Raw genomic sequence first — 56862 nt, forward strand, 5'->3', positions numbered from 1 at the left:
CCAACAAAACGCGCTGCAATTGCCCGCCTGACAAGGTCGATATTTGCCGCCGCTCCGCCCCCTGCATGCCAACCTGCGCTAACACCTGTGCAATTTCCGTGCGCGGGTGGCGACGTGGCAGGTTCAGGAAATCCAACACGGGCATCGGCATGCTGGATTCAATCACCAGCTTTTGCGGGACATAGCCCACCCGCAGCCCTTCTTTTCGAACCAAATCTCCACTTGCAGTGCGCAGGCCCATCAGCGCGCCCAGCAACGTGGATTTACCCGACCCATTTGGGCCGACGATCGTGACGATTTCCCCGGCATCGATCTGGAAATCCACATGGTCGAGGATCGTTTCTCCGCCCGCCTGAACAGTCAGGCCGCGTGCCGTGATGAGCCTCATGCGTTGCTGCCTGTACGGCAGGAAGGGCACAGCCCTAGCGCCTCAAGATTGGTGCGTTCGACTTGGAAGCCGATTTCCTGGCTTTCCGCATCAACCATGGCCCGCACATCATCAGCCAGCAATTCTTCAACCGCTTTACAGGACCGGCAAATCAGAAAAAGCGGCGCGTGGGATTGCTCTGGCCCAGTGCAGGCGGCAAAGGCGTTGAGCCTGCGGATGCGGTGCGCCAAACCCTGATCCACCAAAAATTCAAGCGCGCGATAAGCGACCGGAGGTTGTGACCCAAACCCATCACTGGACAGTTTTTCCAGCACCTCATAGGCGCCCATCGCGCGATGTTCATGCAGCAGGATTTCTAACGTGCGCCGCCGAACGGGCGTGAGACGCGCGCCCGTATCCCGGCAATGCTGCTCCGCCCGATCCAGAGCAGTTTTCGTACATTTGGCGTGATCATGGTCACCAAAGGCGGACCCGGGTTGAGCGGTCATATTGACACCGTCATATTTGTTATAGTATCACATCACATGATATAAGATTACATCCAGAGACACAAGGTCACCATGTTCAAAACTCTTCTTGCCGCTGCCAGCCTCGCGCCGATCGCTGCCTTCTCTGAAACCCCTAAGGTTATCACCGACATCGCGCCTGTGCATGCCTTGGTGACCCAAGTCATGGCGGGTGTCGGCGAACCCGTGCTTTTGATGCCTCAGGGCGACAATCCGCATAACTTCCAGCTGCGGCCTTCGCAGATGGGCGCTATTCAGGACGCCGACCTGTTTGTTTGGATCGGCCCGGAACTGATGCCCGCCCTGGAACGTGCGCGCAACGCCGCAGATGGTCTCACAGCATTGTCCCTGCTTCACGTGCCCGGACTTGAAACCCTGACCACGGATCACGTGCATGATCACGACCACGATCATGACCATGCCGAGCATGACGATCACAATGACGATCATGACGAGCACAATCACGATGACCATGAACATGAGACGTCTCATGACGACGACCACAGCGAGCACGCGGATCACAAAGACAGCGATCACGGGCATGATGAAGAGGCACATAAGGATCATGATCACGACAGCCATGATCATGATGAGCACGAAGAGGATCATGGGACAGCACAGGGCGAGGCCAAGCGGCTGGACCCCCATGTTTGGCTTTCCCCGGCCAGCGCGATGGTTTGGCTGGATGCCATTGCAGACGAGCTGTCCAAAATCGACCCGGACAATGCCGCGCTGTATCACGAAAATGCACATAAGGCCGAAGAAAGCTATGCCACGCTCGACGCAAAAATCGATGCCCTGCTTGAGCCGGTGCACGAGAAGGGGTTCATCGTGGCCCATGACGCTTACAGATATTTTAACAATCGCTATGATCTGAACCAGAAAGGAACGCTCAGCGAAAGCGATGCAGCCTCGCCAAGTGCGGCACGTCTGGCAGAGATTGAAGAGCTGACGCGCTCAGGCGAGATTACCTGCGTTTTCATGGAGCCTGGTCATTACGAGGGGCTGATGTCAGAGTTCAGCAAATCTGACGGGGTTCGTGTTGGCATGCTGGACCCTACGGGGCAGGATATTCCGATTGGGGCAGACATGCTGGCGGGTCTTCTGTGGATGCACGCCAACGCAGTGCATGACTGCTTGTCCGGCAAGTAACGCCGACCGAAAATATCCAGCGTTTCGCTGGTGCCTGTCACCGACAAAGCACCGAACCGCATGCCGCCAACGCAGGCGCGTGGCTAAAACAATCAAAGCCGGGCAAGGATGACCTGCCCGGCTTTTGCCATTCCCTACTGTCCCACATACCGCTCAAAAGTCCTCCCAATCATCCATATCGGGGTCTTCTGTTGGGGCGGGGTTTGGCCTGTTTTCCAAAGCGGCCTGCCTGTCCAGAGCGGTGGTCCCGTCAGTCGCGAGGGATGGTGGCTGGCCTGGCAGCTCCGTCGACGGGGTGGCGGTGTCCGGGTCAGGATATCCGGGGCCTGTGATATCGTCAGCTGTGGTCGGGCCCGGCCCTTGAACCGGCCCGTGAAGCAGGTTGTCCGGCGCGAGCCTCTCGTGCCCGGTGTTGAAGTTGCGCATCGTGGTCATCAGCGTGTCCGCCTCACGCGTCAGCGCATGGCTGGCGGCCGTTGTTTCTTCAAACATCGCGGCATTTTGTTGCGTCACCTGGTCCAGCTGGTTCACCGCCGAGTTGATCTCGGCCAGGCCGCTGCTTTGTTCCTGTGCAGATGTGGCGATCTCGCCCACATTGCGGCTGATTTCATTCACGCTGTCGACAATCCCCGACAGCGCAGAGCCCGCCTGGTCAACCAGTTCCACACCGCGTTTCACATGCCCGCCCGAGGCCGAGATCAGCCCGTTGATCTCGCGCGCGGCATCCGACGAGCGCTGCGCCAGTGCGCGCACTTCCGAGGCCACCACCGCAAACCCCCGCCCGGCTTCGCCCGCCCGGGCCGCTTCGACCCCGGCATTCAGCGCCAACAGGTTGGTCTGGAACGCGATATCGTCAATCACACCCGTGATTTTCGAGATCTGCTGCGACGAGCTTTCAATCTCGCCCATGGCGCCAACCGCCTCTCGCACAACCGCGCCCGAAGCTTCCGCATTTTCGCGCGCCGTTTCCACAACTTCACGCGCATGCGCCGCCCCATCCGCGGCCGAGCGCACCGAGGACGTCAGCTCGTCCAGCGCCGCCGCCGTTTCCTCAAGCGTCGCCGCCTGATGTTCCGTCCGGCGCGACAGGTCATCCGCCGCGTTCGAGATTTCGCTCGCTTCGCCCTGGATCAGGTCCGCATTCTCGACCACGCCGCACATCGCCGCCCGAAGCTTGTCCGATGCCGTGTTGAAATCCGCCCGAAGCTGTTCGTATTTGGCATCAAACGCCGTATCGATACGGATCGTCAGATCCCCATCTGACAGCTGGCCAAGACCCACACGCAGCGCATCCACAACCGCGGCCTGCGCCGCCTCCATCTCAGCACGCTCCCCCTCCGCACGCAAAATCGCCTCATGCGACTGCGTAACATCATTCCCGATCAATACGATCCGAAGTAGATGGCCCTTGCTGTCACACACACCGGTGAAGCCACCGTCCAAAATGCAGCTGTCACCCGAAGGAAGCCGCACGTCAAACGCACCGAAGGCACTTTCCCCGCGCGCCGCCTTCTCAATCAGATCACAATCACCATCAGGATCTGCATTTCGAATGAACGTGCCGATTTTCTGACCCAAAAGAGCAGTTACCATTGCCTCGCCACGCGCCATAAACAGATCATTTGCACCCGCAAATCCGCCATCGGGGTCAAATTCCAGTTTCATCTGGTTGCTTTCGATCGAACTGAGCAGCGCCTGCGTCATGAATTGCTGGGTCACATCTTCCATCTCGACCACGAAACCAAGCGCTGCCCCATCGTCGCCGCGCACCAGGTTTATGATCAGTTCAAGGCGCAGATCATCAATCGCCAAGCTGACGCTGCAAGGCAGACTATCATGATCTTCCAATTTGGCGTGAACACGTTCGCGGACACCTTCCGGATGGAACAAATCAATGCTGTAGCCGATCAGGTTTTTCGGATCAAAATCCGCATAAACCTGTCGAAATTTCTCAGCATTTTGCTGACAGAAGTCAAAGGCCGCCCCATTGGCATGGGTGATGACGTGATCTGCATTCACCATCATGATTGCCGAAGACGAGGAATCGAACGCCGCCCCCCGGAAACTGCTTTCAATGTTGGCAACGGCGGCGATTTCTAGGGAGGATCGGAAGTTCTCGAGCGTATGGGCGATTTGGCCGATTTCATCTTTCCGCGTCAGACCTGAAACCTGGGTTCCGTAGTCGCCCGCAGACACCAGCTGCATATCTTCACCTACGCGCGTAAGTGGACGTGACAGGCCACGGGCAAAAAGAACCGCCGCGACAGACACGGCCCCCAGCACCCAAAGCGCGTCTTGTATCAGGTCTGTTAGCAACGTGTTGGCCGCTTGGTAGATTTCCTCAAGCTGCATGGACGCGGTCATGGCCCAGCGTTGATTGAACACCTCAACCGGCGCATAGGCGACCACAAGCTCTTTGCCGTCTTCCCCGATCATATGGGTCACACCCGTTTCGCCTGCCAATGCCAGATCCACGCCTGCATCTGTCACTTCGAACGCGCCAACCTGCGACGTTTCCGAGAAACGAGAGTTCGTACGAGCCAACCCATCAGGCCCAGTCAACATTACGTCACCCGTCGCGCGTAGCCCTTCCGTTTGTTGGGTCACTGCCAGAATGGGTTCAATCGGCACCTGATAGGCCAAGACACCAAGAATTTTCCCCTGCCGGTCGACAATCTGCGTGGCAAGGAACGCTGCCGGAGCAAACCCGCTGGGTTCATATGTGCTGAAATCCTCGAAATGGCTTTCGCCGGCCTTCAGCTTCATCGCCCCCTTAAACGCACGTGCCAATCCGCTGTTTTTGAAGGGGCCGTTTTCAAGGTTCGTTGCGAAATCTGCCTCTTTAAACACGGTGTAGACGATGTCCCCATCGGTCGAGATCAGGAAGATATCATAGTAGCCGCGCGCCTTGAGAAGCGCGCGATATTCCGGGTGGCTTTGCGCGTGAATTGTGGTGTAGGTGCTGCCATCCCCGGCCCATGCCAGCGCGTCTTTTTCGCCCGCTGGATGCGGGTTTTCATGGATATACAGGCGTTGCAACGCCTCGGTCCGGTCGCCATCCACAAGCCCCCAGGACCGTTCAAAACCCCGCATCGTACGCGCGGTGGACGACATGGAAGAAATCACTTTCAGGTCGTTTTTCATTTGCGTCAGGTTGCTGCTCAGAAGCTGACCACGCGATGAATTCAGTGTTTGTAACGCATTCTCTGCATGCGCCAGCATATTGGCTTTGTTCTTGCTGTAAGACACAAACAACTCGCCACCCACAGATATGCCAACCAGTAAGATCATGACGGCTGGCAACAGGTAGGCGATCTTGAAGCGACTGAAGAAACGCATGTGGAAAACTCCGTTGGGCTACTGGCAGCGCCCCAATCAGAACGGTCTGCGCAAGTGTTCGCCTATCTAGGCCCACAGAGGTGAACATAGATTTAAACAACGGCGGTTTTCCCGACACCCACGCGAAAAGGGCGCCACACGGGCGCCCTTTCTGATCAATCAAACTGGCTGGTTGTCAGCTTTAAAAGAACGCCTGCAACCCTGTCTGCGCACGGCCCAGGATCAGCGCATGCACGTCATGTGTACCTTCGTAAGTGTTTACCGTTTCAAGGTTCACCATGTGGCGGATCACGTTGAATTCAAGCGAAATTCCATTACCGCCATGCATGTCGCGGGCGTGACGCGCGATCTCAAGCGCCTTGCCGCAATTGTTGCGCTTGATGATCGAGACCATCTCGGGCGCGGCTTTGGCCTCGTCCATCAGGCGACCGACCCGCAGGGCGGCCTGCAAGCCCAGCGAAATCTCGGTCTGCATATTGGCCAATTTCAACTGAAAGAGCTGCGTTTGCGCCAAGGGTTTGCCAAATTGCTTGCGGTCCAAACCATATTGACGGGCCGCATGCCAGCAGGCCTCGGCTGCCCCCATGGCACCCCAGGCGATGCCATAACGGGCGCGGTTCAGACAGCCGAACGGGCCTTTCAGCCCTTCGACATTTGGCAGCAAAGCGTCTTCGGACACTTCCACGCCCTCCATGACGATCTCGCCCGTGATGGACGCGCGCAAGCTGGCTTTGTTTTCGATCTTGGGCGCTGACAGGCCTTTCATACCTTTTTCCAGCACAAAGCCACGGATCTTGCCGCCATGCGCGTCTGACTTGGCCCAGACCACAAACACATCCGCGATGGGCGCATTTGAAATCCACATTTTCGAGCCAGACAGCACATAACCGCCATCGACCTTTTTGGCGACGGTCTTCATCGAACCGGGGTCAGAGCCTGCATCCGGCTCGGTCAGGCCAAAACAGCCGATCCATTCACCCGAAGCCAGTTTCGGCAGATATTTCTTGCGCTGTTCATCGCTGCCATAGGCATAGATCGGATACATGACGAGCGACGATTGCACCGACATCATCGAGCGGTAGCCCGAGTCGATCCGCTCCACTTCGCGCGCCACCAGACCATAGGTCACATAGCCCGCGCCGATGCCGCCATATTCTTCGGGGATCGTGGTGCCCAAAAGGCCCATCTCTCCCATCTCGGCGAAAATGGCCGGGTCGGTGGTCTCGGTTGCATAGGCCTCGGTCACGCGCGGGGCCAGTTTCTCGGCGCAATAGGCCTGGGCCGCGTCACGCACCATGCGTTCGTCTTCGTTGAGCTGGCTCTCCAACAGGAACGGGTCTTCCCAGTTGAAGCTGGACAGTTCGGGGCGGGATTGAGGGGCAAGATCAGCCATGTCTCAGGCTCCTTTCGCGTTGATGGCGGCTTCGATGGAAGCTTCCAGAATATCAAGGGCTTCGTCCAGCTGGTCAGCCGGAACAGTCAGGGGCGGCAGCAAGCGCACAGCGTTGGCGCGGGTGCCGCAGGGCAGGATGATCAACCCGCGCGCTTCGGCCTCGGCGACGATGGCCTGGGTCAGGGCGGCGTCGGGTGCGTTCGTGTCCCGGTCAGTGACCAGTTCAAAGGCAACCATCGCGCCCAGACCCCGCACGTCGCCAATGGCTTCCATGCCCTGACGCGCGGCCAGTTCGGTCAGGCGCGCTTTGATCTTGTCGCCCACATCTGTGGCGCGTTCGCAGAGCTTTTCCTCGTCGATCACATCAAGAACCGCATGGGCCGCGGCCACGGCCAGCGGGTTGCCTGCATAAGTGCCGCCGATGCCGCCCGCGGGGGCTGCATCAACAATTTCGGCCCGGCCGGTGACAGCTGAGAGCGGGAAGCCACCCGCCAGGCCTTTTGCCATGGTCACCAGATCGGCGGCGACACCGGCATGATCGAAGGCAAACATCTTGCCTGTGCGCGCAATCCCAGCCTGCACCTCATCCGCGATCAGCACGATGCCATGTTCGTCACAAATGGCGCGGATTGCCTTCAGGAACTCCGGCGGCGCGATGTTGAAACCACCCTCGCCCTGCACGGGTTCGATGATCATCGCAGCCACACGCTCGGGATCGATCGAGCTTTTCAGCATGTTGTCCAGAACCGACAGGGACTGTTCGACCGACACGCCGTGGAAGGCATTCGGGAAGGGCGCGTGCAGAACTTCGGGCGGCATGGCGCCGAAGGCTTTCTTATAGGGGTTCACCTTGCCGCACAGTGCCATGCCCATCAACGTGCGCCCGTGAAAGGCGCCGGAAAAGGCAATCACGCCCGACCGACCCGTGAAGGCGCGCGCCATTTTCACCGCGTTTTCAACGGCTTCTGCGCCGGTGGTGACCATCATGGTCTTTTTGTCGAAATCACCCGGCGTGGCGGCGTTCAGACGTTCGGCCAGCGACACGTAGCCTTCATAGGGGGCGACGTGGAAACAGGTGTGCGTGAAGGCTTGGGACTGGGCAGCGACAGCGGCCATCACCTTAGGGTGGCGGTGGCCGGTATTGTTCACCGCAATGCCAGCTGCGAAGTCGATGAAGCGTTTTCCATCCACATCCCACAGCTCGGCGTTTTCAGCACGCGCGGCATAGATACCCCGTGTGGCCACTCCGTTCGCCACAGCATCTGCGCGGCGTGATTTGAGAGCGTCAGTATTCGACATGCGAACCCCCTGTCAGAATTTGATTCCATGCCATATTGCGCAAAATTCTGAGCAATGCTATCAAAATTTTGCGCAAGATATACGAAAGCAGAGACTCGCCGGCGCCGACAAAGGCCACCGGGAAAGGGGATCAGAATGCAAGAAGACTTTGATGTTGGCACCCGCTTGAAAGAGCTGAGACAGCAATTTGGCTTATCTCAAAGGCAATTGGCCGAGGCTGCCGGCGTGCCCCATGGGCAGATCTCGATGATCGAACGCAACCATTCATCACCCTCGGTCGCGAGCTTGCGCAAAATATTGGGCGGCCTGCACATGTCCATGTCCGAATTTTTTGAGCCCGAAGCCCCCAGCGCGCAGCAGGTTTTCTTTACCCCATCCGAGCTGCGCGACCTGACATCCGCGCTGTATCAGGACAATGAAGCCGCGCAGCGCATGATCACGATCCGTCAGGTCGGCGATGCCAAGGCGCATGGGCTTCAGGTGTTGCAGGAGTTTTATGAACCCGGTGCAGACACCGGCGAGACGATGATCGAACATGAAGCCAACGAGGGCGGTATCGTCATTGAGGGCGAATTGGAAATCACCGTGGGCGAGGAAACCCGCATCTTGAAAGCAGGTGACGCCTATCTGTTCAATTCCCGCGAACCACACCGGTTTCGCAACATCTCGGACCGGCCCACCCGCGTCGTCTCCGCCTGCACCCCCCCTTATCTCTAATCCCCTACCGAACAGGAGAGATCATGCACCCGCTTGAAGGTCTGAAAGTCGTCGAACTGGCGCGTATTCTGGCTGGCCCCTGGATTGGTCAGTCCCTTGCCGATCTGGGCGCCGATGTCACCAAGGTCGAGGCTGAAACGGGCGATGACACCCGCAGCTGGGGACCCCCATTTATCGAACGTGACGGCGATAAGACCGCCGCATATTACTACTGCGCCAACCGCGGAAAAGACGTGATCACCGCCGATTTCCGCACGCCAGAAGGGCAGGAAAAAGTGCGCGAACTGATCCGTGACGCCGATATCTTGGTCGAAAACTTCAAGGTTGGTGGGCTGGAGAAATACGGGCTGGATTATGCGAGCCTCGCCAAGATCAACCCACGCCTCATTTACTGTTCCGTCACCGGGTTCGGGCAGGACGGGCCTTGGGCCAAACGCGCGGGCTATGACTTCCTGTTGCAAGGCCTGTCGGGCCTTATGTCCGTGACTGGCGACCCCGCAGGCCAGCCGCAGAAAGTCGGCGTGGCGATCACCGATATCGTCACCGGGCTTTATGGCACCATCGGCATTTTGGCCGCCGTCGAACAGCGCCATCGCACCGGGCGCGGCCAGCACGTGGATATGAGCCTTCTGGATTGCGCCACCGCGCTTATGGCCAATCAGGCGATGAACTTTCTGGCGACGGGCAACAGCCCCACGCGGCTGGGCAACGCGCACCCCAACATCGCCCCCTATCAGGTCTGCCCGGTGAAAGACGGCCACATCATACTGGCCGTCGGCAATGACGGGCAGTTTCAGCGCTTTTGCGAGGTGATCGGGCGCGACGATTTGGCCAGCGATACGCGCTTTGGCACCAATTCAGATCGTGTGGCCCATCGTGCAACCCTGACGCCCGAGATCGAAGCAAGCCTGAGCGAATGGAATATGCAAGACATCCTGACCGCGCTTGAGGCGGCAACCGTGCCTGCAGGCCCCATCAACACAATGGCGCAAACCTTTGAGAACCCACAAATCCAACATCGCGGCATGAAAATCAGCCCGGATGGCGTTCCGGGTGTACGTGGGCCGTGGGTGTTTTCTGATGCCGAACTGCGGCTTGATAAATCTGCACCGGTCCTACCGAAAAAGGGCTGAGCCGCAGGCGATATGCCCCGCAATGCGGCGCGTGCGCATCGCATCAACACAGCAAAAGGGCAGACGCGCCGCTCCTGCCCTTTCGTTTTTCAACTGCTCGCTTTCTTATTGAAAGACCGCATCCGGGTTATCCAGGCTGTCGGACCCTTCCACTTCGATCGCATCCGAACCAACAGCCGCAACCGCGCGTTCGATGTTGCGGGTCTGCGCCACAAGATGGTCGATGGCGTTTTGCACCAGCGCCCCGCCTGCGTGACCGGCACCCAGCATCTGGTCATACGATGTACCGGCCTCGGCTGCCGTGCGAATGTCGCCCAGCGCCACCATGGTCTTGTCCATATCGCTCAGAAGCGCATTGGCAAGCGCCGCGTCCTTGGCCTTTACCAGATCATAAAGCGATGCGCCCTCGACCACGCTGCCATCCACGCGCACATAACGGCCGGTATAGACATTGCGAATGCCCAACCCGTCGAAGTAGTGCGAGTTATGGGTGTTGTCGGAAAAGCAGTCATGCTCTTCTTCCGGATCATTGAGCAAAAGGCCAAGCTTCATGCGCTCGCCAGCTTGTTCACCATAGGACAAGCTGCCCAGACCGGTGAAAGCCATCACAATGCCTTTAGAGGCGTCCGTGGTCACGTCGGTGCGACCCTGACCGGCCTCGCCCCAGTTGGCAACCGCGTCCTCAAGGTCTTTGATCAGCAGGTCCGTGGCGGCCACCAGATATTGAACCCGACGATCACAATTGCCGCCAGTGCAGTTTGCCGTGTCAAAATCGCTGGCCGGGCGGTTGCCCGCGCCGTGATCCGTGCCCGACAGGTCCTGACCCCACAGCAGGAACTCGATGGCGTGGTAGCCCGTGGCCACATTCGCCTCGATCCCTTCAACTTCGTGCAGGCTTTCCAAAAGTGCAGGGGTGATTTCGGATGCGTCCACCATCGCCCCGCCAACCGTCAGCTTGGCATTTGCGATGACATTGGCGGTCGAGAAGGGGTTCTCGTCATTCCCACCATAATCGGCCGCGATATAGTCGATCAGACCTTCGTCCAAAGGCCAGGCATTCACTTTGCCTTCCCAGTCATCCACGGTCGGGTTGCCAAAGCGGAAGGCTTCGGTCTGCTGATAGGGCACGCGCGCGGCAAGCCAGGCGTCTTTGGCGGCCTGAAGTGTCGCATCATTCGGCGTGGCAACCAGCGCATCCACGGCGGCTTTCAACTCATTGGCCAGCGTCAGGCTGTCTTCGTAGCCCGCCAGAGCGATATCCGCGTAATTGGCAACAATTTCATCCGGGCTGGCCGCGAAGCCCATAGAGGTTGTGGCCATCAAAGCCACGGCGGAAAGTGTAGATTTGAACATTGTGATCCTCGGTTCCAGTTTCCCAGATCGCATAACACGAGTAAATTAGTCAGGTAAATAGTAATCTGATAAAAATACTCAGAATAAGACCAGCTACGCCTGAAAGGGCTTTCTCTGCCCGATTGCGCAGGCTATCACGTGCCAACTCCGGAGCACCCCATGTCTTACTCGGTCAAAACCCTCGGCGACCTTGCCACCCTGCCCCATGATCAGGTCATCGACGTGCGCTCTCCGGCAGAATTTCAAGCCGATCACCTGCCCGGCGCCATCAACCTGCCCGCCCTGTCCAACGAGGAACGCGCGCGGGTTGGCACGATCTATGTGCAAGACGACCCGTTTCGCGCGCGCAAAATTGGCGCGGCCCTTGTGGCGCGCAACATGGCGCATCATCTGGAAACTGCGCTGGCAGATCGCCCGGGGGGCTGGCGACCGCTGGTCTATTGCTGGCGTGGCGGGCAACGGTCCGGGTCGGTCGTTTCGATCCTGGCCCAGATCGGCTGGCGTGCGGACAAGCTGGACCATGGCTATCAGGCTTATCGACGGCTGGTGAAAACTGCCCTTTATGACACCCCCCTGCCCATGCGCCTGATCCTGATTGACGGCGGCACCGGCACCGGCAAAACGCAGCTTCTTGCGGCGCTGGCAGCGGAAGGCGCGCAGGTGCTGGATCTTGAGGCTTTGGGACAGCACCGAGGCTCTCTCTTTGGTCTTGTGGGCAAGGCACAACCTGCGCAGAAAATGTTCGAAAGCCGCATCGCGGGCACCCTTTTGAACTTTGATCCCGCCCGCCCCGTATTTGTCGAGGCGGAAAGCAACAAGCTGGGCCGTCTGATCCTGCCGCCCAGCCTGTGGCAGGCGATGATCCGCGCGCCGCGCTGGCAGATCGACGCGCCCCTGAAAGCCCGCGCCCAACATCTTCTGACCAGCTATCCCGACCTGATTGCAGACACGGCGCGGCTAGACGACACGCTGGGCCAACTGATCCAATATCACGGGCATGACAAAGTGAACATGTGGCGAGAACTGGCGCGCAGCGGGCAATTTGCCGATCTGGCCGAAGCCCTGATCGCGCAGCATTATGACCCGCGCTATCGCAGAGCTTCACACAGCTCGGCGCCCAACGCACAGCGCGTCAGCCTTGATCGGCTGGATGCCTCCACACTGAGAGATGCGGCACGTCGGCTGATGGAAGGTGAAACGGAAGCCTAGCCCGGCCCTAGCCTTGCAACCGGATCACGCCTGCCTCATCCGTCATTTGCCCGATCCGAGCGATAAAATGCCCCTCGGCCTCTATCCCTGCACAGAGCGTCTCGACGACAGCTTCAGGCACCGCTGCCAACATCCCGCCCGCTGTTTGCGGATCATGCAGCAATGCTGCGATCTCTGGATCTGCATTCGGGCCGACAATTGGCGCGGCCGTCTTGTTGGCCTCGAAAAGCGTGGAGCGCACCCCGGCGCGGGCAAGCTCCAGAGCGCCTTTGAAAAGCGGAATGGACTGCGCCTGCAGCACCGCCCCGGTCTCGCTGGCCCGGCAGAGCGCCGCAAGGTGACCTGCCAGACCGAACCCGGTCACATCTGTCATCGCCGTGGCGTGGTCGGACAAGAGCGCGGCCACCCTGCCCTGCGGCGCGCAAAGCACCTCGAACAGAGACGCAATGTCATCGCCCCCTGCGCGCCCCTGCATCTCGGCCGCCAACAAGGTTCCACTGCCAATAGGCCGCGTCAACAAAAGCACATCCCCCGGCCTCGCCCCTGCATGCGTGACCGGCTTGCGGGTTTTCGGCATCAAACCCGTCAGGGTCACACCCAGCGTGGTCTCGACCCCCATCGTGCTGTGACCGCCCACCAACGCCGCCCCTTCGGCGCTGAGCACCTCATGAGCCGTGGTCATGATTTCATCCATGCTGCGCGCCTGAAGCGCCTCGGACATGCGCGGCAGGATGATGTTCAGACTGGCCGCTTGTGGCGCGGCGCCCATCGCCCAGATATCGCCCAGCGCGTGCAGGATCGTGATGCGGGTCATCACCGCCAGATCCTCGGTAAAGGCGCGCAGGTGATCGGTGGTCATGACCTGAACCTCGCCCCCAACCGACAGGATCGCGGCATCATCGCCGGGCAGGCTCAGAACGTCAGCGCGTGTGGGCACAGGCAGCTTGGACAGCGCGCCGGCCAAGGCGCCGGGTGACAGCTTTGACCCACAGGCCCCACACAGGGTCTGGGTCGGGAAAGCCTCGGGTGCTGCCTGCTGTGGCGGCGCGTCCTGCGTCATCTGCGGCAATTGGCGAAACTGGTCCATGAATTTCTGATCAATCCGATTTTTCCACCGCCACAAGACAGGCCCGGACAGGCTGCGCCCCCATTTCTCGGCCAGCGCATCCTTCCCACCCAGTGAGATCAGTTTCAGATAGTCCCCCTGCGGCTTGAAGGCGCGCAGATCGCCGCCTGTCACGGCAGCTTTCAGATTGTCCAGCAACACAGGTGCCGCCCGCACCGCAAACACCCCGGCCTTGGGGCGCGGAGCATGGGCCATATGGGCACAATCGCCTACGGCAAACAGGTCCGGGTGGCCCTGAACCGCCAATGTCGGATCAACCTTGATGAACCCGTCTTGGGTCAGGGGCAGCGGGCTTTCGGGCAGCCAGCCATGGGCAAAGGCGCCCGCGGCCCCGACAGTGAAGTGACTGGCCACGCTGGCGCCGCCCGCCAGATGCACATGGGTCGCGTCAATGCGCGTGACGGGCGCGCCCAAACGCACCTCGACGCCCAGCTGTTCCATGGCGCGCAAAAGCCGCGCCTGAGCGCCCTTGGTGCGGGCGGTGATCTGCGGACCTGCTTCGATCACGGTGACATGTGGGGCTGACACTCCGCCGGATATCAATGCATGGGACATGGCCATGGCCAGCTCGACCCCGGCCACGCCGCCACCGATCACAGCGATCTGGGGAGGAACCTCACCTGCGATCATCCGCGCGCGCATATCTCGCCAGCGCGCAGCGTAAAGATCGAGCGGCTTCGCGCCGGTTGCATGTTCGGAAAACCCTGGAATATCAGGCATCTGCGCATGAATTCCCACATCAACCGAGGCCAGATCATAAGCGATGTTTCCCCGCCCCGCGACCGTGATCGTTTTGGCCACAGGATCAATCGCGCTGGCTGCACCAAGGATCAACCGCGCGCCTGCAAACCGCGCCAGTTTCACCAGATCAATATCCAGCGCCTCGCGCGTATAGTGCCCGGCGATATGCCCCGGCAACATGCCGGAATAGGGTGCAGTGGGGCCGGGATTGATCAATGTGACACGCACCCCGGGCAGCGGGTTCATTCCCCACATGCGCAGGGCCAGTGCATGGGCGTGGCCACCTCCGACAAAGACAAGATCGCGGGTCAGAACGGGTTGTGAAAGCATGCGCACCTCGTTGGTCTGAGCCACGCTTAGCCGATCCGGGCGGCGTTGACCACGCTTGCGTCACGCGCCGCTTTGCGCCACTGATATGCATCACACAGCCAAAAACAGGACACCCGCCGTGACCCAAGCTGCGCCTCCGCGCCTGCCCTCGACCGAACGCTCGCTGCCCATCGCACTGATCCGGGCCCGCGAACGGGTGATGGCCCCGATCCGCGCGATGCTGTCCAGTTCGGGCATCACCGAACAGCAATGGCGCGTGTTGCGCGTCTTGTCTGAAGCCGGTCCCATAGATGCCACTGAACTCAGCGACCGTGCCTGCCTGTTGCTGCCTTCGCTCACCCGGATCACACGGACTTTGGCCGATCAAGGGCTGATCAACCGCACCCAAGACAACACGGACCGACGCAAACAAACGCTGACCATCACCCCTGAAGGTCGCGCCCTGATCGAGGACAACCTGGAAGAGGCCGCGCGCATTGCCGCCGCGCTGAAAGAGCTTATGGGGCAGGAAGACTTCGATCAGCTTCTGAGGCTCTTGTCGAAGCTTGACGCGTTCAAGGCCTGATCTGAGGCCGCCCCGCTGCCCAGCCTGATGCCTGCGCCCGATCTGCCACGGGCCTCAAGAAGTTTTCCCGCATGCGCGCCAACATCTTGCCCAAGAGGGTATTTTCGTCTTTCCTTGGCACGGGCAGCAATAAAATCAAAACCGTTGTCTGGTATGAGGTCAACAGGGGGCAGTCCCTGTGCAGTAGGTTAAGGGGCAGGCATGGCACGCGAACGCGAGGTCGGAACTCTTTGGATTGGTGGACCGCTGAGCTGGATGGAACAGCTTTGCCTGAAGTCCTTTGTCGACAAGGGTCAGAAGATCACCCTGTTCAGCTATGAAGACATCCCCAACGTGCCCGAGGGCGTGATCCGCCGCGATGGGCGCGAGATCATCGATACAGATGACTTCATCAAATACGAGAAAAAGAACTCATTTGCGCTGTTTGCCGACTGGTTCCGCCTGCATATGATCCACAAATGCCCCGGCATGATCTGGATCGACACCGACGTCTATTGTCACCGCCCGATGGATTACGACAGCGACTATGTGTTCGGGTTTGAATTGCCGGGCGAACACCGGGTCAACAACGCTGTTCTGGGCATGCCCGCGGATAGCGAGATGCTCAAACAGGTGCTTGAATTTACCGAGGACCGCTTTTCGGTCGCGCCTTTCCTACCGAAAAAGAAACAAAAGGAAATGCAGCTGGCCGCCGCCAATGGCGATCCGGTGCATATCACCCAGCAGCCATGGGGCGTCTGGGGTCCGATGATGGTCACTCACTATGTGCACAAGCTGAAACTGCAGCCCGAAGTGCAGCCTCTGGATGCTTTCTATCCGGTCACCTTCCGTGATCGAAAATGGTTCATGCATGATGCATCAAAAGTCGCGGCCGAGCTGACCGAAAACACCACCGCCTTGCATCTCTGGGCGTCGAACAAGCGGCAATTGGGCAATATGCACAATGGTTTACCACCCAAGGGCTCCTATCTGGAAAAGCTGGTCAAGGAACATGGGATCAACGCCGCCCTTGCCCCCATCAAGGGGCGCGGCGCGACGGCCTTTGACGGCGCCCTGATTGACGAGGTGGAGTTGGAACAGGTGGAGAGCGTCGCCGATATCTCGGGCGGGGCGCGCAGCTTCGTGTTGGCGCTGCACCACAAATATGACTGCCAGATCCAGCTTGTGAACACCAATAAACGCGGCAAATTCAAGGACGAAGAGCAGGACTGGATCGAGGGCTACGTGAGTTTTCTGATGGATCACGACGTGGACCCCGACGCCATCACGGTCATCAATGATGAAAAAGACCTGAAGCCGGTCGATATCCTGTGTAATCTGAGTGGCTTTGGCGACAAATGGCGCATCAGCGCCGCCGAGACCTTCCTGCGCCGCTGCTTCCATTCTGACACGATCATGTTCGGTGATGTGCGCAAAGGCTCCGGTGCCTTCCCCTTCCTCAGGGATTTTGGCACCAACGACCCGATCACCCAGATGAAAGTGGATGGCAAAGACGTCACGCGCATGGCGTTTCAGGCACATCCCCCCGCGCCCGAGGCCGATGATGGCAATTGGGACAAGATCGCAACGGGCCTTGCAGGCAAGCACGGCTGGTATCGCCCCGGCACCAATGGGCACAGCTTCCTATACGTGCCCCGCGACCCCGACACGCTTGTGGTGACCTTTGACAATCTCGACATCGCGATGAACAAGCGCGATGACCGCCGCCCCTGGGGCTATTCGTTTATCGAAGCGCAAGGCTGGTCCATGCTGGGCGTGCTTGCGGGCGGCTGGACCTGGTATCGCGAGCCATGGGTCTATGACCAATTCGACGACCTGAAAAAGTCGGGCTTTTTCAAACAGTTCAAACGCGTTGTATTTTACGGCGCTTCTATGGGTGGCTACGCGGCCTGTGCGTTCTCACCCGCCGCCCCGGGCTGTGACGTCGTGGCGATCTCGCCGCAAAGCACGGTGGATAAATCCGTGGTCCCGTGGGAGACGCGCTATAAAACGGTCTGGGACCGGGACTTCACCGGCAAATACGGCGACGCGGCCAAAGTCAGCAAAAAGGCGGGCAAGATCTCGATCCTTTACGACCCCTACGAGCCGCTGGATGCACAACATGCAGCGCGGTTCACCGGCAAGAACGTGACCCACCTGCGCGCGCCCCTTCTGGGTCACCGGCTGGGCAGTTCATTGAACCAGATGGGTATTCTCAGCCCCATTATCCTTGGCGCTCTGAACGGCACATTGACACAGGAAGACTATGCGCAGCTTCTGAAAGCACGCAAAACCTTCCCGCGATATCAAAAAGAGCTGTTCAGTCGCACAGTCAAAAAAGGGCACAAGGATCTGGCCCGCAAACTTGGGGCGCATATCCTGAAGCAAAACCCCAACCGCGCGGTGCGTCAGGGCATGAAAGAACTCGGGGGCTGAGTGACCTGACGCAAAAGACCGGTGGCGCTCCCGCACCTTCATGACCTGACGGTCAACAGGTTTGGGGGGTGGCCCGCGCTTGCAGCGCGGGTCCAACGCCGCCCGAAATTAGCCGAGGGCTAAAGCGTTTCGACTTATTGTTGAGGCACAACAATGAGACGAAACGCGCGGAACCTACCAATGTGTGGGCGTTTCGAAATCAACTTGTGCCTCAAGTTAATCTCGAAACGTTCTAAACAGCATAATTCGAACAGCTTGCACCCCGGCTTTTTTCAAATCACCCGGATCACCACCAGAATTCGAACATTCATCATTTTCTTGTAATAAATACCTCGGGGATGGCCCATGGGCCGCAGGCCACTGCGGCATCACGGGGCAAAGGGGCAGCGCCCCTTCGCGCGCGCAGCGCGCCGCCAAAAACAGGCTCACAACGTGAGCCTACCCGATACCATGCAAGCGCCCCCGGCGCGCAAATCCCACGGGGTCAGTGTTCGGTTTCCCCATCCGCAACCGTGAAGAAGAACGGCGGCTCCAGGTCGCGCGCCACCACCTCGTCGGGCACAGAGCCCGGCCCCTGAAGGAACACGTTTGCCCCGAAGAAACTGTGCATGCGCGAGAGTTTCTCCAACCGTGGCCCTGTCAGCTCTTCGTAAAACTTGGCGTAGTTCGGCGTGGCTTTCAGCTCGTCAATCTTTGCCCGGTGCGCCGCGACACAGGCCGTGTGTTCGCGGCGAATATCTTCATCCGCCATCAGCGCATCAAAGGCCTCTTGCAGGCGCGGGATCATACGCTGGATCGACAGCTCTTCCTCGGCGTTGTTGTTCATCCGAAACCAGTAAGCCAACCCCTGATCGCGATCCACATGGTTCACCCGCCCGCGGTCGCGCTTGACCAGAAAGCTCTCTGCCGATCGCACGGCATAGTGGTTGAGCTGCACGAGATCATACCCATAGGTCTCGGTCGTCGAGCGCCACGCATTGCGATACATCTCGCGCGGCAAAGGTTTGCCCGAGCCATTCACCCAATTGATCTCTTCCCACAATTGCGGTTTCAACCCCTTGGGGCGATGCACCCCCAGTTTCTTGAAGATGCCGGTGTTCTTATAGAAGGTCTTGAACCCCCAGGCCTGATGCGGTTTTCGGGCCAGCTCTGGCGCGCAGCGCAGGAATTGCTTGGTGATGAAACCGGGATCAAACTCATGTACATCGCAATTGCCAAAAAGCCGCCAGGTCATAGAAATCAGATTGGCATCGGGCACCTCGGCAAACAGCGCATCAAGCGTCCCATCCCCGCATTTGATGGTGATGAACTCATCCACATCCATGCAAACCACCCATTCGGCCTCGGCGATGATCGGCTCTTCTTCTCCCGCCGCAAGGGCCGCATGTTGCGGTTTCAGATCGGTGCCCTTGAAGGGATTGTCGCGGTGCTGCAACACGCCTTTTTCCTGCAGCAGATCCAGCAACGTATCCGTGCCATCCGTGCAATCATTTGTATAAACAAGGAAATCATCCACACCGATGGCCTGATGATAGGCGATCCATTCCAGAATGAACGGGCCTTCGTTTTTCATCGTCGTGATGATTGCGCGCCGCCCATTGGTTTTGCGCGCCAGTTTTTCGACCGGCGGCAGGACCGGCTTATAATCGAAATGCCGCCCCAACATTTCAAGCAGCGGCGCGTGTTCGATCAGGCTGGATTTCGGCACAATCCGCGACACGCTTTCCGTTGGGTGGCGCAGGGCCATGAACCGAAAGAAATGTTGGTCACGCGCCGCATCATGGGTCATGCCGCCAATGCGAATGGTGCGCCATGTTGCACCTGCCTTCAGCTTGCCGGGGGCAATACACCAACGCTTGCGCGGTCCCGGGGCATCGAACTGAACGCAGGCGTGATCCGCAAACAAAGGCTTATCGCCGTCGCGCGCGCGCCATGGGTAACAATGATGCCCTTCAAGCATCAGATAGCCCTGTTCGCTATTCGCAACACGGTCAAACAAGCTGTCCTTCACCCCTTGCGCCTTGGCATCATACAAAAGGTCATAGACGTCGATATTCACCACGGCGCGCGCGCGACCAAGACAGGCTGCCCGCGCCCATTCGTAATAGATCATTCCAGCCATGGGCGCATGCCACGGGTCAGGGTCCGGGATATGCATCCGATCCTTGCCGGGCGCACCGGGCACACAGAACGGATGGGCTTCATGGGGCAGGTCCTGCCGGCCAAGAGGCGTGCCGATTTCCACCACCGCCACCTGACATCCGGGAGCATGCTCGGCCAAACCGGCCTCCAGCTCGCGCAGAAATTCAGGATCCTCCCCCGGCGCACCACGGTTCAGGATCAACGCGCCATCCATCCCATGCGCTTTGGCGTGATACCCAAGCCAGGTCAGAACCAACGAGGCACGTTCCCCGTTGCGCGTGGCCAGCGCCACGTTGCGTCCCTCGAAACATGACAGGCGAGAGGCAGAGGGGCGTATGTCGACCTCTTCCCCATCCAAAACCATCTGAAACGGGTCGGCATCGCCGCCGGTTCGGGTGACGGTCAATACAGGCGCGCCCATCAGCGTGCCGATCTCGTCCACCCGCGCGCCCTGCCCCGCCACGATCGCGTCGACCGGCGTGTCATGGGTGAAGTAGAGCTCAAACTCGCCCGGAATGGAGGTTTCGACCGCATCCAGCAACGTCGCGCGCCCGCGCTGCGCCGTCTCTAGCCGGATCACTTCAAATGTCGAGGTCTCGCCCGTTGCCATACTTGCACCCTTGCCTTCACACACTGCGCCCTTCTTAAGACATGCGCGCAAATGGCATGCGGGGCTTTGCAGCTTCATGCGCCATCAGAACACCGCTTTCAACCTTTCTCAAGCCCGCCCGTGTGTTTCCGCCCCTCTGTGGGGTCCGATCACCGGCCCAACCTGCGCCAAGCGAAGCCAATCCCGGCAATACGGTTGCATCTTGCCCCGGAATTGTCTGTAAACACATAACGCCACCATTTCGGAGAGACCGTGCCAACCTCCAGCCCCTCGCCTTCATCCACATATCGACAGGTCGAAATCGCGGTGCATCTGGGTGTGCCCCAAACCGATTTTGGACAGCTTGTCTGGTCACTACGCAAAGACGCCAATCTGTTGATGCGTCACGGCGTTCTGGTCAAGCGCCCGCGCCTTTATCTGCCCAGCCTGCGCAAAACCCTGTCGCGCAGGATCGAAGGCGTGGTCCAACAAACAGACCGGCGTGAGCTTCTGACTGAAATCATCGGCGATACAGATACGCGCCGGGTTGTTCTGTCTGATCCCAGCCTTATGGGCGCCACTCAATGGCTGTTGGCTGGCGGGCAGTTTTTCTGGAACGGGGCACGCAATCTGGAAGAGCTTAGCGATCTGCTTTTTCCCAACCAGGTCTCGCTTTACATATCGATCCGCAATCCTGCCACGCTGATCCCTGCGGTTTTTGACGGGTTCGACAAAAAGCCTTGGGACAGCTTCATCGGCAACACCAACCTGCGCGAGTTACGTTGGTCCACCCTGATCGAAGCCATATCACGCGCCGTTCCAGATTGCCCTATTCACGTTTGGTGCAGCGAAGAAAGCCCGGTGATCTGGCCCCGCGTTTTGCAGGAAGTCACCGGCCTGCCCGCAGATCGCGTTCCGTTTCAGGGCGCGCGCGACATTCTGGACCTGACCCTGACAGAGGCGGGCGTGGCGCGGCTGAACAGCTACCTTTCGGAAAACACCGGGCTGACAGGCACCGCGCTGGATCAGGTCTATGCCTTGTTTCTTAAGCACTTCCGCGCCGAAGATCCGCTTGAACGCGCCAAGCAGGTCCCCTCATGGCCCCATGCGCTGGTCGAGGAGATGACAGCAACCTACCTCGAAGATATCAAACGTATTCAGTCCATGTCTGGTGTCACGGTGATCACGGGCCACTAAAGCCTTTCTCAGGGCTTTGTTTGGCGACACACGATCGAACCAAACGGCGCATATCGCAGAGCGTAAAAGCCCATCCCATCCGCCCCTTTCGCGATCCAAACAGCGTTGCGGAACCCTGGCGACTGGCCTAAAGCGTTTCGCACGTCTCAGAACGTTAATATTCTTGAACGCCTCGCCCTTTCATGGCACCCAAGCTTACAAACCACGAGAGCATAAATCGCCAAAATTGCGAGGAAACGCAGTTGCTGAATTCTCTGAAAAACTCACTCAAAAAGCATATCAAGACTCGCCGCAGAATGCTCCGTCACAAGGCGATCAGGCTGGCGTCTCATGGTGATTATTTGGGCGCCTCTGAGGTTTTTCATGAGATCACGACGTTCAAGAAACGCGACGCGCTGGCGAAAAATCTTGCGACGCTTTACCGGGTGCGAACCGGGCTTTTCACCGATCTCTCCGATCAGCTATCCAAGGTATCCGGCGTCGCATTTCCAGCCCACCCGGAACCGATCTCTCTTTCCATGGCAATCGACGACGCCTTGAGCGTCGATGAACAGGCTAACTTATATGAAACCTGGCGCGCCTCGGCTCCCACAAGTGCAGATGCCACGATTCAATCCGTGCGATTTTATGTAAATCAGAAACAGCATGAACTGGCAGAGAACATTCTCTGCACTTTTCTGGCGCAAGAGAAAGACATCGAAACAAAACGCGCCGTTTTGTCCGGGATATCGCAAGCGTATTTCGCAAGTAAGCAGCTGGACAATTTTATTGGCCACGCCCTGAGGGTCGAACAAGACGCCCGCGAGATGGGAAAGCCAAAAGATAGCTATTACACGACCATCCTTATTCAAAACCTGTTGTTTAAAAAAAGGCCGGACCTGGCACTTGCGATATTTGGACCGACCGATTTTTTGGAAAAGAAAACAGCCCATGATCTTCTATTGCTGGCGCGAATCTACAGCGCATTAGGGGAATTCGACAGCTGTCTTGAGCTGATTGAAAGAATAGAGACCTCGGATGCGAGACGCGATCAGATTGCCAAAGCCCTTGAGTTGAAATTCAAAGTAAAAACCCAACTTGGGACACCGCTTTCAGAAGCCGGCCAACTTTTGCGAAATGTCGAAAGCTACAAGGTCGAAGACCAGGCCGCCGAGAAACTGCTGGGTTCCGCACAAAAAGACCTCCCGCCATTTCTGTCACAGATCGAAGAACAGCTGGGCGCAGCACCTGCTGCCGACCACTCGGCCGATGAGAGCACCCCGTTTTTTGTCACCAGCGACGAATTGATTGCATTGGCAGAGCTATTGATGTCGCGCCTTCCTTATCTCGACAAAATCAGGAAACGCGCGCGGTTTGAAAACGCAGCAATCTCTCTGCTGAAAGATGATTTCTCTCACAATGCAACGCAGGCGTTGTTCAGAATTTGCCGTATCTCAGAAATGCTACTGAAAGAAGCGCTGAAACGGGGCTCAAAGGACATACGGATATATCAAAGCCTGTCACAGATATATGAACATGTCGGGCTTCTGAAACCGTCTTACGAATATGCCGAAGCCGCTTTTAAAGCTGACGCGGAAGACCCGGATACCAGTCAACGCGCGCTGGCAATGGCGCTGCGTGCAGCCCCTCAGGATGTGGCGCTTGAGAAAGCCAAGCAAGTATTGCGCCCCGGTCAATCCGGCGACGAGCTGCGACTGGCCAATGTCAGCACCTTTACCGATTGGTGCACATTGGTTGAAGCTGAACCGGTGTCCTTCGACAGCACGGACCCAAGCGACGTCACCTCAACCATCCAAGTGTTCCATAACGACGACATAGTTCAGGCCAAATACACGGTCGCGCAGCGCCCCGTTTTGGGCGCGGTCTGTCGCAATGTCACGGTATTGTCTGCATTGGTTCCGATCATCGGACAGGAGGCTATGCTTCACGAGCTGCTGCCCAAAGTTGACAATTTCCTGACCGAAGCAGAGACCCCCGAGCGGTTCGTCTATACCCCCAAACCCGACGGGGTCACGGTCGACGAGCCAACGGTTTTGCTGACTGGAAATCGTTGGCATTTCAACAACTACTATCATTGCCTGATCCAGAACCTTCCCCGTTTGGCGCTGTTGCAGAAGGATGAACGGTTCCGTGGCTTCAAGATCGGCGTTCCCGAGTTTGCCCGGCCGTGGGTGCATGACCTGTTGGCGCGCATCGGTTATGGCGAAGACCGGCTGATCATTATAGATCAAAAAAATCTTACGACATTTCGCGAATGTCTGGTGCTGGAATACAACCTTGTTGCCAGCGAAAGCGCTTTGAACGAAATGCGCCGTCTGTTGAACGTGCCAGACAAGGCAACCGGCGGGCGTCGGGTCTTTGCCGGTCGCTTGGGCGTCACCAATAGCGGCCGCGTGCTCACCAACGAGCCGCAATTGACACAGGTTGCTGCCGACAATGGTTTCGAAGTGATCGATTTTGCCAAGCTTAACATTGACGATCAACTTGCGCTTCTGTCTGAAACGGCGGTGTTTGCTGGTCCGAATGGGGCCGCTTTTGCCAACATGCTTTACGCCGGTCGCGATTTGCAGGCCATTTGCTTCTCCGCCCGTGATTTTATCGGGCGTTGGTACCCGGACATCTCAACGCTTTGCGGACAGGACTTCAACTGGGTGCTCGGTGACACCCTCACAGAGGCACGCGGCCTTGTAGATGCCCCCAAGGTGCCCTATCAGATTTCAGAACAAGCCTTTTTGGCAGCTATCGACAGGACCCGTTGACCCGATGGTGAACAAGATTGCAATTCACAGCGTTCCACGTTCCGGGTCGACTTGGCTGGGCGAGATTTTCAACAGCGCACCGTCGGTGAAATACTGTTATCAACCGCTCTTTTCTTATGCACTGAAAGGTGCGCTGACGCCTGAAATGTCTAAAGATGTCGCGGATCGGTTTTTCGAAGCCTGCCAGACGACCGAAGATGACTTCATTCTCCAGTCAGAGGCCCGCGAAAGCGGGAAACTGCCGCAGTTCGACAAGGCCAGCCACGCTGATCACGTCGTCTATAAAGAGGTGCGCTATCATCACATCCTGCCCCGCCTGATCGAGGTTGATGCGTCGGTTAAGCTGGTTTTGCTGATCCGCAGCCCCCTTTCGGTGGTCAGCTCTTGGCTGCGTGCACCAAAAGAGTTCCGCGCTGAATGGGATGTGGCCACAGAATGGCGCGCCGCACCTTCGAAAAACGCCGGCAAACCCGAGGAATTCAATGGTTTCGAGAAATGGCTGGAGGCAACACGCATGTTCCACGATTTGCAGGTGCAGGCACCCGAGCGTGTGACTTTGGTAAAATATCGCGATCTTCTGATGTCACCCGAGGCTGAAGCCGAACGTCTGTTTGGCTTTACCGGCCTTCCTTTTGGTAAGGAAACACGGGATTTTCTGGAAAGCAGCACCGGCAAACATAATCCTGATCACTATTCCGTCTTCCGTTCAAAACAGAGTGACGACAAATGGCGCAGTCAGCTTGACCCAGCCATCGCAGAGGAAATCATCTCTGAGACAAAGAGCGCGGGGTTTGAAGACTATCTATGACACCAGAGAATAGTCGCCCAACGCGGTTCTGACGTCTTCACGCGACATATACATCATCACGTCAATCATCGACAGCATCGGCAGAAATTCAGGGCCGGGCTGTTCATAAACTGGGAAAACAGGTTCCAGGAACTTCAGCTCGATCCCATTTTGCGCAAAATCGTCGACATCATAAAGCTCCTGCCCGCCGATTGAGTTGACATAGCGACTGGCTTCAAATCTCTCGCAAAGCGCAAGCATTCGCTCTGTCCGCCCAATACCACGGGTTTCAGGGGCTGACACGGACGAACGATAAAATCTGGCATCCAATTCAAGATACCGCGCTGTCGCAGTTATGGATTCAATTGCCAGCTCCGAGATAGTTTCGCATTCGCAATCCAACACACTGGTAACAAGCTCAAAAACAGCTTCAAAGCTTGGTGCCGACGCATAGCATGCAGATAGCGTCTTCAAAAACTTGGAGCGCCACATCGGATACTCATTCAGAGGAACATCCTTGATTGGCGTCCCGCGCGGGCCGCGCGACACCGGAACTGAAAACTTCACTTCCTTCCCGGCTTGTTGAATTCTGTTTCGATTGATCCACCCTCGATTGATATAGTCGACATCGTCATAGAAAACGAAGTCATCCGCGACGTTCACCAATTGAAAATAGTTTGCTGCCGGAAACAGATATGGCTGCATCACAGCAAGGGTACGCGGCTTGGTCATAGGAGGTCCTTCAACGCCATCTCAATCTCTTCGTCAGAGATATGGATCATCCCAAGATGGGCTGGAACGCAGATATTGTGATCAAAGATATCCACGGCACGCGGCGTTTGTTCGGTCAACGGGCTGTAGTATTTCTTAAGAGGCAACCGGGTGCCGTTCAACTTGTCCATATTGATCGGCCGGGGTGCTTCAAGTGGAAGATGCGCGTGGATCTGGTCGCGATGGCCGTCCAGAAACGGGCGATAGCCACAAGCGCGGGCAATGTCCGAGATACGTTGAAGCTGGGCTTGGTACAACCGCGACCATTCCGGCATCCGTTCAAGCCGTTCCAGATGAAACGCCGAATTGAAATCCGATACTTTGGCATTGTTGGCATAGGCGCGAAGCCAATCGGCAGCCCCGACGCCGAAATTCATCAAAATGCGAAACAGCTCTGCATCCTCTTGATCCAGCACCGCGATCCCGCCTTCGCCCATGCCCCAGGGCTTGGTGTGGTGAAAGCTCACAATCTCGTCGATCGGCTCACGGCGATCAACGCCCCAGAAGCCCGTGGCGTTATCAAGCAAAAGGATCTTGCCGTGTTCCGCGCAAAATGCGCGGTATTCTGAGAAACTGCGGAAGTTGCCGAAGATATTGGTGACCAGCAAGGCGTCAACCTGATCCAACAGTGCTGCGTCCAAGGCTTCCAGATCGAGCATACCGCGATCATCACAATCAACCAGAATGGTTTCAGAGATCGGGCCTATATTGGACGACATGAAACCAAATGACGACGCCGCAATGCGCAAGGGGCGCCCCAAGCGATGGCTGTGCACCCCGACCAGTGCAAAGAGGGCGGTGGTGGCGGAAGAGGCTGCGATCACCACTCGGTCCTCGGGCAGGCCCCAAAGCGCGTGCAAGGCGTTTTCCAACTGCGTCGTGACCGGGCCGAAATTTGTAAAATGGTTCGACACGCGTGCTGGTTCAATCAAACGCTCGACGTGATCGAACTCCAGCGGTTTGTGTTCAATGAACTTCACGTCATTGGGCCGTGGCAGAGCGAACCCTTCCAACGTATCGGCATCGCGCTGCACGATACCCGCCTTATCAAAGGCCGCAGAAACCTCGGCACGGGTGGGAAGCGCGCGTTGAGTGGTCATTGCAAGAAACCCTCCGGTCGGTTCAAACGCCCGGCGAATTCCGCAGGCTTTTGGATTGTTCTGGACATTCGCGATGCAATCGCTGTTTTACCCGTTTGTGTTCTCACAGGTTGCGCTCTCATCTTGCACCCTTTCTTTCAGCCGTTTGGCACATCGCCTGGCAACCATAATGTCGCCGAAACCGATTGGTTAGAGCTGGTCCAGAAGACCTTGCAAATACCGGCCATAGTCGTTCTTGCCAAACAACTTGGCGCGGGCCAGAAGTTGCTCGTCGGTGATCCAGCCCTTGTCAAAGGCAATCTCTTCCGGGCACCCCGTTTGCAATCCCTGACGACGTTCAAGCGTGCGCACGAAATTGCCGGCATCAAGCAAGTTTCCATGTGTGCCCGTATCAAGCCAGGCAAAGCCGCGCCCCATATGGCGCACCGTCAGCGCGCCCTGATCAAGATACATTTGCAACAGGCTGGTGATCTCTAACTCACCGCGATCTGATGGTTTGACTTCACGCGCCATTTCGGGCGCATCACCGTCCAGAAAATAAAGCCCGGTCACCGCATATTGAGACGGTGGAACCTTTGGCTTTTCGACAATCGCAATGGCTTTTCCAGACGCGTCGAAATCAACCACGCCGTAATTCTGCGGGTCCGCGACGCGATAGCCAAATACGGTACCCCCGCTCGGTTGCTCATCGGCTTCTTGCAAGATCCGCTGAAGACCGTTGCCAAAGAATATGTTGTCGCCCAACACCAAAGCCGAAGGGGCGCCATCCAAAAACTCTTCTGCAATGATATAAGCCTGCGCCAATCCATCCGGGCTGGGTTGCACAAGATAGGTCAGCGAAACGCCCCATTGCGAACCATCGCCCAAAAGCCGTTGAAACTGCGCTTGGTCCTGTGGCGTGGTGATGATCGCAATCTCGCGAATATCGGCCAACATCAGAACCGACAACGGATAGAAGATCATCGGCTTGTCATAGATTGGCAAAAGCTGCTTAGAGACACCTTGCGTGATCGGATAGAGCCGCGTGCCCGATCCACCTGCCAATATGATGCCTTTACGTTGTTTGCCCATCCTCATCACTTCCCTACTTACTTCACGCGACCGCGCGGCGATCCGCCCATTTGCCGATCATGCTTTTGTGCCTAGGCGCCTGCCGCCGCCGGAACGTTGTTGAGCTTCCTTAACCCACTTGGGTTGATCCATATACCAATCCAGCGTCGCTTTCAGGCCTTCCTCAAGCGTCACCGAAGGCTCCCAACCAAGCTCGGCCTTGATCTTGCTGGCATCAATTGCATAACGGAAATCATGCCCCGGTCGGTCCGTGACAAACGAGATCAGGCGATCATGCGGTGCGGCCTCGGGTTTGCGGTCATCCATATAGGCACAAATCATGCGCACGATCTGGATATTCGAGCGCTCTTCATTGCCCCCGACATTATAGCTTTCACCCAGCGCGCCTTTGTCCAGAATACGCAAAAGCGCTGTTGCATGGTCCTCGACATAAAGCCAGTCACGCACGTTTTCCCCAGCACCATAAACGGGCAAAGCCTCACCGGCTTCCGCTTTCAACAACATCAGTGGGATCAGCTTCTCAGGCAGCTGATAGGGACCGTAATTATTTGAACAATTCGACATCACCACGGGCAGACCATAGGTCTCGCCCCAGGCGCGCACCAGATGATCCGACCCTGCTTTCGACGCAGAATAGGGCGAGTTCGGCGCATAGGGGGTGGTTTCCGTGAAATGCCCAGTCGCGCCAAGGGTGCCAAACACCTCGTCGGTCGAAATATGGTGGAAACGGAACGTTTCAGGGCTGCCCTGCCCAAGCCAATAGGCGCGCGCTGCTTCGAGCATGTTGAATGTGCCAACCAGATTGGTCTGAATAAAGTCACCCGGCCCATCGATAGAACGGTCCACATGGCTTTCCGCCGCAAGGTGCATCACGGCATCCGGTTTATGCGTTTCGAACGCAGCATCCAGCGCCGCGCGATCACAGATATCCGCCTGCAAAAGCACATGGGCGGGATTGTCCATTACGTCGACCAGATTGTCCGGGCTGCCTGCATAGGTCAGCGCGTCGAGCGACACGACCTCATCACCGCGGGCAATCGCCTGACGCACAACTGCTGAACCGATAAAACCGGCCCCACCCGTCACAAGAATTTTCAATGCTCTGCTCCCACTGCGACCGGTGCTGAGACCATCGTGTCAAATAGCTTCGATTTTCCTGCGCCCTTATCGCGCGAACATGGAAAGTTTGCAAATATCTTTCCCACCTTATTTTGACTGCCGCAGTCAGGCCCCAAAGGGCTTAACCCGCGATCCGCGTTCAAATCGGGAACTCGTCAAATATAGTTGGGGTGGCGGAGAAGGTGGGATTCGAACCCACGGAACGCTTTCACGCTCAACGGTTTTCAAGACCGCCGCATTCGACCACTCTGCCACTTCTCCGTTCGCAGAGCTTTAGCGCCCCTTTTGCGATTCTAAAAGCATCATTCTGCACCCGATATCGGGCCGGAACCTGCCGACTTTTCCGAAAGCGGTGCGCCAAGCCTTTTCAGCTTCGCTTCATACCGCTAGACTGCCGCCAACACGAGACGCAAGCGATCCGATCGCAGGTCTTGAAAGAGCAGATATGGGCACAGCGCCTACAGGGACATTAGAGGAAAACATGGCAAAAAAGACCGGGTTGGCATGGGCCATGATGCTGGGTGGGGCGGTTGTCCTTTCCGCTTGTGATGACACAAACCTTCCAGGGTTTCTTAAAAACGCGAAATCGGGCAAGCCCGGAGCAACAACAACCGCAGGTTCCAGCAGCAAATCTGTCGAGCGGGACGTGGAAGCACCCGAAGTTTTCAAACTGTCCGAAAACGGTCTGTGGGACGGACGCCCTAGCTTGGGCGGTGTCTGGGTTGCACATCCCACCGCGAAAGACCCCGAACGCGTAATCGTGCGCAATGAAGCCAACGGAAAATTCGTGATCGGCGCCTTGTTCCGGCGCGAAAAAGACCTGCCGGGTCCAAGGTTTCAGGTGTCCTCGGACGCGGCAACCGCGCTTGGGATGTTGGCGGGCCAGCCGGCAAAGCTGACGGTCACGGCGCTGAAGAAAGAAACAGTCACCGAACAAGCCGAGGCCGATCAGGCCACTGCGCAGCTGGAAGCACCGGACGAAATCACCTCTGGTTCACTGGAAGATCCCATTGCCTCGGCGGCCGCCGCGCTGGATCGCGCCGAAGGTGTGGCCCCCAGCCCCAAACCCGCAGCCAAAGCCGCGGTTGGCACCGCAGCAGCCAAACCCAAGTTGGGTGGTTTGGCAAAACCCTTCATTCAGATCGGCATCTTCTCGGTTGAACAAAACGCCAAGAACAGCGCCGAAGCTTTGCGTCGTGCGGGCATGTTGCCAACGGTCAAGCCGGGTAAATCTTCGGGCAAGGCCTTCTGGCGGGTTGTCGTCGGGCCTGCGACAAGCAGCTCTGAACGGGCGGCGCTGTTGAAGAAAATCAAAGGGCTCGGGTTCTCCGACGCCTATTTCGTGACGAACTGACCGCGACCCCATCGGGTCTGACATCTGCGAAGGAAGCCCCTGCCATGCGCATGAGCCTGTCTTTTTTCACCGCCTGCGTTCTTGCGCTTTTGACGGCCGCCCTGCCCGCCCACGCATTCGAAACCCGCGCAAGCTCGGCCTATGTGATCGACGTCACAACCGGCACGGTTTTGATGGAGAAGAACGCCGAAGAGCCGCTCCCACCAGCCTCCATGTCCAAGCTGATGACGGTGAACATGCTGTTCGAGGCGCTCGAGGATGGGCGCGTGACCTTGTCGACCCCCTTTGCCGTGTCCGAACGCGCCGCAGCCATGGGCGGCTCCACCATGTTCCTGTCCCGCGGTGATCGCCCAACGGTCGAGGACCTCTTGCAGGGTATCATCGTTCAGTCCGGCAATGACGCCTGTGTCGCGGTGGCCGAGGGGCTGGCAGGCACCGAAGATGCGTTTGCCCGGATGATGACAGAACGCGCCCGCGACCTGGGGATGATGAATTCCAGCTTTGGCAATGCCTCGGGTTGGCCGCATCCGATGCAGCGTATGTCGATGAAAGACCTGGCCATTCTGGCGCGTCATCTGATCACTGACTTTCCGAGCTATTACAACTACTTCAGCCAGACAGAATACCATTTCAAAGGCCGTGCGCCGGACAATCGCTTCAACCGCAATCCGCTTTTGAAACTGGGCATCGGGGCCGACGGGCTGAAAACCGGCCATACGCAGGAAGCAGGCTATGGTCTGGTGGGATCGGCCCGTCAGGGGGATCGCCGGGTGATCTTTGTGATCTCGGGGCTGACCTCCTCCAAGGCGCGCGCAGAAGAGGCCGAGGCCATCGTGAACTGGGCCTTCCGCCAATTCACCATGAAGACCCCGGTGAAAGCTGGCGAGCGTGTGGCGCAAGCACCGGTTTGGCTCGGCGATGCCGATACGGTCGGGCTGGTGCCTGCCCAAGATGTGACCATGCTGGTCCCCGCAGGCCAACGCGATGGTGTTGAGGCCACGGTCAGCTGGACGGGCCCCATCGCCGCCCCCATCCAAGCCGGTCAGGAGCTTGCACAGATGACCATCATGCGCGATGGCATTGGCGATACGGTGGTGCCATTGGTGGCCGAAAGCAACGTGGGCACAGCTGGGTTTGGAAAGCGTATTCGCACAGCCGCAGGGCGTGTGATCAGCATGGTTCAGGGGACAGACACCCCCCCGGCCGCGCAAGCTGCCACGAACTGATCGCCCATGCCCGGCCTTTTCATCAGTTTCGAAGGGATCGACGGATCCGGCAAGTCCACCCAGGCCCGCCTTTTGGCCGAGACACTGCGCGCCAAGGGTGAAGACGTGGTGCTGACCCGCGAACCCGGCGGCTCGCCCGGCGCTGAAGAAATCCGCGCGCTGGTATTGGAAGGGGACCCCGACCGCTGGTCAGCCGAGACCGAACTTCTGTTGTTCACCGCCGCCCGCCGCGATCATCTGGAGCGGCTGATCATCCCCGCTTTGGCCGAGGGAAAGATCGTGATCACCGACCGCTTTGCCGACAGCTCCCGCATTTATCAGGGCACGCGGTCAGGCGATAAACGCGCGCAGGTCGATGCGCTGCATGAGCTGATGATCGGGCGCGAACCCGACCTGACCTTCCTGATCGATATGGATCCAGATCTGGGCCATGCACGCGCCAAAGGGCGTGGCGGCACCGAAGAGCGGTTCGAAGATTTCGGTGCCGAGTTGCAGCATAAGATGCGGGCTGGATTCCTTGCGCTCGCCGAGGATTTCTCAGACCGGTTCCGGGTTGTGGATGGCACCCGCTCGATCGAGGCGGTGGCTAGGGACGTCGCCCAGATGGCGCATTGCGAACTGAAGGCGCGCCGCTGATGGCCACCGATCCTGAAGACATTCCCGAAAGCGACCGGATCGAAGGCGCGCCCCACCCGCGCGAGGCGGAGGCCCTGATCGGGCAGGACGCGGCCGAGGCGCGTTTTCTGGAAGCTTACACATCCGACCGGATGCACCACGGCTGGTTGATCACCGGCCCGCGCGGCGTCGGCAAAGCCACGCTCGCCTGGCGGATTGCACGCTTCTTGCTGGCCACACCCGCAGATGATGGCGGCATGTTCGCGGCCCCGCCCCCCAACACGCTGGACATCTCGCCCGACCACCCGGTGGCACGTCGGCTCATGGCACTGTCAGAACCCGGCCTGTTTCTTTTGCGCAGGCCTTGGGACGAGAAAGCCAAACGCCTGAAGGGCGACATCACGGTGGACGAAGTGCGCAAGCTCAAGGGTTTTTTTGCCCTCTCTGCTTCAGATGGCGGGCGGCGTGTGGTGATCGTGGATGTGGCGGACGAGATGAACACGTCTGCCGCCAATGCGCTGTTGAAGCTGCTGGAAGAACCGCCTGCCGGGGCCGTGCTTTTGTTGATCAGCCACCAGCCGTCGCGGCTTTTGCCGACGATCCGGTCACGCTGCCGCGAGCTGCGTCTTGGGCCGCTGGCGCCGGAGGCTCTGGCGCGCGTGATGGAGGGGCTTGAGGAAACGCCATCCCCCGAAGACACCCTGCGCCTGAACGAACTGGCCGCAGGCTCGGCAGGCGAGGCGCTGCGCTTGACCCATTTGGGCGGGCTGTCGCTCTACGCAGAATTGGTTGCCATTTTCGGCCACCGTGATTTCGACCGACCGCGCGCGTTGAAGCTGGCAGAAAGCGCCGTGGGCAAGGCCAATGCGGACCGGTTCGAGCTGATCCTACGCCTGGTTGATCTGTTTCTTGCCCGGCTGGCGCGCCATGGGGCTGGTTTTGTGCCTGCCGCCGAGGCAGCGCCAGGCGAAGCCACCTGTCTGGCACGCCTGTCGCCGCACCCCCATGCCGCGCGCGCCTGGGCCAGTTTGCAACAGGAATTGTCGGCGCGCGCAGGCCATGGGCGGGCGGTGAACCTTGACCCGGCCGCACTCATCCTTGATATGGTTTTCAGGATCAACGACACGGCGGCGCGACAAGCTGCCTGAGGCAAGGACGCCCCGCATGACGGCCACAGTTACGGACAGCCATTGCCATCTGGATTTCCCCGATTTCGAGGGTCGTTTGGACGAGGTGATCGCCAACGCCGCCGCCGCAGGCGTAACACGCATGGTCACGATCTGCACGAAACTGGCCAATCTGGATCAGGTGCGCGCCATTGCCGACGCCCATGCGCCGGTCTTCTTTGCTGCCGCCACCCATCCGATGAGCGTCGCCTCGGAACCGATGGTCACGGTGGACCAGCTGGTAGCGCTGGCTGATCACCCGAAATTCGTAGGCATTGGCGAAACCGGGCTGGATTACCACTATACCGCTGACAGTCGCGACGTTCAGATTGAAAGCCTGCTTGTGCATATCGAGGCCGCGCGCCAGACCGGCCTGCCCCTGATCATCCATTCACGCGACGCGGATGACGACATGGCGCGCATTTTGACCGAAGAGCATGCACGCGGCGCCTTTGACTGCGTCATGCATTGCTTCAGCTCTGGCCCCGATCTGGCGAAAGCCGCGCTGGATTTGGGGTTTTACCTCTCCATGTCCGGCATCGCCGCCTTCCCGCGCAGCAAAGAGGTGCGCGACATCTTCGCCGCCGCCCCCGTGGATCGCATCCTTGTGGAAACCGACGCGCCCTATCTGGCCCCGCCCCCCTTCCGCGGCAAGCGCAATGAACCGGCCTATACCGTGCATACGGCCAAGGTCGGCGCCACGCTCTATGATCTGTCATATGAAGATTTCGCCGCGCAAACACAGGCGAATTTCGACCGACTTTTTGCCAAAGCCGCCGCCTATGAGGCCCTGCCATGACCGAACGCGCGCCGGGCACCTATTTCACCATATTGGGCTGCGGGTCCTCTGGCGGGGTGCCGCGATTGGGCGGCATTTGGGGCGATTGTGACCCGGACAATCCGAAAAACCGACGCACGCGCTGTTCAGCTTTGGTCAGCCGTGTGGGTGACGATGGCGGCGTGACCCGTGTCTTGATCGACACCTCGCCTGATATGCGCACCCAGCTTTTGGACGCAGGCATCGGGGCGCTGGATGCGGTGGTCTATACCCACAGCCACGCTGATCACATGCATGGGATCGATGACCTGCGCATGATCGTCTACAACATGCGCGCGCGTATTCCGGTCTGGGCCGATGCGCCCACGCAATCCGCGCTTTTGTCGCGCTTTGGCTATGCGTTTGTGCAGCCCGAGGGCTCGAATTACCCGCCGATCCTTGACCTGCACGCGATCAATGGCGACGTGGTGATTGAAGGCGCAGGCGGCCCCATCCGCCTGACCCCGTTCGAGGTACGCCACGGGCTGATGGACGCGCTTGGCTTCCGCATCGGCGATTTGGCCTATCTGCCCGATGTCAGCGAGATCCCCGAGGATGTCACCCATGTGCTGCAGGGGTTGGGCACCTTCGTGATCGACGCGCTTCGGCGCACGCCACACCCGACCCATTTTAGTTTGGATGACGCGCTGCACTGGGTAGAACGCACCGGGGCGCAGCAGGGTGTCTTGACCAATATGCATATTGATCTGGACCACGCCACGGTCGACGCGGAAACCCCCAACAACGTCACCGCCGCCTATGATGGGATGACCCTGCCCGTTCAACACCCATGAGCGCGCTGATCGACATTGTCCTGCCGGTCTTTCTGGTGGTTGGCTTTGGCTATCTGGTGCGCTGGCGCGAGATGCTGTCAGACGGGGCGATCGATGGGATGATGCGCTTTGCACAATCCGTCGCGATCCCCTGCTTGCTGTTTCTGGCCATCTCAAGCCTTGATCTGGGGGCCGAGTTCAACTTTCCTCTTCTGTCCAGTTTTTATGCCGGCGCCTTTGCGGGATTTCTGGCGGGGCTTTTGGGCGCGCGCTTCTTGTTTGGTCGGCCGTGGACAGATGCGGTGGCCTTTGGCTTCGTGTCGCTCTTTTCCAACTCGCTTCTGCTGGGCCTGCCGATCACCGAACGCGCCTTTGGGCCCGATGCGCTGGCAGGCAACTACGCCATTATCTCGATCCATGCACCGTTTTGCTATGCCATTGGCATCACTGCGATGGAGATTGCCCGCGCAGAAGGTGCGGGCATCCGGGCCACGCTGACACAGATTTTCCGCTCCATGTCGCGCAACATGCTGGTCATCGCAATCGCCGCCGGGTTTGTGGTCAATCTGACCGGGCTGCCGCTGCCCGGCGTTCTGGTCGAGGCCCTGGCCCTTGTCGGGCGCGCCGCCCTGCCCACCGCCCTTTTTGCGTTGGGCGGCGTGCTTTACCTGTACCGGCCGGAAGGTGACCTGAAGATTGTTCTTTATCTTTGCGTTGCCTCTTTGGGCCTGCATCCCGCCATCACATGGGCGCTGGGGCAGGCGCAAGGGCTGGGCGAGGCCCCGTTCCGCTCTGCCATTCTGACCGCCGCCAGCGCGCCGGGCATCAACGCCTATGTCTTTGCCAATCTCTATGGCGTGGGCAAACGGGTTGCCGCGACAACCGTGCTGGTAGGTACGGCACTGTCTATTCTGACGGTCTGGATCTGGTTGGCAGCGCTTGGCGTCAATGGCGGATAAAGCGTTTCCGGTGATGTCGGATCAAAGCAATAGCTGGGAACGCGCACCATCCTTATATGTTGCTCTGCCCCCGACCTTTTCCCTGCCTCAGGTTAAAGGTCGGACGCTTTAGGAAACCTCGCGGGTCAGTACATCGCGCAGATATCCATCCAAATCATCCAGGCGCTGCCCTTGGCTCCCGCGCAGGATCGATCGCATACGATGATCTTGCGGCACCACCTCGAACGCGCAGCGCACGATCCGCCGGATATTCGGCTCAACCGGCCGCCCGACCATGACTACGCCCGGATAGATCGGGCGTTCCGTCAAAACCGGATGGGTCAGGAAGCTGAAGCTGATCCGAAGACCCTTTTGCAGATAGGCATGGATCACCAGACCATCCACCTGATTGGTCAGCACGCCGCGCACCTCGCGCCTTGGTTCGATAGGGCAATCGGTTGCGCCAAACCCGTCCAGAACCGGCGCCGACAGGGCCCGGAACACCGTGGCACCATCCAGTTCGAACAAACGGATCAGATAGCAGTTCACCCAATCAGGGTTCAGCGAGGACACCTGCCAATAACGATGAATACCCAGCGGCGGCGGGTGGCTGAGCGACCAGTAATCCGCGCTGCCAAAGGCAAATTCCTCGATGGATCGGTACGGGCTTTGGGGGGCCGAATTCTGGCTTTCGATCTGATGCAGCGGCTCCAGAAGAATACGCGCATCAACGCCAAAATGCGCGCAGATCCGATAGAGCACCTCGGGTCGCGGGCTGCTGTCGCCGGATAAATAGCGGTTCAACTGCGTCCGATTTATCCCGGTCGCGCGGCTGATTTCGGCGACGCTATGCCCTGACTGTGACACCAGCCTGCGCAAGTTAGACGGGAAGATGTCATGAATGTCCCGCGCAGTAAGTGTCATGAGTGCCTCCCCGAAGCATCGCCCGATCATCTGGCATAACGCCCTGAGAATTTGCGCAGGTCACAGCCTTATTGCTGTTATAACAACTGCTTGCGATGAAAAATACAATAGAGAGTTTCCCTTGGGTCGCCTTGATCCTGCACAAAGACGCGGCGGCCGCGCCGTGATATGTTACATAATTCGCCCTCGCTTCCCCGTCCTGTAACAAGACCCTTGCCCCGAATCGTCCACCTGAGTATATTCGACCAAACGGTCAGCAATACTTCGAGCCGCCGGCACAGCTTCTTTGCCCGCGCTCGGTCTGCCCTGGGAGGGATATATGGAAGCTTTCATCTGCGACGCGGTGCGCACACCCATTGGTCGCTACGGCGGCGCTCTGTCGAGCGTTCGCGCCGACGATCTGGCCGCTTTGCCGATTGCCGCTTTGAAAGAGCGGAACCCAAATGTGGACTGGGCGTCCATTGATGACGTGATTTATGGATCGGCCAATCAGGCGGGCGAAGACAACCGCAACGTGGCGCGCATGGCCGCCCTGCTGGCGGGTCTGCCCGTCGAGGTGCCCGGCACAACGATCAACCGCCTTTGTGCCTCCGGCATGGATGCAGTGGGCATGGCCGCGCGTGGCGTGAAGGCGGGTGACTATGATCTCTGCATCGCAGGTGGCGTCGAAAGCATGAGCCGCGCGCCCTTCGTGATGCCCAAGGCCACCAGCGCCTTTACACGCGCCAACGCGGTTTACGACACCACCATCGGCTGGCGCTTCGTGAACCCGAAGATGGACAAGCTGCACGGCACCCATTCGATGCCGCAGACAGCTGACAATGTGGCCGAGGACTACGCGGTCAGCCGCGAAGATCAGGACGCTTTTGCCGCCCGCAGTCAGGCTCGTTGGGCCGCCGCCCACGAGGCTGGCATGTTTGCTGACGAGATCATCCCGGTGACCATCCCCCAACGCAAGGGCGACCCCATTGTGGTCGACACCGACGAACACCCCCGCCCCGGCACCTCGGCTGAAAAGCTGTCGGGCCTACGCGGCGTGAACGGCCCTGACCTGACAGTCACGGCAGGCAATGCCTCGGGCGTGAACGATGGCGCGGCTGCGATGCTGATCGCCTCGGAAGCCGCCGCCAGTACCAACAATCTGACGCCAATGGCCCGCGTGGTGTCCATGCAGGCCGCCGGTGTCGCACCCCGCGTCATGGGCATCGGCCCGGTGCCTGCCAGCCGCAAAGCACTGGACAAGGCGGGGCTGACCATCGACCAAATCGACGTCATCGAGCTGAACGAGGCTTTCGCAAGCCAAGGTCTTGCCACCCTGCGCGAGCTGGGCGTGGCCGATGATGACCCCCGCGTGAACCCCAATGGTGGTGCAATTGCCCTGGGCCACCCGCTTGGCATGTCGGGTGCGCGCCTTGTTTTGACCGCCGCCTATCAACTGAAACGCACCGGTGGACGCTATGCGCTGTGCACCATGTGCGTGGGTGTTGGACAGGGCGTTGCCCTTATTCTGGAAAGGATCTGACGATGTATGCACAGATGATCACAGCCGAGGCCTCGGACGAGGATCCCAAGCTGCTTGAAGAGTTTCAGGCGCGGATTGACCGCGATGAAAAGATCGAGCCGAAAGACTGGATGCCGATGGCATATCGCAAGACGCTGATCCGCCAGATGGGCCAGCACGCGCATTCCGAGGTCGTGGGCCAGCTGCCCGAGGGCAACTGGATCACCCGTGCGCCCACGTTGGAACGCAAGGCGATCTTGCTGGCGAAAGTGCAGGACGAGGCCGGTCACGGTCTGTATCTGTATTCCGCGGCCGAAACGCTGGGCGTCAGCCGCGACGAGTTGGTGGAGCTTTTGCATGAAGGTCGGATGAAATACTCCTCGATCTTCAACTACCCGACGCTGAACTGGGCCGATATCGGTGCGGTGGGCTGGCTGGTGGATGGCGCGGCCATCGTGAACCAGGTGGCGCTGCAGCGGACGTCCTATGGTCCCTACTCGCGCGCCATGATCCGCATCTGCAAGGAAGAAAGCTTCCACGCCCGTCAGGGTTACCACGCGATCATGCAGATGGCCTTTGGCACCCCTGCTCAGAAAGCCATGGCGCAAGACGCCGTGAACCGCCTGTGGTTCCCCGCGATCATGATGTTCGGCCCGTCCGACAGCGAAAGCGTGCATTCGGAACAGTCGATGACCTGGAAGATCAAGGTGCGCTCGAATGACGACCTGCGCCAGCAGTTTGTCGACCAGACCGTGCCGCAGATCGAATATCTGGGTCTGGATCTGCCCGACCCCGGCATCAAGTGGAACGAGGCCCGTGGTCACTATGACTTTTCCGACCCGGACTGGACCGAATTCTTCAACGTTATCAAAGGCAAAGGCCCCTGCAATGTGGACCGCCTGAAAGACCGGACCAATGCTTGGGAAGACGGCGCATGGGTGCGCGACGGTCTTCTGGCCCATGGCCGCAAAAAAGCCGCGCGCAAAACCGCCGCAGAATAAGGAGAGATCACATGTCGAAAGAATGGCCCCTTTGGGAAGTTTTCATCCGCGGACAGCATGGTCTGAGCCACCGTCACGTGGGCAGCCTGCACGCGCCGGACGCTGAAATGGCGATCAAGAACGCCCGCGATGTCTATACCCGCCGCAACGAAGGCGTATCGATCTGGGTGGTTGAAGCCCAACACATCGCGGCCTCCAGCCCTGAGGAAAAAGGTCCGCTCTACGAGCCCTCGAACTCGAAGGTCTATCGTCACCCGACCTTCTTCGACATTCCCGAAGAAGTGGGGCATATGTGATGGCCGACAACGCTCTGTTTCAATTTCTGCTGCGGATGGGCGACAACAGCCTGATCCTTGGCCACCGCGTCAGCGAATGGTGCGGCCATTCGCCGGTGCTGGAAGAAGATATCGCGCTGGCCAACACCGCGCTGGACCTGATCGGACAGACACAATTCTGGCTGGGCCTTGCGGGCGAAGTCGAAGGCAAGGGCCGCACGGCGGATGATCTGGCCTTCCTGCGCGACGCCTGGGATTTCCGCAATGTGCTTTTGTGCGAGCTGCCCAACGGTGACTTCGGTCAAACCCTGATGCGCCAGTTCCTTTATGACGCTTGGGCGTCGGTGATGATGGGGCGTCTGATGACCTCCTCCGATGCCCGCGTGGCCGAGATTGCCGCCAAGGCGTCCAAGGAAGTGGCCTATCACGTGGAGCGTTCGGGCGACACGGTGGTGGGTCTTGGCGACGGCACGCCTGAAAGCCACGAACGCATGCAGGCAGCGCTTGACTACCTCTGGCCCTATGTGGGCGAGATGTTTGACAGCGATGAGGTCGACGCGGAAATGGTCAAGGCAGGCATTGCCCCCGACCCCGCCAGCTTGCGCGAAGAATATGATGCGCTGGTGGGCCGCGTGCTTACACAAGCCACGCTGTCAATCCCGACCGACACGTTCCACCACAAGGGCGGGCGCACGGGCTATATGCATACCGAGCATCTGGGACACCTTTTGTGCACCATGCAATGGCTGCAGCGCGCTTATCCGGGCGCGACTTGGTAAGATGGGTCAGCCGTCAGTTGATACGATCTGGGACTGGCTGGACCAGGTGCCCGACCCCGAGATCCCCGTGATCTCGTTGGTTGATCTGGGCATCATCCGGGATGTGAAATGGGAGGGCGATATGCTGAATGTCGCCGTCACCCCCACCTATTCCGGCTGTCCGGCCACCTCGGTGATCAATATGGATATTGAAACCGCGTTGCGCGACCGCGGCATCAAGAAGCTGACGCTGACACAACAACTGTCCCCCCCGTGGACCACCGACTGGCTGTCGGACAAGGGCCGCGCGAAGCTGGAAGAATACGGCATCGCTCCGCCCTCGGCCAAAGGCGAACCAGACCGCTGCCCCAATTGCGGCGGCCACAATCTGGAACGCAGCAGCCAGTTTGGCTCGACCCCCTGCAAGGCGCTCTGGCGATGCCGCGACTGCCTTGAACCCTTCGACTATTTCAAGTGCATCTGACTGCATTGAGGAGACCCAAAATGGCGCGCTTCCATAACCTGACCGTGACCGATATCCAGAAAACCATCCGCGACGCGGTGGTGGTGACACTGACCCCTGACGACCCCGAGGCCTTTGACTTCACCCAAGGCCAATACATCACCTTCCGTCGCGATTTTGACGGGCAGGAACTGCGCCGCTCATACTCGATCTGTTCGGGTCTGGACGATGGCAAGCTGCAGGTAGGCATCAAACGGGTCGATGGCGGCGCGTTTTCGACCTGGGCCAATGAAGAGCTGTCGACGGGCGCGAGCATCGAAGCCATGCCCCCCATGGGCAACTTCCACGTGCCCTTGGATGCGGCCACCAACCGCCACTATCTGGGCTTTGCCGGTGGCTCGGGCATCACGCCGGTTCTGTCGATCATCAAGACCACACTGGCCCGCGAGCCGCAGTCGGAGTTCACACTGGTCTACGCCAACAAGGCCGTGACCACGATCATGTTCCGCGAAGAGCTGGAAGACCTGAAGAACCGCTATATGGGTCGTTTCAACGTGATCCATATCCTTGAAAGCGACGCGCAGGAAATCGACCTGTTCACCGGTCTGGTGGACGAGGCGAAATGCGCAGCCCTGTTCAAAAATTGGATCGATATCAAATCCGTCGACACGGCCTTCATCTGTGGGCCTGAACCGATGATGCTGGGCATCGCCAAGGCGCTGCGCGATCACGGGCTGGATGACGCACAGATCAAGTTTGAACTTTTCGCATCCTCGCAACCGGGCCGGGCCGCCAAGAAAGCCACCAGCAAATCGGCGGTCACGGGCGACGGCATCGAGGCGGTGATCTCGATGGACGGGGCCAGCCGGACCATCACAATGGATGGCGAAACCTCGATCCTTGACGCAGCCTTGGCCAATGACATGGACGCCCCTTACGCCTGTAAGGCCGGGGTCTGTTCGACCTGCCGCTGCAAGGTTCTGGAAGGCGACGTGGACATGATCACCAACCACGCGCTCGAAGATTACGAGGTCGAGAAAGGCTACGTCCTGTCCTGCCAAAGCTTCGCCCGTTCGGGCAAAGTCGTCGTCGATTTTGACCAATAAGGAGACCCCAATGTCTGATATGAGCATCACCGATTATCTGGCGCAGGGCGGTGTCCTGTCCAACCCCGAAAACGTGCCCGCACGCTACCGCGCCGAGCTGATGCGCCTGATGGCCACCTTTGTGGACAGCGCGCTGGCGGGGGCTGCCGGCTTTGCCGACATCATCAATGATGGGCCGGGCATCAAGGAACGTATCGCGGCCGCCAAAATCGTGCTGGAGAAGACCGACAATGCCGACAAGGTTCTGTCGATCATGGGCGATTTCGGCGCCAACACCGCGCGCTATGCCAACCACCACCCCTGGACCGACCGCGTGGCGCGCGACGCCGATATCGGCACCTCGCGCACCGACACGGACATGCGCCTGTCGGTCTTCAACTACCCCATGCAGGGCTGGTCGGATGCGGTTGTCATGAACCTTTTGATGGGGCTGGCCGTGGGCGTGCAGTTGAGCGAGTTCAAACGCGTATCTTACGCGCCTTTGGCCGAAGCCTTCCGCGCCATCACTCCCGTCGAGGCCCGCCACGCCGAGCTTGCTGCAGAAGGCATAGAACGGCTGACCCAGACCGGCACGGACACATCTGATCTGCAAGCCAGCGTGACCTATTGGTGGCCGCGCGTTGCAGCAAGCTTTGGCAAAGACGTCTCGACCCGTGCGAGCCAGTTGCAGGCTTTCGGGCTGCGCCATTCTTCGAATGCGGAACTGCGCGACGAATGGGAAGCCACGGCAGCCAAAACCCTGAAAAAGCTGGGCCTGAGCGCGCCCTAAGCGCCGCCCAAAGAACTTGAGAACTAAGGACAGAGCATGACCCTGATGAAAGTCTCCAGCTTCGCCGCTGGTCAATGGATTGCACCGGGCGCGGGCGCCCGCCCCATCGCCTCGGCCATCACCGGACTGCCGCTTGCTGAAGCGGGCGGTGCGGATCTTGATATGCAGGCGATGATCGACTATGCGCGCAATGTAGGCGGCCCCGCCCTGCGCGAAATGGGCTTTCATGACCGCGCCAAGATGCTGAAGGCGCTGGCGATGCATCTGGGGAGCCACAAGCAGGAACTCTACGACCTCAGCTTCGACACGGGCGCCACGCAATCGGACCACATGATCGACATCGATGGCGGCGTGGGCACGGTGTTCGTCTTTGCCTCCAAAGGGCGTCGCGAAATGCCCGATGGCAAGGTCTATATCGACGGCGAGATCGAGCAGCTGTCGCGGAATGGCACCTTCCTTGGCATGCACATTGCAACGCCTTTGCAAGGCGTGGCCGTGCATATCAACGCGTTCAACTTCCCGGTCTGGGGCATGCTGGAAAAGCTCGCCCCGACCCTGCTGGCCGGTGTGCCCGCCATCGTGAAACCGGCCACGGCCACGTCCTATGTGACCGAAGCCGCCGTTCGCATCATGCTGGACAGCGGCATCCTGCCCGAAGGCGCGTTGCAGCTGATCTCGGGCGGCACAGGCGACCTTCTGGACCGTCTTGGCCCGCAGGATATCGTCAGCTTCACGGGCTCCGCGCAGACCGCCTCTATGCTGCGTTCGAATCCGAATATCCTGAAGAACTCGGTGCGCTTCGTGGCCGAGCAGGACAGCCTGAACGCGTCGATCTTGGGCCCGGACGTGACCCCCGGCACTGCAGAATTTGACCTCTTCATCAAAGAGGTCCACCGCGAGATGACCACGAAGGCCGGTCAGAAATGCACCGCCATCCGCCGCATCATCGCACCCGAAGCACAAGTGCAGAACGTGATCGAGGCGCTGTCGGCCCGTCTGGACAAAACCGTGATCGGTGACCCGCGTGCCGAAGGCGTGCGCATGGGCGCTCTGGTCTCCGCCGGGCAGAAAGCCGACGTCTTGGAAAAAGCCGCTGCCATCGGCACCGAAAGCAAGCTGGTTTATGGCAACCCTGACGACAATGACTTCGCAGGCGACGTGCATGCAGGCGCTTTTGTGAAGCCGATGCTCTTCCACTGCGAAAACCCGGATACGGCCACCATCGTACATGAATGCGAGGCGTTTGGCCCCGTCTCGACCATCATGGGATACCGCGACATCGCCCACGCCATCGAACTGGCCAACAAAGGCGAAGGCTCGCTGGTGGCATCCGTGATCACCGGGTCTGGCGACGTGGCGCGCGAGGTTGCCATGGGCGCAGGCGCCTTCCACGGGCGGCTTTACTTCAACAACGCGACCTCGATGAAGGAATCGACCGGTCACGGCTCGCCCCTGCCCCACATGGTGCATGGCGGCCCCGGTCGCGCGGGCGGCGGCGAAGAAATGGGCGGCGTGCGCGGCGTTCTGCACTACATGCAGCGCACCGCCATTCAGGGCAGCCCCGACATCCTGACCTCGATCGGTGGGCGCTGGGTGCCCGGCGCAACTGAAATCACCGGCCCCGCCCACCCGTTCACCCGCAAGTTTGGTGAGCTGTCGATTGGTGAAACGCTGCACACGAAATCGCGCGAAATCACGCTGGACGATATCGAGCATTTCGCCCATTTCACCGGCGACACCTTCTATGCCCATATGGATAGTGAGGCCGCCAAACGAAACCCGTTCTTCCCGGACCGCGTGGCCCATGGCTATCTGCTGTTGTCCTTTGCCGCTGGTCTGTTTGTCGAGCCCAACGAAGGCCCGGTTCTGGCCAACACCGGCCTCGACAACCTGCGTTTCATGAAACCGGTCGAGGCCGGAGACAGCATGAAAGTGCGCCTGACGGTAAAGGCCAAAACCCGCCGCACCGACGAATATGGCGAGGTGCGCTGGCATGTCACCCTGACCAATCAGGATGATGAACTGGTTGCCGAATACGAGCTTCTGACGATGAACGCCTATTAAGATGCCCGAACCGGAACTCCCCGATCACATCAAGCAGACCTTGTCTGAGTTGCGGGGAACGAATGACCTTCGTGCCTGGTCCGTTATCGTAACGATCATGGGGGACCTGGCCATGAAAGGTGGTTCGCCTTCCACAGAGGGTGCCTGCTCAGGTGCGACACTGACAGGGCTAATGTCAGTTCTGGGGATCAAACCCGAGGCAACCCGCGTGGCCCTGCACAGGCTGCGCAAGGACCGCTGGATCACATCAACCAGAACGGGGCGTGGGGCGGTGCACCGATTGACCGATAAAGGGCGGATTGAAACCATTTCTGCCGCCAAGCAAATCTACGGCCCCGGCCCGGAAACGTCAGGCAACTGGACCCTCGTGATCGTGCCGCCACATCTGGCCTGCACAGATCGAGACGCCCGGCTTCTGGATCAGGGCTTTGCCTTGATTGGCCGAGGTGTTTTCCTTGGCGAGCACCTTCCGCAAGATGCAGAACGTGACAGCTTCCTAATCTCCCGCGACCGCGATTTGGACATTCCGGATTGGGTCTTGTCGTCACTCATCCCCGAAGCCGTCGCCACAGATGCGCAAAGGCTTGAGCACGCGTTGTCATCAGTTACCCCCAAAATGGCAGATGCCTTGCCTCCCACCATCCGCGCAGCCCTGCGCGTTGCCATCTTACACCAATGGCGACGGATCGTATTGCGATTGGTCCCAGCCTTTGCTGAACACCAGATGAAACCCAGCGGGTTGCGCAACCGCGTTCACACTGCGCTTGAAGTTCTTGCGCCGAATGAGCCGCTGGAAATCGACGAGATATAAACTCTGTTGGGATACACGGCGCTCACTAGGAATACTCGAAGATGCCTGGATGAAGACCGTCACCTTGATCGCCGTAGAAAATTTCTATCCAAAAGTTATTCCAAGCCTGTCCAATATTCGGCGCGCCGCGACACACAGACAAGTTTCGGCTTCTGATGATTGCCCGAGGCTCGCAGAACACAAGGTAGAAAAATAAGGCGTCGGCCTTCTAAGCCATTAGAATAGCGATCTTCCTAGGAGAGTATGGTGCCCCCACACGGACTCGAATCGCGGACCTACTGATTACAAATCAGCCACCAATGTTTATTCAACAAGTGCAGGTTGGTGTGGTTAACTTATAAAAACAACACTTTATGTGCATTTTCAAACGATATTCAGTCGGTTGATTGTGCATGTTAATCCGTCTAAGTGTTGTGAAGCGTTTGAAAATGCGTTTGAAAAAATGACGGGGACCGCCAATGACTACCGCCATCAATCTCGACAGCGTGCCGAAGGTGCGCAAGGCAACAGCAGCCAAACCCGACGCGGGCACGACTTGGTATTCACACGATGGTGACAAATACCCTTGCCTCTATCTCGGCGTCGGCAAGCGCGCGGCGTCGTGGTATTTCAAGGGACGTTTAAACGGGCGATCCCAACAAAAAGCGCTCAAGGCGACGTTCCCCGAAACGACTGCCGCGCAGGCCTTCGAGAAGATTGCAATCCTGACTGAGTATCACTCTGGCGTCGCATCGTCAGACATCCGCACGGTGCGGGACGCTTGGGAGCATCATTGCACCACGCGTCAGTCAGAAGGCAAAATGTCAGACAGGCACAGAAAAGACATGACCACGAAGCTCGACCGATGGGTGCCCGAGATCATGGAAGCATCGCCAACTGACGTTTCGACGATTATGATCCAAAGCGCGGTAAACGCTATCGACACGGGGCGTGGGGACAATTCTGCCGCAACCAAGCGTCATGTTCGAGTGGCGTTGTCGTCAGCGTTCAAGCGCCTGCCCGGCAAGAACCCTGTTGAAAACGTGACTGTCCCCGACGCCAATGAACAACCCCCGATTTGGTATGACCTATGTGACTACAACCGCGATCTCGAAAGAGAGGACCTTTCGACCGTCTGGGGCGCGATATGGGAGAAACGGCAGCAGAATGTGATCATGGGAACGGCTTGGGTGGTCATGTTCTTCACAGGCATCCGCTCCGAAAACGTCTGCTCGCTACGTTGGGAGCGCGACGGTAAACACGGTTTCGTCGACCTGCAACGCCGCGAGCTTGTGTTTCCGAAACTGAAGTCAGGCATCCGCAACCATGTCATTCCTATAGGGGCAAGTGTTGCCGAAGCATTGCAGGCAATACGCCTGACGGATAGCGATTGGGTTTTCCCCGCTTCATCAGCAACAGGATACGTTGGTGGCGGGCATGGCCTTGATACCCTCAAAGCCAAGATCGACGGAAAACGAGTCCCTGTCATTCGGGCGAAAGACACGCGGAAGTTTTTCCAAGAGGCTTGCAACGAGGCTCTGTTGGGTGATCACATCATGCACTACCTGCGCGGAGACAAGTCTTCTTCGGGCGACGGAAAAATGCTCTCGAAGTACACGACACGGGTTGGGAAAAGTGCGCCCGACATGATTGAAACGGTATTCTTCGAACGCATTAAGGTAGAACCTGCTTTCGACGTTGTATGAATTTGTGTCTCACACTACGTTGGAGATGCACATGTCCGTCGTGAGACGTGTTGCCGTGATGGCAGTGCACAGCATCCTGAGCGCGCGGCGACACAAGCGGCTTGGTAGATGATAGCCCGTAGTGTCGTGTATCAACAGAGGGCGTCTGTCTGATTAAGGACATGACGAAAGGATCTGTTGATATGGATTCCACCGAATTATTGCGCACGCTCGAAAAGCGCATTGAATATCTCGAGCAAAAAACCGAACTCCCGAAACTCATGACGCCGAAACAGGTGTGCAACTTCGTTGGTATTTCGGAATCGAAATTCTACGAATGGAAACGTGACGGCGATGTGCCGCCAGCGATCTATTGGAGCGAGCGCACTGTGCGGTACGACCGCGACGATGTGATCGCTTGGGCACAAGAGCACAAAATAGGAGGGGCAGTTTGAACCTGCCCCTCACTGTTCGTGTGACAACATGGATCAGCATTGTGCGCTATAACTCGTTTATAGACGCCAACGCATCGTCACGCGACCAGTGAAGCAGGTCCATCCTGATAATGGTATGGACAACAAATCAGCATTAAAACAGATCGTCGAAATGGCCGGCTGTGGCTATTCGGAATTGAAATGGGTTGACGGCAAGAAAGCCTATTACGCCAACGACAGCGAGATCACTGATGATGTGATCCGCGCGCATCTTGATGGTTCGCAGCCAATCGGCATCAACATGAACGCGGGTGACGACAAATCCCACTTCGCCGTGTTCGATCTCGATGATCACAACGGTCAGTACGAAGCGGGCATTATGCGCAAACGGTTAGGTTTCGTCGCAGCGGCTTTGCACAACCTCAACACTCCTTATATTGCTGTCCGTTCAGGGGGCGGTCGCGGCTATCACTTATGGGTTGCGTTCGAAAACGCAGCTCGCATGGACACGATCCGCGCGCGGATGCGCGATGTGCTCGACACCGCGAATGATATTCTCGGTCAATCACCTTGGGCTCACGAAAAGTTTGTGCCTGACGATGGACAAGGCAAGGGCATGTTCCATGACACCGAAGTGGTATTTAGGCGGTCGGGTCGGCCTGACAAATCAGACATCACCAAGGTTGAACACCACATCGAATTGCTTCCGAAGGGCGGAAAACGCCCTGTGGTGGCGTTGCCTCTCGCACTCGAAAGCATCGTCCTCACGCCCACAGAAATTGACGAAACGGGCGCAATGCAATTCGACGAGGGCGGCGAGATTGTTTTGCGAAAGGCAAAGCCTCGCAAGACGGGTCCAAAGAGTGGTCAGCGAACGAAAGCGGTCGATGTGGATGCGGCTTTGCAGGCGTTCATGAAGGCGCGGCCAGGTGGCGGTTACAAATCGTGGAGCGATGCGGGTTTCAACATCTTCGGCGCGTTCGGCGAAGATGGCTATGACCATTGGCTGACCTACTCGAAGGAAACTGATGGCTTTGAATCCGAAAGCGATGTGCAGGGCAAGTGGTCAGAAATCGCGAAGGCAGGCAAATGTGGCCCCGAGCCGTTTTGGGCATATGCACGGGCGGGTGGCTACGCGGGCGGTCTGCCTGATGGTGTGCAGATCGGCAACAAAGGCGATCAGACCAAGTTGATCCTCGACGACGTTGTGGGATCACTCAAACTGTTCCGCGATCCTGACGGCACGGCCTATGCCCGTGTCGGCCCACGCCGTATCATGCGGATTGACTCGATCGAGTTCGCAGATTGGTTGCGACGAACAGCCTACGCAAGCGGCGTGACCGCAAGCCAAGAGCAGATCAACCTCGTCGTGGGCATGGCGCGGGCACACGCCTATGAGACGGTCGAAGACGTACATCTACGGGTCGCACGGCAAGACGACCGCATCTACGTCGATCTGTGCGATGCAGATGACCGCGTGCTGACCATCTCGGCCGACGGGGTTGAGTTGATTGACGGTGACGAAGAATGCCCCGTGGTGTTCCGCCGCTCTCGGCAATTGCCAATCGGGTTGGCCGATGGTTCAGGATCGCTCGAAGACATCCGCGCGATGGTCAACATGGACGATGACCAATTCATCGTCTTCATGGCCTGCGCCGTGAAGATGTTCTTCCCCGATACTCCCTCGCCCATCGTCAACCTGATCGGTGAATACGGATCGGCAAAGACATCGACCACTCGGGTTTTGCGCTCATTGATTGACCCCGTTTCCGCGATGGTCGCACCGGGTAGTGACAAGGTTGACGATGTGCTTGTGCGGGCGTGGCACAATTATGTGCTGACCCTCGAAAACATGTCTGACCTGACCAAGCTGTCCGACACGCTTTGCGGCATCACCACGGGCATGGGGTTCGAGGTTCGGCAGTTGTTCACCAATGGCGATCTGTTTTCAATTTGGGTGAGACGGCCCGTGATCGTCAACGGCATTGATCCTTCTAAGTATGCGGCAGACTTAATCTCGCGCATGGTCGAGATCGAGTTGGAAAAACCTGAAAAACGAATGCTTGAATCTGAGTTTGAGCAGCAGCTTTCCGACTCCGCACCCCGTATGTTCATAGGCGCGGTCGGACTCGTCATGGAGGTGTTGAAGGTGTTGCCTCAAATCGACGCCCACGCATTCGCGGACAATGTGCGGTTGGCCGAGTTTGGTGCAATTGGCGAGGCGACAGCGCGAGTCATGGGCAGGGATGAGGGGTGGTTCATCGAAAAGATGGTCGAGGCTCAGGACATTGCACAGGACGAGGCGGCGGATGATTCTGCGACCATGCAGGCTTTGGAGTCATTTCAAGAACCTGTGGCGCGACGCGGTGAGTTTTGGGGCACGCCTCAAGAGTTGTTGATCGAGTTGCAGCAGTCTGCTGAGATCATCGGGTTGAACCAATCGAGGTTGCCCATGACAGCCGCAACGCTCAGTCGTGAATTGAACCAACTCAAGCCATCGCTGAGGAAGCGCGGGTGGAAGATCGACAAGAAGTCGCGGAAGTGGCGGCTCGTTCCACCGCCTGAGATTTCGGCGGATGAAATCGCTGCAATGTGATTGAGGTAGGTTAGTATGCAGGGCGAAATATCGCCCTGCATGAATTGATCGGCGTGGAGATAACCATCGCTGCTGCTACGCTGACTCCCGTCGCCCATATGGTTTCGAAGACATGGGTTAAGTTCATCGTCAGTTTCGTCAGTACACGCTTAGCTTTGCAGGACTTGGACTTCGTTTCTTCCGTCATTTTCATCATGGCGATCCTCCTTATGTTGGCGTTCAGAATTAGTAGAACGCTAAGAAGAGCGACCAGGATTAGCGCAGCCGCAGGATTCGAACCCGCCCCGACCACCGAAGATCGAGTTGGTGTTAAGCTAACTTGGCAGATGGCGATTTTCAAGTGTGTGAGCGCAATTGCAGGCATTACAGGGAATGCATGGGGTTTTGCCTTTAGAGGTTAATTTATTGGTTGGTTGGTGGATGCTGACCGACCAACCAACTAATTTTTCCCACTATAAGTAAGCGCATGTAATCCCTGCATTGCCTGTAATCTCGACGGGAGTTGCCTGTGTTTCCCTGCCTGCCTCCTCCCGCTTTCTCCGCGTTCTTGTTGTGAGAAAGTCGCAACTACGGCCAGAAACCCCGACCTACTGACAATCAATCATCCACCGAGGCATACAAAACCACTGTTTTGCCAAGCGGTTGCTGGCTTCGTTATGCAGCTTTCAAACGTGCTTTCAAACGCACCGCGAAAAACACATCAAAACCTGTCGCCAAGGCTGACATATTTTCGGCATCGCCGCGAATTGCGCCACCCAATTCTCCCGCCTCTCCACCTCATTCCCCGGAACAACGCCCCGTAAGCGGGTGATACGCATTTCGTGCTGGGTCTGCGCGCATCGGGAACGACCTAGCATCGGCTCTCCTATATGCCGCGATGAACCCGGTGCGCGCCTTAAAACAGAGGACACCCACAATGACCATCACCGCGACAATCGGCGAGCATGAAGCCGTCACGCTCACCTATACCCGCATGAACACCACGTCGAACCTTGGCGTGCCTGATGCGGCTGATTTTGCCTACGACCTCAAATCAACGTTCAATCCCGATCAGGGCGACATCTACCGCGACGCCTACAACGTCTTGGTGAAGCCCGATGGCGTGACCGTCGAGGTGCATCCGCATTCGTTCCCGATCCCGTGGCAGCACATCGCCTCCGTGGTCGATCAGCTCACCGCCTGACATGCCTGTTGCACCTCTATGGCGCGAACTGCCCCTGACGCGCGGCACGCTCCTTGAACGCGGCCTGCGCGTCCACGGCGTGTGGACGATGCACATCGGCCTTGATACCCCGCCGCGCGTCTACATCGACTGGCAGGAGGCCCCGAACAAGCACGAGATCGACGTTGCCGAACACCTCGTTGTTGCCCGCAAAATCGTCCACATCGAACCCGGCGGCAGAAAGCCTTGGATGCAATGATCCCGCAGACCAGCGGCCCCCAATCGCCCGAGGCGGCCTTGGTCACGGCAATCCTTATGCAGGCCTACCGCGATCTGTTCGTGACCGCCAAATCCGACGGCCAAGCGACCTTCACGACGCAGACGGAGCAGGATCAGGCAATCGCCTTCCTGACGGATCGCACCGGCCCGCACGCCTGCCACCGTGCCTTCCTGTGTAGCCTGATCGGCTGGGACGGCAACGTTTTGGGCGAGCGCACTCGGCGGATGATGGAGGGTGCCGACTTCCCGTTGCCGACGGACAGAACGCCCGCGGCCCAGAAGCGCCATGCGGAAGCCGTCGCAGACATTCGGACACGTTGGCTCCACCTGAAAAACGCCCCTTCAAGACGCGCTCCACCTGCTTCTTCGGTCGGGGCAGCAAGGGCCGCTTGATACATTGTCGGTGACGGAATGGTGATCTCGTCGTGTCCAATCAGAGAAACGGACATGGGCCTCCACCTGTGTCCGTTTTTGGTTGTGACATGAAAGGATACCGCAATGGCCGACGATACATCCGCCGCTCTCAAAGCCCTCATTCAGCAGGTTTCGGCGCTCACCGAGACAGTCGCGAAACAGGACAAACGCCTTGAAAACCTGCACGAGTTCAATGGGCGCGTGCTTGATCAAAAAAAGACCTGCAACGCCGCCTCGAACAGCAGGCCGAGACGGACAAGCAACTGGCCGACATGGGCTATGAGCGCGCCGCTGACGGCAACTACTACCCCAAAGGGACCAAGCCCGCTCACACCCTGACACGGGCGGAGGCACGCGATCCTGCGACGTATCGGGCCGCAAAAGAGGCAGCAGCGAAGATCGGTGCGACCTTGGAAATCGTCGATCCCGGCAAGGCCGACGACACCCACCGTCGTGGACGTGGGGATGTTGCCGCGACAACGACAACGACAACGATCATCAAGGACGAGGATCAGCGGGTCGCCTACATGCGCCGCGATGTGATGGGATCGGACCCGCGTCAATACCAGCGGCTGCGGGCCGAAGGCATGACCATCAAATCCTGGGACCAGCCCGACGACCTGCCGCAGAACATGCAAACGAAACTCGCGTTGATGGAGAAATCCCATGACGCCTGAGGATCGCGCAACCCTCGAATGGGCGTTTCGGGTCGTGTTCGGGTTTTCCGCCGAGAATGAAGTGATCGTAATGCGTGACTTGAGCATCGTGACGGCCCATGACCGCACGATGCTCGATCCGTCAGGCGAACCTCAAGACGCCCTGATCGTCGCCTTGGCGCAGGTGATGAAGCTCCGTCTGACAGGCGTTCAGGCTGGCAAGCTGCGCCGCGATCTCATCGCGGCGGGCATGAGGAAAAAGGCGGCAAATCGCGTCCATGATCATTTGGCAGATGTCTCCGTTGGCGAGTGGAACCGCCTGAAAGAGCGGATCAATTGGTATCGCGACGATACGTGCCTGCCCATCACCGGCTCAACCATGCGTTCAGGAGATACCTGATATGGCTGGGAACAAAGGCAGCGGACGCCCAAGCACGATCAACACGCACCCGGAGAAGAAGACGATCATCAAACAGATCGTCCTTGGGGAACACGGTCTGCCCGGTGGCATGTCGAAGGCGCAAGTCGCGAAACGCGTCGGGATGCACCCGGATTCCGTCTCGCGCTATCGCAAGGAACACATCACCGAGGAAATGGAGCGCGCGATCTTGGCCGAGGCGCGCATCGAACCATTGGACGAGGCGACGCGCGTTCTCAACGACGAGCGGATGGATGTTGCGCGGACCTATGAAAGCCTCGCGCGGCGTGTCGAAAATCTGATCACCAAGGCTGAGGAAGCGGGCGACGATGGTTTTGCCCTCGCTTCCATGGAAGGTCTGCGGAAAGTCCTCCGCGATATTGCCACCATGCAGGGCAAACTCGCGACCAACCTTTCGGTCTCGGTTACGCTCGCGGAATCGCCCGAGTGGGTGACGATGAAAAGCATCCTCCGCGCCGTCTGTGACGAGGTGCCCGAGGCGCAATCTGTCCTTCTCAAACACATGCGCCACCACGTCTTGTCGGTCACGAAAGAGGAGCAGGTGCTATGACCCACCGAGATTTCGAAGGCTGGGACGAATACTTCCGTCGCCTCGCCGCCGCCACGGAAGCCGGGTCGCCCGATTGGGCGAGTCTGCCGCAAAGTCGCGATGTGATGCTCGACGAGGGAGGCAAACTCTACTTCACGGGCATTGCCTGCAAGAACGGGCATGTCTCGCCGCGCGATGGCAACCGAAACTGCACGCAGTGCAGCGTCGCCAATATGCGCGCCTACTACGAGCGACAGAAGAATGCCGTTTGATGCTCTCCATGATTGGTGCGTGGGCCTCGAACGTGACCTCGATCCCGTCGCGCGCCTGAGCCATTGGATCGGCCATGCACCTGATCCGTGGCAGGTTGAGGCGTTCACAACGCAGGCGTCGGAGATCGCTCTGCGCGTGGGCCGTCAGGCGGGCAAAACTTCCGTACTCGCGGCACGAGCAGTTGAAGAACTGCACGTCCCCGAGTCCTTGACTATCTGCGTCGCACCCGCCGAACGGCAAGCGAAGATTATCGCACGCGAGATCGGGCAGCAGCTCCGCCGCACGGATTTGGTTATCACGCGGTCCACGCTGACCGAACTCGAAATATCGAACGGGGCGCGTGTCGTCGCGCTGCCGTCCACCTCAGACACGATCCGGGGCTATCCGTCGGTGTCGCTGCTGATCATCGACGAGTGCGCCTTTCTGCAAGGCGAGAACGGCGGCGAAGACCTGATCTCGGGCGTCCTGCCGATGCTGACGAAAGACGGACAGGTGTTTTTCAGCAGCACGCCCGCAGGCAAGAACAACTATTTCGCGCGGTTGTTTCTGGACGCCAAACCCGGCGACGGCATCCACCGCATTGTCGTGCGCGGCACGGACATTCCGAGGCTGGCCGAGAAGGTCGAGCGGATGCGCCGAACGCTCTCCGCGACGAAGTTCCGACAAGAAATCGAAGTCGAAATGCTGGCCGATGGTCAGGCGTATTTCGACCTCTCAATCATCGAACAAGCGACAAGCACAACGGAGGTTGCGATATGTCCGAAGCTCTGAATTGCGAACCCGAATTGAACCTCGTCTATCTGCCTGACGGCGAGGTGGTGAACGAGACCAACCAAGACCCCGCAATCCCGCGTATCACGGGTTACCAACGTTATTGGGTCGCTGCTGACCTCGGTCAGGCCAACGACTATTCAGCGGTCGTCGTGATCAAGGATCAAGCGCTGCCCATCGTAGACGACGGCAAAATCATCGTCGGCCCGCGCGAGCGCACTGTCGTCCATGCTGATCGCTTCCGTGGCGTGTCCTATGTCGATGTGGTGGACCATCTCGTCCGCCTGCGCAACGCGTCGCCGTTTGGCGGGAAGTCTGAACTTGCCATCGACGGCACGTCTATCGGGCGCGTGGTGTCGGATATGCTCTGGGATCAAGGCGTCGATCACAAGGCGGTGCAGATGACGGGCGGGCAGGATTGGTCGAAGAAGGGGTCGCGATATGTCAACGCGGGCAAAACTTTCATGATCGAAAATCTCGCCGTGCTGTTCGCCTCGGGTGATCTCAAGTTCGCGCCTGATCTGCCGTTGCGCGAGGAGATCGAGGCCGACCTGGCTTCCTTCGCGACGACGACAACAGCGGCGGGCAATCAGATCATCAGCCAAAGCCGTAGCGCGGGCGGTCACGGCGACTTGGGTATCGCGTTGATCCTCGGCGGGTTTACCTCGCAATACCTGCAAGCGAGCCTCGCCGTGCAGCAGACCCTGCGAGGGTGGTGGTAATCGCGTCTCTCGTCGCGCTCGTCAAACACGCTTGGGTCGATGTGCCTTTAGGTCGACGAGAGACCGGGGATTTTCGCGGCTCTCTGCGGCAACTCGGTGGCGTGCGGTGTCAGCGTGGGGCAGCGCCGACAACCGCGTTCTCTGACGCGCCGATCAAACACAGACTTCTTCTCTGCCGAACAACTCCAAGCGTCCGACGTCGAGTAGTTGTCCTGTTTGCTCCACATCGTCTTGTGTGCAAGCTCATTGCTCTCTGCCATTCAGTTGCCCAATATCTGGACAAAGGAACCCGAGGGCTGACGTTACACCGATGAATTACAGGAATTGTCTTCTTTTCTCCTAAGACGTGCCATTTCGGATTCATACTTACCGATCCACTGGACCATGAAAGAATCTCCCAACTCTTGGTGCGCGTCTTTCAACTTTTGCAGAGCAGTTTCGAATTCCTCCTCACCTCCACCGTTCTGCGCAAGTGCTAGACTGGCCCTGCAGTAATTTTCATAGTTATACATGTCATCTGGACGCCGAGATATTGATTTTGTCGCTTTTGAAACCGCGGTATCCAGCAAGTTCAAACGGTCCTGCACTTCCAAAAAGTCCAGTTTTTCAGCTTTGGCAATATTTAGCTGGACATCATATCGGTGGATCACAGAGTCGTTGATCCTCATGTCCCTCGCTTCAGAGATCGCCAATTCGGCATCACCAAACGCATCTTGCCTGATTAAGTTCCTTATCAGACGATGCCTTGGAACTCTCTCCCCCGGCACAGTTTCCACTAACAGTTTGTATAGCTCTGTCTGGTCTTTCGGTGGAAGCGATTCGATCCCTATCTCAGAGTTACAAATCTGCGCGCTGAACTGTCTTTCAATTTTACTTGCCGGATTAATTGATCTGATGACACGCGCAAGGACATCGTATCGTTGCTTTCGTGAGAACTTACTCTCAGCGATGATGCTCGCTATTCTGGGATGGCGGGTAGTCCACTGGTAAGTTCCGCCAACGAAGTCATCTCGTTCAGACTCGGAAATAATGCCTTCTAAGTAATCAAGAAGATTAGATATTTCGGCAAGGTCAATTTCTGCCACCCGAAACACCATTTGCCGATGCACATGGCGACCGCAGGCTTCTAGGAGCGCAACGGTCTCATACAGAGACCGAATG

Annotated in this window: 53 protein-coding genes and 2 tRNA genes (1 of these 55 only partly in view); 38 read left to right on the forward strand and 17 right to left on the reverse strand. The window is 58.5% G+C overall.

Going from position 1 to position 56862, the window contains the following annotated elements; translation table 11 throughout:
- Both ACRY08_RS05385 and ACRY08_RS05390 read right to left on the reverse strand, forming a co-directional pair.
- Positions 1-388 (reverse strand): ATP-binding cassette domain-containing protein (locus tag ACRY08_RS05385; RefSeq protein ID WP_432448863.1); only part of this gene is annotated, 388 nt, incomplete at its 3' end.
- Entirely contained in the window at positions 385-876 is a 492-nt protein-coding gene (locus ACRY08_RS05390; protein WP_432448864.1) for a Fur family transcriptional regulator, read from the reverse strand. The genes ACRY08_RS05390 and ACRY08_RS05385, both read right to left, overlap by 4 nt.
- Positions 877-948: 72 nt before the next feature.
- Between ACRY08_RS05390 and ACRY08_RS05395 the strand changes: the two genes are divergently transcribed.
- Positions 949-2046, forward strand: a complete 1098-nt coding sequence (locus ACRY08_RS05395) for a zinc ABC transporter substrate-binding protein (RefSeq protein ID WP_432448865.1) — start codon at positions 949-951, stop codon at positions 2044-2046.
- 153 nt (positions 2047-2199) lie between these two features.
- Here ACRY08_RS05395 and ACRY08_RS05400 read toward each other — a convergent pair whose 3' ends face one another.
- From ACRY08_RS05400 to gabT, 3 genes are all read right to left on the reverse strand, one after another.
- Positions 2200-5385, reverse strand: a complete 3186-nt coding sequence (locus ACRY08_RS05400) for a methyl-accepting chemotaxis protein (RefSeq protein ID WP_432448866.1) — start codon at positions 5383-5385, stop codon at positions 2200-2202.
- A gap of 181 nt (positions 5386-5566) precedes the next feature.
- Positions 5567-6778, reverse strand: a complete 1212-nt coding sequence (locus ACRY08_RS05405; protein ID WP_432448867.1) for an acyl-CoA dehydrogenase — start codon at positions 6776-6778, stop codon at positions 5567-5569.
- 3 nt (positions 6779-6781) lie between these two features.
- The gene (gene gabT / locus ACRY08_RS05410) at positions 6782-8077 is read right to left on the reverse strand and encodes a 4-aminobutyrate--2-oxoglutarate transaminase (protein ID WP_432448868.1); all 1296 of its coding nucleotides are present in this window, start codon (positions 8075-8077) and stop codon (positions 6782-6784) included.
- A 135-nt stretch (positions 8078-8212) separates the two neighbouring features.
- On the opposite strand from gabT, the gene ACRY08_RS05415 reads away from it, so the two are divergent.
- Both ACRY08_RS05415 and ACRY08_RS05420 read left to right on the forward strand, forming a co-directional pair.
- The gene (locus ACRY08_RS05415; protein WP_432448869.1) at positions 8213-8794 is read left to right on the forward strand and encodes a cupin domain-containing protein; all 582 of its coding nucleotides are present in this window, start codon (positions 8213-8215) and stop codon (positions 8792-8794) included.
- 23 nt (positions 8795-8817) lie between these two features.
- Positions 8818-9927 (forward strand): CaiB/BaiF CoA transferase family protein, encoded by a 1110-nt coding sequence (locus tag ACRY08_RS05420; RefSeq protein ID WP_432448870.1) that lies wholly within the window; start codon positions 8818-8820, stop codon positions 9925-9927.
- Positions 9928-10032: 105 nt separating this feature from the next.
- On the opposite strand, the gene ACRY08_RS05425 is transcribed toward ACRY08_RS05420, so the two are convergent.
- Positions 10033-11280, reverse strand: a complete 1248-nt coding sequence (locus tag ACRY08_RS05425; protein ID WP_432448871.1) for an imelysin family protein — start codon at positions 11278-11280, stop codon at positions 10033-10035.
- Positions 11281-11439: 159 nt separating this feature from the next.
- Here ACRY08_RS05425 and mnmH point away from each other — a divergent pair, with 159 nt between their 5' ends.
- Positions 11440-12489: a tRNA 2-selenouridine(34) synthase MnmH gene (gene mnmH, locus ACRY08_RS05430; protein WP_432448872.1), complete on the forward strand. Its 1050-nt coding sequence runs from the start codon at positions 11440-11442 to the stop codon at positions 12487-12489.
- Between the two features lie 7 nt (positions 12490-12496).
- On the opposite strand, the gene selD is transcribed toward mnmH, so the two are convergent.
- Positions 12497-14686 (reverse strand): selenide, water dikinase SelD, encoded by a 2190-nt coding sequence (selD, locus tag ACRY08_RS05435; RefSeq protein ID WP_432448873.1) that lies wholly within the window; start codon positions 14684-14686, stop codon positions 12497-12499.
- Positions 14687-14804: 118 nt separating this feature from the next.
- On the opposite strand from selD, the gene hpaR reads away from it, so the two are divergent.
- Entirely contained in the window at positions 14805-15251 is a 447-nt protein-coding gene (hpaR, locus tag ACRY08_RS05440; RefSeq protein WP_432448874.1) for a homoprotocatechuate degradation operon regulator HpaR, read from the forward strand.
- Positions 15252-15452: 201 nt separating this feature from the next.
- Complete coding sequence (locus ACRY08_RS05445; protein WP_432448875.1) at positions 15453-17666, forward strand: hypothetical protein; 2214 nt, start codon at positions 15453-15455, stop codon at positions 17664-17666.
- A gap of 484 nt (positions 17667-18150) precedes the next feature.
- On the opposite strand, the gene ACRY08_RS05450 is transcribed toward ACRY08_RS05445, so the two are convergent.
- Positions 18151-20418: a glycosyltransferase family 2 protein gene (locus ACRY08_RS05450; protein ID WP_432448876.1), complete on the reverse strand. Its 2268-nt coding sequence runs from the start codon at positions 20416-20418 to the stop codon at positions 18151-18153.
- Positions 20419-20670: 252 nt separating this feature from the next.
- Between ACRY08_RS05450 and ACRY08_RS05455 the strand changes: the two genes are divergently transcribed.
- From ACRY08_RS05455 to ACRY08_RS05465, 3 genes are all read left to right on the forward strand, one after another.
- Positions 20671-21594 carry a hypothetical protein gene (locus tag ACRY08_RS05455; RefSeq protein ID WP_432448877.1) on the forward strand — a complete coding sequence of 308 codons (924 nt, stop codon included), beginning with the start codon at positions 20671-20673 and terminating at the stop codon, positions 21592-21594.
- Between the two features lie 182 nt (positions 21595-21776).
- Positions 21777-24353: a glycosyltransferase 61 family protein gene (locus ACRY08_RS05460; protein ID WP_432448878.1), complete on the forward strand. Its 2577-nt coding sequence runs from the start codon at positions 21777-21779 to the stop codon at positions 24351-24353.
- A 4-nt stretch (positions 24354-24357) separates the two neighbouring features.
- Positions 24358-25161: a sulfotransferase gene (locus tag ACRY08_RS05465; protein ID WP_432448879.1), complete on the forward strand. Its 804-nt coding sequence runs from the start codon at positions 24358-24360 to the stop codon at positions 25159-25161.
- On the opposite strand, the gene ACRY08_RS05470 is transcribed toward ACRY08_RS05465, so the two are convergent.
- The 5 genes from ACRY08_RS05470 to ACRY08_RS05490 all read right to left on the reverse strand — a co-directional run bounded on the left by ACRY08_RS05470 (position 25156) and on the right by ACRY08_RS05490 (position 29462).
- The gene (locus ACRY08_RS05470) at positions 25156-25872 is read right to left on the reverse strand and encodes a WbqC family protein (RefSeq protein WP_432448880.1); all 717 of its coding nucleotides are present in this window, start codon (positions 25870-25872) and stop codon (positions 25156-25158) included. The genes ACRY08_RS05465 and ACRY08_RS05470 overlap by 6 nt on opposite strands.
- A complete protein-coding gene (locus ACRY08_RS05475; RefSeq protein ID WP_432448881.1) occupies positions 25869-27011 on the reverse strand; it encodes a DegT/DnrJ/EryC1/StrS family aminotransferase in 1143 nt (380 codons plus the stop codon). Before ACRY08_RS05475 ends, ACRY08_RS05470 begins: the two co-directional genes overlap by 4 nt.
- Positions 27012-27200: 189 nt before the next feature.
- Positions 27201-28088 (reverse strand): glucose-1-phosphate thymidylyltransferase RfbA, encoded by an 888-nt coding sequence (rfbA, locus tag ACRY08_RS05480; protein ID WP_432448882.1) that lies wholly within the window; start codon positions 28086-28088, stop codon positions 27201-27203.
- 51 nt (positions 28089-28139) lie between these two features.
- On the reverse strand, positions 28140-29180 hold the full coding sequence (rfbB, locus tag ACRY08_RS05485; RefSeq protein WP_432448883.1) for a dTDP-glucose 4,6-dehydratase: 1041 nt from the start codon (positions 29178-29180) through the stop codon (positions 28140-28142).
- A 192-nt stretch (positions 29181-29372) separates the two neighbouring features.
- Positions 29373-29462 (reverse strand) — tRNA-Ser (locus ACRY08_RS05490).
- A 220-nt stretch (positions 29463-29682) separates the two neighbouring features.
- Here ACRY08_RS05490 and ACRY08_RS05495 point away from each other — a divergent pair.
- From ACRY08_RS05495 to ACRY08_RS05525, 7 genes are read left to right on the forward strand one after another with little or no spacing between them, the layout of a single operon-like run.
- The gene (locus ACRY08_RS05495; RefSeq protein WP_432448884.1) at positions 29683-30555 is read left to right on the forward strand and encodes an SPOR domain-containing protein; all 873 of its coding nucleotides are present in this window, start codon (positions 29683-29685) and stop codon (positions 30553-30555) included.
- A gap of 50 nt (positions 30556-30605) precedes the next feature.
- Positions 30606-31781: a D-alanyl-D-alanine carboxypeptidase family protein gene (locus tag ACRY08_RS05500; RefSeq protein ID WP_432449605.1), complete on the forward strand. Its 1176-nt coding sequence runs from the start codon at positions 30606-30608 to the stop codon at positions 31779-31781.
- 6 nt (positions 31782-31787) lie between these two features.
- On the forward strand, positions 31788-32417 hold the full coding sequence (gene tmk, locus ACRY08_RS05505; RefSeq protein WP_432448885.1) for a dTMP kinase: 630 nt from the start codon (positions 31788-31790) through the stop codon (positions 32415-32417).
- Positions 32417-33544, forward strand: coding sequence for a DNA polymerase III subunit delta' (locus tag ACRY08_RS05510; protein WP_432448886.1), 1128 nt, complete (start codon positions 32417-32419; stop codon positions 33542-33544). The genes tmk and ACRY08_RS05510 overlap by 1 nt, the downstream gene beginning before the upstream one ends.
- Before the next feature lie 16 nt (positions 33545-33560).
- On the forward strand, positions 33561-34361 hold the full coding sequence (locus tag ACRY08_RS05515; protein WP_432448887.1) for a TatD family hydrolase: 801 nt from the start codon (positions 33561-33563) through the stop codon (positions 34359-34361).
- Entirely contained in the window at positions 34358-35173 is an 816-nt protein-coding gene (locus ACRY08_RS05520) for an MBL fold metallo-hydrolase (protein ID WP_432448888.1), read from the forward strand. The genes ACRY08_RS05515 and ACRY08_RS05520 overlap by 4 nt, the downstream gene beginning before the upstream one ends.
- Positions 35170-36111 (forward strand): AEC family transporter, encoded by a 942-nt coding sequence (locus ACRY08_RS05525; RefSeq protein WP_432448889.1) that lies wholly within the window; start codon positions 35170-35172, stop codon positions 36109-36111. The genes ACRY08_RS05520 and ACRY08_RS05525 overlap by 4 nt, the downstream gene beginning before the upstream one ends.
- A gap of 108 nt (positions 36112-36219) precedes the next feature.
- On the opposite strand, the gene ACRY08_RS05530 is transcribed toward ACRY08_RS05525, so the two are convergent.
- Positions 36220-37014, reverse strand: a complete 795-nt coding sequence (locus ACRY08_RS05530; RefSeq protein WP_432448890.1) for a helix-turn-helix domain-containing protein — start codon at positions 37012-37014, stop codon at positions 36220-36222.
- A gap of 319 nt (positions 37015-37333) precedes the next feature.
- Between ACRY08_RS05530 and pcaF the strand changes: the two genes are divergently transcribed.
- Genes pcaF through ACRY08_RS05575 form a run of 9 tightly spaced genes read left to right on the forward strand, consistent with a single transcriptional unit; the run spans position 37334 to position 45762 of the window.
- The gene (gene pcaF / locus ACRY08_RS05535) at positions 37334-38536 is read left to right on the forward strand and encodes a 3-oxoadipyl-CoA thiolase (protein ID WP_432448891.1); all 1203 of its coding nucleotides are present in this window, start codon (positions 37334-37336) and stop codon (positions 38534-38536) included.
- A gap of 2 nt (positions 38537-38538) precedes the next feature.
- Positions 38539-39516, forward strand: a complete 978-nt coding sequence (gene paaA, locus ACRY08_RS05540) for a 1,2-phenylacetyl-CoA epoxidase subunit PaaA (protein WP_432448892.1) — start codon at positions 38539-38541, stop codon at positions 39514-39516.
- An 11-nt stretch (positions 39517-39527) separates the two neighbouring features.
- Positions 39528-39812 (forward strand): 1,2-phenylacetyl-CoA epoxidase subunit PaaB, encoded by a 285-nt coding sequence (gene paaB, locus ACRY08_RS05545; RefSeq protein ID WP_108856777.1) that lies wholly within the window; start codon positions 39528-39530, stop codon positions 39810-39812.
- Positions 39812-40570: a 1,2-phenylacetyl-CoA epoxidase subunit PaaC gene (gene paaC / locus ACRY08_RS05550; RefSeq protein ID WP_432448893.1), complete on the forward strand. Its 759-nt coding sequence runs from the start codon at positions 39812-39814 to the stop codon at positions 40568-40570. The genes paaB and paaC overlap by 1 nt, the downstream gene beginning before the upstream one ends.
- Position 40571: 1 nt before the next feature.
- Positions 40572-41033 (forward strand): 1,2-phenylacetyl-CoA epoxidase subunit PaaD, encoded by a 462-nt coding sequence (gene paaD, locus ACRY08_RS05555; RefSeq protein ID WP_432448894.1) that lies wholly within the window; start codon positions 40572-40574, stop codon positions 41031-41033.
- A 20-nt stretch (positions 41034-41053) separates the two neighbouring features.
- Entirely contained in the window at positions 41054-42118 is a 1065-nt protein-coding gene (locus ACRY08_RS05560; RefSeq protein ID WP_432448895.1) for a 2Fe-2S iron-sulfur cluster-binding protein, read from the forward strand.
- Between the two features lie 10 nt (positions 42119-42128).
- Complete coding sequence (locus ACRY08_RS05565) at positions 42129-42887, forward strand: Phenylacetic acid catabolic protein (protein WP_432448896.1); 759 nt, start codon at positions 42129-42131, stop codon at positions 42885-42887.
- A 36-nt stretch (positions 42888-42923) separates the two neighbouring features.
- Positions 42924-44951 (forward strand): phenylacetic acid degradation bifunctional protein PaaZ, encoded by a 2028-nt coding sequence (gene paaZ, locus ACRY08_RS05570; RefSeq protein ID WP_432448897.1) that lies wholly within the window; start codon positions 42924-42926, stop codon positions 44949-44951.
- 1 nt (position 44952) lies between these two features.
- Positions 44953-45762 (forward strand): hypothetical protein, encoded by an 810-nt coding sequence (locus ACRY08_RS05575; protein ID WP_432448899.1) that lies wholly within the window; start codon positions 44953-44955, stop codon positions 45760-45762.
- 244 nt (positions 45763-46006) lie between these two features.
- On the opposite strand, the gene ACRY08_RS05580 is transcribed toward ACRY08_RS05575, so the two are convergent.
- Positions 46007-46080 (reverse strand) — tRNA-Ser (locus ACRY08_RS05580).
- A gap of 140 nt (positions 46081-46220) precedes the next feature.
- On the opposite strand from ACRY08_RS05580, the gene ACRY08_RS05585 reads away from it, so the two are divergent.
- The 3 genes from ACRY08_RS05585 (at position 46221) to ACRY08_RS05595 (ending at position 50456) form a co-directional block, all read left to right on the forward strand.
- The gene (locus ACRY08_RS05585; protein WP_432448900.1) at positions 46221-47447 is read left to right on the forward strand and encodes a tyrosine-type recombinase/integrase; all 1227 of its coding nucleotides are present in this window, start codon (positions 46221-46223) and stop codon (positions 47445-47447) included.
- Between the two features lie 182 nt (positions 47448-47629).
- The gene (locus tag ACRY08_RS05590; protein WP_432448901.1) at positions 47630-47881 is read left to right on the forward strand and encodes a helix-turn-helix transcriptional regulator; all 252 of its coding nucleotides are present in this window, start codon (positions 47630-47632) and stop codon (positions 47879-47881) included.
- Positions 47882-47996: 115 nt separating this feature from the next.
- Positions 47997-50456 carry a TOTE conflict system archaeo-eukaryotic primase domain-containing protein gene (locus ACRY08_RS05595; RefSeq protein ID WP_432448903.1) on the forward strand — a complete coding sequence of 820 codons (2460 nt, stop codon included), beginning with the start codon at positions 47997-47999 and terminating at the stop codon, positions 50454-50456.
- A gap of 10 nt (positions 50457-50466) precedes the next feature.
- On the opposite strand, the gene ACRY08_RS05600 is transcribed toward ACRY08_RS05595, so the two are convergent.
- A complete protein-coding gene (locus ACRY08_RS05600) occupies positions 50467-50652 on the reverse strand; it encodes a hypothetical protein (protein WP_432448904.1) in 186 nt (61 codons plus the stop codon).
- A 720-nt stretch (positions 50653-51372) separates the two neighbouring features.
- On the opposite strand from ACRY08_RS05600, the gene ACRY08_RS05605 reads away from it, so the two are divergent.
- The 10 genes from ACRY08_RS05605 (at position 51373) to ACRY08_RS05650 (ending at position 55701) form a co-directional block, all read left to right on the forward strand.
- Positions 51373-51639, forward strand: a complete 267-nt coding sequence (locus ACRY08_RS05605; protein WP_432448905.1) for a hypothetical protein — start codon at positions 51373-51375, stop codon at positions 51637-51639.
- A gap of 1 nt (position 51640) precedes the next feature.
- Positions 51641-51877, forward strand: coding sequence for a hypothetical protein (locus ACRY08_RS05610; protein WP_432448906.1), 237 nt, complete (start codon positions 51641-51643; stop codon positions 51875-51877).
- The gene (locus tag ACRY08_RS05615) at positions 51874-52290 is read left to right on the forward strand and encodes a hypothetical protein (RefSeq protein WP_432448907.1); all 417 of its coding nucleotides are present in this window, start codon (positions 51874-51876) and stop codon (positions 52288-52290) included. The genes ACRY08_RS05610 and ACRY08_RS05615 overlap by 4 nt, the downstream gene beginning before the upstream one ends.
- A gap of 105 nt (positions 52291-52395) precedes the next feature.
- A complete protein-coding gene (locus ACRY08_RS05620) occupies positions 52396-52650 on the forward strand; it encodes a hypothetical protein (protein ID WP_432448908.1) in 255 nt (84 codons plus the stop codon).
- Positions 52584-52988 (forward strand): hypothetical protein, encoded by a 405-nt coding sequence (locus ACRY08_RS05625; protein WP_432448909.1) that lies wholly within the window; start codon positions 52584-52586, stop codon positions 52986-52988. The genes ACRY08_RS05620 and ACRY08_RS05625 overlap by 67 nt, the downstream gene beginning before the upstream one ends.
- Entirely contained in the window at positions 52978-53367 is a 390-nt protein-coding gene (locus ACRY08_RS05630) for a hypothetical protein (RefSeq protein ID WP_432448910.1), read from the forward strand. Before ACRY08_RS05625 ends, ACRY08_RS05630 begins: the two co-directional genes overlap by 11 nt.
- A 1-nt stretch (position 53368) precedes the next feature.
- Positions 53369-53956 carry a hypothetical protein gene (locus tag ACRY08_RS05635; RefSeq protein WP_432448911.1) on the forward strand — a complete coding sequence of 196 codons (588 nt, stop codon included), beginning with the start codon at positions 53369-53371 and terminating at the stop codon, positions 53954-53956.
- On the forward strand, positions 53953-54207 hold the full coding sequence (locus tag ACRY08_RS05640) for a hypothetical protein (RefSeq protein ID WP_432448912.1): 255 nt from the start codon (positions 53953-53955) through the stop codon (positions 54205-54207). The genes ACRY08_RS05635 and ACRY08_RS05640 overlap by 4 nt, the downstream gene beginning before the upstream one ends.
- Complete coding sequence (locus tag ACRY08_RS05645) at positions 54197-54979, forward strand: terminase large subunit domain-containing protein (protein ID WP_432448913.1); 783 nt, start codon at positions 54197-54199, stop codon at positions 54977-54979. The genes ACRY08_RS05640 and ACRY08_RS05645 overlap by 11 nt, the downstream gene beginning before the upstream one ends.
- Entirely contained in the window at positions 54964-55701 is a 738-nt protein-coding gene (locus ACRY08_RS05650; RefSeq protein ID WP_432448914.1) for a hypothetical protein, read from the forward strand. Before ACRY08_RS05645 ends, ACRY08_RS05650 begins: the two co-directional genes overlap by 16 nt.
- 302 nt (positions 55702-56003) lie before the next feature.
- Here the strand turns inward: ACRY08_RS05650 and ACRY08_RS05655 are convergent, their stop codons facing one another.
- On the reverse strand, positions 56004-56862 hold the 3' portion of the coding sequence (locus tag ACRY08_RS05655) for an SIR2 family protein (RefSeq protein ID WP_432448915.1). Its footprint extends 1640 nt past the window's final position; the window shows 859 of its 2499 coding nt (coding positions 1641-2499); the start codon falls outside the window, past its right edge; it ends in the stop codon at positions 56004-56006.

It is taken from the genome of Aliiroseovarius marinus (genome assembly GCF_050881025.1).
Classification (GTDB): Bacteria; Pseudomonadota; Alphaproteobacteria; order Rhodobacterales; family Rhodobacteraceae; genus Aliiroseovarius; species Aliiroseovarius marinus_A.

Bases quoted from the DNA above. Each gene is read 5' to 3' on its own strand.
- ACRY08_RS05390 (WP_432448864.1), bottom strand. From the start codon at position 876: ATGACCGCTCAACCCGGGTCCGCCTTTGGTGACCATGATCACGCCAAA.
- ACRY08_RS05395 (WP_432448865.1), top strand. From the start codon at position 949: ATGTTCAAAACTCTTCTTGCCGCTGCCAGCCTCGCGCCGATCGCTGCC.
- ACRY08_RS05400 (WP_432448866.1), bottom strand. From the start codon at position 5,385: ATGCGTTTCTTCAGTCGCTTCAAGATCGCCTACCTGTTGCCAGCCGTC.
- ACRY08_RS05405 (WP_432448867.1), bottom strand. From the start codon at position 6,778: ATGGCTGATCTTGCCCCTCAATCCCGCCCCGAACTGTCCAGCTTCAAC.
- gabT (WP_432448868.1), bottom strand. From the start codon at position 8,077: ATGTCGAATACTGACGCTCTCAAATCACGCCGCGCAGATGCTGTGGCG.
- ACRY08_RS05415 (WP_432448869.1), top strand. From the start codon at position 8,213: ATGCAAGAAGACTTTGATGTTGGCACCCGCTTGAAAGAGCTGAGACAG.
- ACRY08_RS05420 (WP_432448870.1), top strand. From the start codon at position 8,818: ATGCACCCGCTTGAAGGTCTGAAAGTCGTCGAACTGGCGCGTATTCTG.
- ACRY08_RS05425 (WP_432448871.1), bottom strand. From the start codon at position 11,280: ATGTTCAAATCTACACTTTCCGCCGTGGCTTTGATGGCCACAACCTCT.
- mnmH (WP_432448872.1), top strand. From the start codon at position 11,440: ATGTCTTACTCGGTCAAAACCCTCGGCGACCTTGCCACCCTGCCCCAT.
- selD (WP_432448873.1), bottom strand. From the start codon at position 14,686: ATGCTTTCACAACCCGTTCTGACCCGCGATCTTGTCTTTGTCGGAGGT.
- ACRY08_RS05445 (WP_432448875.1), top strand. From the start codon at position 15,453: ATGGCACGCGAACGCGAGGTCGGAACTCTTTGGATTGGTGGACCGCTG.
- ACRY08_RS05450 (WP_432448876.1), bottom strand. From the start codon at position 20,418: ATGGCAACGGGCGAGACCTCGACATTTGAAGTGATCCGGCTAGAGACG.
- ACRY08_RS05460 (WP_432448878.1), top strand. From the start codon at position 21,777: ATGGCACCCAAGCTTACAAACCACGAGAGCATAAATCGCCAAAATTGC.
- ACRY08_RS05465 (WP_432448879.1), top strand. From the start codon at position 24,358: ATGGTGAACAAGATTGCAATTCACAGCGTTCCACGTTCCGGGTCGACT.
- ACRY08_RS05470 (WP_432448880.1), bottom strand. From the start codon at position 25,872: ATGACCAAGCCGCGTACCCTTGCTGTGATGCAGCCATATCTGTTTCCG.
- ACRY08_RS05475 (WP_432448881.1), bottom strand. From the start codon at position 27,011: ATGACCACTCAACGCGCGCTTCCCACCCGTGCCGAGGTTTCTGCGGCC.
- rfbA (WP_432448882.1), bottom strand. From the start codon at position 28,088: ATGAGGATGGGCAAACAACGTAAAGGCATCATATTGGCAGGTGGATCG.
- ACRY08_RS05495 (WP_432448884.1), top strand. From the start codon at position 29,683: ATGGCAAAAAAGACCGGGTTGGCATGGGCCATGATGCTGGGTGGGGCG.
- ACRY08_RS05500 (WP_432449605.1), top strand. From the start codon at position 30,606: ATGAGCCTGTCTTTTTTCACCGCCTGCGTTCTTGCGCTTTTGACGGCC.
- tmk (WP_432448885.1), top strand. From the start codon at position 31,788: ATGCCCGGCCTTTTCATCAGTTTCGAAGGGATCGACGGATCCGGCAAG.
- ACRY08_RS05510 (WP_432448886.1), top strand. From the start codon at position 32,417: ATGGCCACCGATCCTGAAGACATTCCCGAAAGCGACCGGATCGAAGGC.
- ACRY08_RS05515 (WP_432448887.1), top strand. From the start codon at position 33,561: ATGACGGCCACAGTTACGGACAGCCATTGCCATCTGGATTTCCCCGAT.
- ACRY08_RS05520 (WP_432448888.1), top strand. From the start codon at position 34,358: ATGACCGAACGCGCGCCGGGCACCTATTTCACCATATTGGGCTGCGGG.
- ACRY08_RS05525 (WP_432448889.1), top strand. From the start codon at position 35,170: ATGAGCGCGCTGATCGACATTGTCCTGCCGGTCTTTCTGGTGGTTGGC.
- ACRY08_RS05530 (WP_432448890.1), bottom strand. From the start codon at position 37,014: ATGACACTTACTGCGCGGGACATTCATGACATCTTCCCGTCTAACTTG.
- pcaF (WP_432448891.1), top strand. From the start codon at position 37,334: ATGGAAGCTTTCATCTGCGACGCGGTGCGCACACCCATTGGTCGCTAC.
- paaA (WP_432448892.1), top strand. From the start codon at position 38,539: ATGTATGCACAGATGATCACAGCCGAGGCCTCGGACGAGGATCCCAAG.
- paaB (WP_108856777.1), top strand. From the start codon at position 39,528: ATGTCGAAAGAATGGCCCCTTTGGGAAGTTTTCATCCGCGGACAGCAT.
- paaC (WP_432448893.1), top strand. From the start codon at position 39,812: ATGGCCGACAACGCTCTGTTTCAATTTCTGCTGCGGATGGGCGACAAC.
- paaD (WP_432448894.1), top strand. From the start codon at position 40,572: ATGGGTCAGCCGTCAGTTGATACGATCTGGGACTGGCTGGACCAGGTG.
- ACRY08_RS05560 (WP_432448895.1), top strand. From the start codon at position 41,054: ATGGCGCGCTTCCATAACCTGACCGTGACCGATATCCAGAAAACCATC.
- ACRY08_RS05565 (WP_432448896.1), top strand. From the start codon at position 42,129: ATGTCTGATATGAGCATCACCGATTATCTGGCGCAGGGCGGTGTCCTG.
- paaZ (WP_432448897.1), top strand. From the start codon at position 42,924: ATGACCCTGATGAAAGTCTCCAGCTTCGCCGCTGGTCAATGGATTGCA.
- ACRY08_RS05575 (WP_432448899.1), top strand. From the start codon at position 44,953: ATGCCCGAACCGGAACTCCCCGATCACATCAAGCAGACCTTGTCTGAG.
- ACRY08_RS05585 (WP_432448900.1), top strand. From the start codon at position 46,221: ATGACTACCGCCATCAATCTCGACAGCGTGCCGAAGGTGCGCAAGGCA.
- ACRY08_RS05590 (WP_432448901.1), top strand. From the start codon at position 47,630: ATGGATTCCACCGAATTATTGCGCACGCTCGAAAAGCGCATTGAATAT.
- ACRY08_RS05595 (WP_432448903.1), top strand. From the start codon at position 47,997: ATGGACAACAAATCAGCATTAAAACAGATCGTCGAAATGGCCGGCTGT.
- ACRY08_RS05600 (WP_432448904.1), bottom strand. From the start codon at position 50,652: ATGATGAAAATGACGGAAGAAACGAAGTCCAAGTCCTGCAAAGCTAAG.
- ACRY08_RS05605 (WP_432448905.1), top strand. From the start codon at position 51,373: ATGACCATCACCGCGACAATCGGCGAGCATGAAGCCGTCACGCTCACC.
- ACRY08_RS05610 (WP_432448906.1), top strand. From the start codon at position 51,641: ATGCCTGTTGCACCTCTATGGCGCGAACTGCCCCTGACGCGCGGCACG.
- ACRY08_RS05615 (WP_432448907.1), top strand. From the start codon at position 51,874: ATGATCCCGCAGACCAGCGGCCCCCAATCGCCCGAGGCGGCCTTGGTC.
- ACRY08_RS05620 (WP_432448908.1), top strand. From the start codon at position 52,396: ATGGCCGACGATACATCCGCCGCTCTCAAAGCCCTCATTCAGCAGGTT.
- ACRY08_RS05625 (WP_432448909.1), top strand. From the start codon at position 52,584: ATGGGCTATGAGCGCGCCGCTGACGGCAACTACTACCCCAAAGGGACC.
- ACRY08_RS05630 (WP_432448910.1), top strand. From the start codon at position 52,978: ATGACGCCTGAGGATCGCGCAACCCTCGAATGGGCGTTTCGGGTCGTG.
- ACRY08_RS05635 (WP_432448911.1), top strand. From the start codon at position 53,369: ATGGCTGGGAACAAAGGCAGCGGACGCCCAAGCACGATCAACACGCAC.
- ACRY08_RS05640 (WP_432448912.1), top strand. From the start codon at position 53,953: ATGACCCACCGAGATTTCGAAGGCTGGGACGAATACTTCCGTCGCCTC.
- ACRY08_RS05645 (WP_432448913.1), top strand. From the start codon at position 54,197: ATGCCGTTTGATGCTCTCCATGATTGGTGCGTGGGCCTCGAACGTGAC.
- ACRY08_RS05650 (WP_432448914.1), top strand. From the start codon at position 54,964: ATGTCCGAAGCTCTGAATTGCGAACCCGAATTGAACCTCGTCTATCTG.